This is a genomic window from Rhizobium sp. SU303, assembly GCF_021052345.1.
In the GTDB taxonomy this organism is placed as follows: domain Bacteria; phylum Pseudomonadota; class Alphaproteobacteria; order Rhizobiales; family Rhizobiaceae; genus Rhizobium; species Rhizobium laguerreae.
The window spans coordinates 169800-226758 of record NZ_CP088096.1 but is presented as its reverse complement, the minus strand read 5'-3'; the positions used below and the strand labels follow the sequence as shown (position 1 = coordinate 226758).

At 61.8% G+C, this 56959-nt stretch carries 49 protein-coding genes and 2 pseudogenes (1 of these 51 running past the window's edge); 30 read left to right on the top strand and 21 right to left on the bottom strand.

All coding sequences use genetic code 11. From position 1 onward, the window contains the following. The first annotated feature begins 98 nt into the window (after positions 1-98). Positions 99-1730, top strand: coding sequence for a GMC family oxidoreductase (locus RlegSU303_RS25650; protein ID WP_131718419.1), 1632 nt, complete (start codon positions 99-101; stop codon positions 1728-1730). An 88-nt stretch (positions 1731-1818) separates the two neighbouring features. Here the strand turns inward: RlegSU303_RS25650 and RlegSU303_RS25645 are convergent, their stop codons facing one another. From RlegSU303_RS25645 to RlegSU303_RS25625, 5 genes are all read right to left on the bottom strand, one after another. Then, a complete protein-coding gene (locus tag RlegSU303_RS25645; protein ID WP_017957413.1) occupies positions 1819-2733 on the bottom strand; it encodes an SMP-30/gluconolactonase/LRE family protein in 915 nt (304 codons plus the stop codon). A gap of 14 nt (positions 2734-2747) precedes the next feature. Then, positions 2748-3698 (bottom strand): ABC transporter permease, encoded by a 951-nt coding sequence (locus RlegSU303_RS25640; protein ID WP_131718420.1) that lies wholly within the window; start codon positions 3696-3698, stop codon positions 2748-2750. Continuing rightward, on the bottom strand, positions 3695-4642 hold the full coding sequence (locus RlegSU303_RS25635) for an ABC transporter permease (RefSeq protein WP_033183118.1): 948 nt from the start codon (positions 4640-4642) through the stop codon (positions 3695-3697). Before RlegSU303_RS25635 ends, RlegSU303_RS25640 begins: the two co-directional genes overlap by 4 nt. Then, positions 4639-6090 (bottom strand): sugar ABC transporter ATP-binding protein, encoded by a 1452-nt coding sequence (locus RlegSU303_RS25630; protein WP_043294177.1) that lies wholly within the window; start codon positions 6088-6090, stop codon positions 4639-4641. Before RlegSU303_RS25630 ends, RlegSU303_RS25635 begins: the two co-directional genes overlap by 4 nt. A gap of 72 nt (positions 6091-6162) precedes the next feature. Beyond that, positions 6163-7179 (bottom strand): ABC transporter substrate-binding protein, encoded by a 1017-nt coding sequence (locus RlegSU303_RS25625; RefSeq protein WP_017957417.1) that lies wholly within the window; start codon positions 7177-7179, stop codon positions 6163-6165. Between the two features lie 280 nt (positions 7180-7459). Here RlegSU303_RS25625 and RlegSU303_RS25620 point away from each other — a divergent pair, with 280 nt between their 5' ends. Continuing rightward, on the top strand, positions 7460-8698 hold the full coding sequence (locus tag RlegSU303_RS25620; protein ID WP_017957418.1) for a GAF domain-containing sensor histidine kinase: 1239 nt from the start codon (positions 7460-7462) through the stop codon (positions 8696-8698). 10 nt (positions 8699-8708) lie between these two features. Beyond that, positions 8709-9431: a response regulator transcription factor gene (locus tag RlegSU303_RS25615; protein ID WP_131718421.1), complete on the top strand. Its 723-nt coding sequence runs from the start codon at positions 8709-8711 to the stop codon at positions 9429-9431. Between the two features lie 56 nt (positions 9432-9487). Here the strand turns inward: RlegSU303_RS25615 and RlegSU303_RS25610 are convergent, their stop codons facing one another. Next, positions 9488-10813 (bottom strand): aminotransferase-like domain-containing protein, encoded by a 1326-nt coding sequence (locus RlegSU303_RS25610; protein ID WP_026158317.1) that lies wholly within the window; start codon positions 10811-10813, stop codon positions 9488-9490. A 100-nt stretch (positions 10814-10913) separates the two neighbouring features. Between RlegSU303_RS25610 and RlegSU303_RS25605 the strand changes: the two genes are divergently transcribed. The 8 genes and pseudogenes from RlegSU303_RS25605 to RlegSU303_RS25570 form a co-directional block, all read left to right on the top strand. After that, positions 10914-11876: a nitrate ABC transporter substrate-binding protein gene (locus tag RlegSU303_RS25605; protein ID WP_131718422.1), complete on the top strand. Its 963-nt coding sequence runs from the start codon at positions 10914-10916 to the stop codon at positions 11874-11876. 74 nt (positions 11877-11950) lie between these two features. Then, positions 11951-12841: an ABC transporter substrate-binding protein gene (locus RlegSU303_RS25600; protein ID WP_026158318.1), complete on the top strand. Its 891-nt coding sequence runs from the start codon at positions 11951-11953 to the stop codon at positions 12839-12841. Further along, a complete protein-coding gene (locus RlegSU303_RS25595) occupies positions 12838-13767 on the top strand; it encodes an amino acid ABC transporter permease (RefSeq protein ID WP_131718423.1) in 930 nt (309 codons plus the stop codon). The genes RlegSU303_RS25600 and RlegSU303_RS25595 overlap by 4 nt, the downstream gene beginning before the upstream one ends. Then, positions 13764-14543 (top strand): amino acid ABC transporter ATP-binding protein, encoded by a 780-nt coding sequence (locus RlegSU303_RS25590; protein WP_017957424.1) that lies wholly within the window; start codon positions 13764-13766, stop codon positions 14541-14543. The genes RlegSU303_RS25595 and RlegSU303_RS25590 overlap by 4 nt, the downstream gene beginning before the upstream one ends. A gap of 70 nt (positions 14544-14613) precedes the next feature. Beyond that, the gene (locus RlegSU303_RS25585; protein ID WP_017957425.1) at positions 14614-15804 is read left to right on the top strand and encodes a M20 aminoacylase family protein; all 1191 of its coding nucleotides are present in this window, start codon (positions 14614-14616) and stop codon (positions 15802-15804) included. Between the two features lie 119 nt (positions 15805-15923). Continuing rightward, a pseudogene (locus tag RlegSU303_RS25580) lies at positions 15924-16402 on the top strand (MEKHLA domain-containing protein). A 147-nt stretch (positions 16403-16549) separates the two neighbouring features. Further along, a complete protein-coding gene (locus RlegSU303_RS25575) occupies positions 16550-18664 on the top strand; it encodes a carboxy terminal-processing peptidase (protein ID WP_131718424.1) in 2115 nt (704 codons plus the stop codon). Between the two features lie 159 nt (positions 18665-18823). Further along, a pseudogene (locus RlegSU303_RS25570) lies at positions 18824-19243 on the top strand (alkaline phosphatase PhoX); the annotation flags it as partial. Positions 19244-19500: 257 nt separating this feature from the next. Here the strand turns inward: RlegSU303_RS25570 and RlegSU303_RS25565 are convergent. After that, a complete protein-coding gene (locus RlegSU303_RS25565) occupies positions 19501-20409 on the bottom strand; it encodes a LysR family transcriptional regulator (protein ID WP_131718425.1) in 909 nt (302 codons plus the stop codon). A gap of 251 nt (positions 20410-20660) precedes the next feature. Here RlegSU303_RS25565 and RlegSU303_RS25560 point away from each other — a divergent pair, with 251 nt between their 5' ends. The 11 genes from RlegSU303_RS25560 to RlegSU303_RS25510 all read left to right on the top strand — a co-directional run bounded on the left by RlegSU303_RS25560 (position 20661) and on the right by RlegSU303_RS25510 (position 31720). Then, positions 20661-21437, top strand: coding sequence for a 5-oxoprolinase subunit PxpA (locus tag RlegSU303_RS25560; protein WP_011648944.1), 777 nt, complete (start codon positions 20661-20663; stop codon positions 21435-21437). An 18-nt stretch (positions 21438-21455) separates the two neighbouring features. Then, the gene (locus RlegSU303_RS25555; protein ID WP_017957430.1) at positions 21456-21698 is read left to right on the top strand and encodes an acetyl-CoA carboxylase; all 243 of its coding nucleotides are present in this window, start codon (positions 21456-21458) and stop codon (positions 21696-21698) included. Beyond that, complete coding sequence (locus RlegSU303_RS25550) at positions 21695-23233, top strand: SDR family oxidoreductase (RefSeq protein WP_131718426.1); 1539 nt, start codon at positions 21695-21697, stop codon at positions 23231-23233. The genes RlegSU303_RS25555 and RlegSU303_RS25550 overlap by 4 nt, the downstream gene beginning before the upstream one ends. 103 nt (positions 23234-23336) lie before the next feature. After that, complete coding sequence (locus RlegSU303_RS25545) at positions 23337-24572, top strand: ABC transporter substrate-binding protein (protein ID WP_003550275.1); 1236 nt, start codon at positions 23337-23339, stop codon at positions 24570-24572. A gap of 107 nt (positions 24573-24679) precedes the next feature. Further along, positions 24680-25789, top strand: a complete 1110-nt coding sequence (locus tag RlegSU303_RS25540) for an ABC transporter ATP-binding protein (RefSeq protein WP_131718427.1) — start codon at positions 24680-24682, stop codon at positions 25787-25789. A 53-nt stretch (positions 25790-25842) separates the two neighbouring features. Then, positions 25843-26724 (top strand): polysaccharide deacetylase family protein, encoded by an 882-nt coding sequence (locus RlegSU303_RS25535; protein WP_011648932.1) that lies wholly within the window; start codon positions 25843-25845, stop codon positions 26722-26724. Positions 26725-26736: 12 nt separating this feature from the next. Next, positions 26737-27069 carry a hypothetical protein gene (locus tag RlegSU303_RS25530; protein WP_017957439.1) on the top strand — a complete coding sequence of 111 codons (333 nt, stop codon included), beginning with the start codon at positions 26737-26739 and terminating at the stop codon, positions 27067-27069. Further along, a complete protein-coding gene (locus tag RlegSU303_RS25525) occupies positions 27062-28102 on the top strand; it encodes a CobW family GTP-binding protein (RefSeq protein WP_131718428.1) in 1041 nt (346 codons plus the stop codon). The genes RlegSU303_RS25530 and RlegSU303_RS25525 overlap by 8 nt, the downstream gene beginning before the upstream one ends. Continuing rightward, entirely contained in the window at positions 28099-29313 is a 1215-nt protein-coding gene (locus RlegSU303_RS25520; protein ID WP_131600852.1) for an ABC transporter substrate-binding protein, read from the top strand. The genes RlegSU303_RS25525 and RlegSU303_RS25520 overlap by 4 nt, the downstream gene beginning before the upstream one ends. Positions 29314-29332: 19 nt before the next feature. Next, entirely contained in the window at positions 29333-30706 is a 1374-nt protein-coding gene (locus RlegSU303_RS25515) for an amidase (protein ID WP_131718429.1), read from the top strand. Positions 30707-30751: 45 nt separating this feature from the next. After that, a complete protein-coding gene (locus tag RlegSU303_RS25510; protein ID WP_131718430.1) occupies positions 30752-31720 on the top strand; it encodes a cyclase family protein in 969 nt (322 codons plus the stop codon). Positions 31721-31901: 181 nt separating this feature from the next. On the opposite strand, the gene RlegSU303_RS25505 is transcribed toward RlegSU303_RS25510, so the two are convergent. The 5 genes from RlegSU303_RS25505 to RlegSU303_RS25485 are packed head-to-tail and all read right to left on the bottom strand — an operon-like array spanning position 31902 to position 37281. Next, positions 31902-32918, bottom strand: a complete 1017-nt coding sequence (locus tag RlegSU303_RS25505; protein WP_131718431.1) for an ABC transporter ATP-binding protein — start codon at positions 32916-32918, stop codon at positions 31902-31904. Further along, entirely contained in the window at positions 32915-33886 is a 972-nt protein-coding gene (locus RlegSU303_RS25500) for an ABC transporter ATP-binding protein (protein WP_131718432.1), read from the bottom strand. Before RlegSU303_RS25500 ends, RlegSU303_RS25505 begins: the two co-directional genes overlap by 4 nt. Further along, complete coding sequence (locus RlegSU303_RS25495; RefSeq protein WP_094088069.1) at positions 33886-34803, bottom strand: ABC transporter permease; 918 nt, start codon at positions 34801-34803, stop codon at positions 33886-33888. Before RlegSU303_RS25495 ends, RlegSU303_RS25500 begins: the two co-directional genes overlap by 1 nt. Continuing rightward, positions 34800-35720 (bottom strand): ABC transporter permease, encoded by a 921-nt coding sequence (locus RlegSU303_RS25490; RefSeq protein ID WP_131620723.1) that lies wholly within the window; start codon positions 35718-35720, stop codon positions 34800-34802. Before RlegSU303_RS25490 ends, RlegSU303_RS25495 begins: the two co-directional genes overlap by 4 nt. A 40-nt stretch (positions 35721-35760) precedes the next feature. Further along, the gene (locus RlegSU303_RS25485; RefSeq protein ID WP_017956442.1) at positions 35761-37281 is read right to left on the bottom strand and encodes an ABC transporter substrate-binding protein; all 1521 of its coding nucleotides are present in this window, start codon (positions 37279-37281) and stop codon (positions 35761-35763) included. A 214-nt stretch (positions 37282-37495) separates the two neighbouring features. On the opposite strand from RlegSU303_RS25485, the gene RlegSU303_RS25480 reads away from it, so the two are divergent. The 6 genes from RlegSU303_RS25480 (at position 37496) to RlegSU303_RS25455 (ending at position 46204) form a co-directional block, all read left to right on the top strand. Next, positions 37496-38281 carry an IclR family transcriptional regulator gene (locus RlegSU303_RS25480; protein WP_026158174.1) on the top strand — a complete coding sequence of 262 codons (786 nt, stop codon included), beginning with the start codon at positions 37496-37498 and terminating at the stop codon, positions 38279-38281. Positions 38282-38351: 70 nt separating this feature from the next. Beyond that, positions 38352-39074 carry a ribonuclease activity regulator RraA gene (locus RlegSU303_RS25475; protein WP_017956444.1) on the top strand — a complete coding sequence of 241 codons (723 nt, stop codon included), beginning with the start codon at positions 38352-38354 and terminating at the stop codon, positions 39072-39074. Positions 39075-39493: 419 nt separating this feature from the next. Continuing rightward, positions 39494-40363 (top strand): DUF6030 family protein, encoded by an 870-nt coding sequence (locus RlegSU303_RS25470; protein WP_131620717.1) that lies wholly within the window; start codon positions 39494-39496, stop codon positions 40361-40363. Between the two features lie 96 nt (positions 40364-40459). Then, positions 40460-42106: an acetolactate synthase large subunit gene (locus RlegSU303_RS25465; RefSeq protein WP_094088073.1), complete on the top strand. Its 1647-nt coding sequence runs from the start codon at positions 40460-40462 to the stop codon at positions 42104-42106. A 349-nt stretch (positions 42107-42455) separates the two neighbouring features. After that, positions 42456-43580, top strand: a complete 1125-nt coding sequence (locus RlegSU303_RS25460) for a metallophosphoesterase family protein (RefSeq protein ID WP_231283892.1) — start codon at positions 42456-42458, stop codon at positions 43578-43580. Beyond that, a complete protein-coding gene (locus RlegSU303_RS25455) occupies positions 43577-46204 on the top strand; it encodes an AAA family ATPase (RefSeq protein WP_017956448.1) in 2628 nt (875 codons plus the stop codon). The genes RlegSU303_RS25460 and RlegSU303_RS25455 overlap by 4 nt, the downstream gene beginning before the upstream one ends. 38 nt (positions 46205-46242) lie before the next feature. On the opposite strand, the gene RlegSU303_RS25450 is transcribed toward RlegSU303_RS25455, so the two are convergent. The 9 genes from RlegSU303_RS25450 to RlegSU303_RS25410 all read right to left on the bottom strand — a co-directional run bounded on the left by RlegSU303_RS25450 (position 46243) and on the right by RlegSU303_RS25410 (position 53856). Next, on the bottom strand, positions 46243-46542 hold the full coding sequence (locus RlegSU303_RS25450; RefSeq protein WP_094088075.1) for a type II toxin-antitoxin system RelE/ParE family toxin: 300 nt from the start codon (positions 46540-46542) through the stop codon (positions 46243-46245). A gap of 8 nt (positions 46543-46550) precedes the next feature. Then, on the bottom strand, positions 46551-46826 hold the full coding sequence (locus tag RlegSU303_RS25445) for a ribbon-helix-helix domain-containing protein (protein ID WP_017956449.1): 276 nt from the start codon (positions 46824-46826) through the stop codon (positions 46551-46553). A gap of 116 nt (positions 46827-46942) precedes the next feature. Next, positions 46943-48211, bottom strand: a complete 1269-nt coding sequence (locus RlegSU303_RS25440) for an MGH1-like glycoside hydrolase domain-containing protein (RefSeq protein WP_017956450.1) — start codon at positions 48209-48211, stop codon at positions 46943-46945. Between the two features lie 19 nt (positions 48212-48230). Beyond that, a complete protein-coding gene (locus RlegSU303_RS25435; RefSeq protein ID WP_017956451.1) occupies positions 48231-49289 on the bottom strand; it encodes an ABC transporter ATP-binding protein in 1059 nt (352 codons plus the stop codon). Between the two features lie 13 nt (positions 49290-49302). Then, a complete protein-coding gene (locus RlegSU303_RS25430; protein WP_017956452.1) occupies positions 49303-50160 on the bottom strand; it encodes a carbohydrate ABC transporter permease in 858 nt (285 codons plus the stop codon). Further along, the gene (locus tag RlegSU303_RS25425) at positions 50157-51008 is read right to left on the bottom strand and encodes a carbohydrate ABC transporter permease (RefSeq protein ID WP_017956453.1); all 852 of its coding nucleotides are present in this window, start codon (positions 51006-51008) and stop codon (positions 50157-50159) included. The genes RlegSU303_RS25430 and RlegSU303_RS25425 overlap by 4 nt, the downstream gene beginning before the upstream one ends. Positions 51009-51080: 72 nt before the next feature. Continuing rightward, positions 51081-52355, bottom strand: coding sequence for an ABC transporter substrate-binding protein (locus RlegSU303_RS25420; RefSeq protein WP_043294019.1), 1275 nt, complete (start codon positions 52353-52355; stop codon positions 51081-51083). A gap of 42 nt (positions 52356-52397) precedes the next feature. Next, positions 52398-53408 carry a LacI family DNA-binding transcriptional regulator gene (locus RlegSU303_RS25415; RefSeq protein WP_094088077.1) on the bottom strand — a complete coding sequence of 337 codons (1011 nt, stop codon included), beginning with the start codon at positions 53406-53408 and terminating at the stop codon, positions 52398-52400. Between the two features lie 124 nt (positions 53409-53532). Next, complete coding sequence (locus RlegSU303_RS25410; protein ID WP_072641663.1) at positions 53533-53856, bottom strand: antibiotic biosynthesis monooxygenase family protein; 324 nt, start codon at positions 53854-53856, stop codon at positions 53533-53535. 382 nt (positions 53857-54238) lie between these two features. Between RlegSU303_RS25410 and RlegSU303_RS25405 the strand changes: the two genes are divergently transcribed. Together RlegSU303_RS25405 and RlegSU303_RS25400 are read left to right on the top strand one after the other, a co-directional pair. Next, positions 54239-56053, top strand: coding sequence for a putative bifunctional diguanylate cyclase/phosphodiesterase (locus tag RlegSU303_RS25405; protein ID WP_131718433.1), 1815 nt, complete (start codon positions 54239-54241; stop codon positions 56051-56053). 85 nt (positions 56054-56138) lie between these two features. Further along, positions 56139-56959: the 5' portion of an HD-GYP domain-containing protein gene (locus tag RlegSU303_RS25400; protein ID WP_205928038.1), read on the top strand. It continues 139 nt past the right edge of the window; only the first 821 of its 960 coding nucleotides appear in the window; it begins with the start codon at positions 56139-56141; its stop codon lies off the right edge, out of view.

The window sequence follows — 56959 nt, the reverse complement described above, 5'->3', positions numbered from 1 at the left end:
CTGCACGATCGACCACTGAATTAGAGTTATCGCGCGCCTTCGCCGTGAGATGCCCAGCACTTTCGCAATTATTTGAATCCATTCACGGAGGAAATCACGTGAAGCTGAATAGTCATGACCAAAATACGCCCGAAAATCCGCCCGTTCCTCAGCACGAGGCCGGTGATGTTTTCGACTTCATCGTCTGCGGCGCCGGGTCCAGCGGCTCCGTTGTCGCTGCGCGACTGGCAGAGGATGGGAACGCGAGCGTTCTGCTGCTCGAGGCGGGTGGGGACGATGCGGCCGAAACCGTTACAAACCCTGCGCAGTGGCCGCTCAATCTCGGCTCGAGCCGGGACTGGGGCTTTGTTGGACAACCGACCCCCGGCCTGGACGGACGACGTCTCCCTCTCAGCATGGGCAAGGGGCTCGGTGGCGGGTCGAGCATCAATGTCATGGTGTGGGCCAGAGGACACAAGGGAGATTGGGACCACTTTGCCGCTGAAGCCGGCGATGACGCGTGGGGCTACGAGTCGATCCTCGGCTACTATCGCCGGATCGAAGACTGGCACGGCGCTCCGGACCCAACGCGTCGCGGCGTGGGAGGACCTGCCTACGTAGCGCAGCCGCAGGCGCCCCAACCGATCGCAGAGGCCCTGTTGCGTGCGGCATCCACTATCGGCATTCCCGTCTACGATAGCTCGAACGGTGAAATGATGGAGGGGCCAGGAGGGGGATCGATCGCTGAACTGCGGATCCGCGATGGCAAGCGGGAATCCATCTTCGGATCCTATGTTCGTCCGCTCATGTCGCGGCCGAACCTGACGGTGCTGACCGATGCGCTGGTCACACGTCTCATCTTCGACGGCAAGCGGGTGATTGGGGTCGAGGTTCTTGTGGAAGGTCAGCGACGTCAGTTCACGGCGCGTTGCGAGACGGTGCTGTCGCTTGGCGCGATCAACACGCCGAAAGTTTTGATGCAGTCGGGTATAGGCCCGGAAGATGAGTTACACGCTCATGGCATTCCTGTCGTTCAGCACTTAGCTGGTGTCGGTCGCAATCATCAGGATCACCTTGCATTCGGCTGCACCTGGGCATATCGAAAACCTGAAACAATCGGTGGTAGCGGCTGCGAAGCAAAACTATATTGGAAGAGCGACTCGCGTCTTGCCCAGCCGGACATTCTTCAGTGCCAGTTGGAGTTCGCAGTGCCATCGCCGATCGAGACGGGTCTCGAAACGCCCGAACATGGCTGGACGATGTTTAACGGTCTCGCCCAACCGCAAAGCCGTGGCCGACTGAGGCTTTCCGGGCCGGATACAAACGATCCCATCCTGATCGAACCCAACTCTTTGAGTGAACCAGAAGACATGGCTGCTGCCCTGGCCGCGGTGGAGCTATGCCGGGAATTGGGAAATAGCGACGCTTTCAAGCCCTTGGTAACGGCCGAGACTGCTCCGGGTGCGCGCGACCGATCGGGGACGATCGACTTTATACGGCGTTCGGCCGTCACCTATTGGCATCAATCCTGCACAGCCAAGATGGGGCGCGACAGCATGTCGGTGGTCGATAACGAGCTCAAAGTGTACGGTATTGATGGCCTTCGCATCGCAGACTCTTCGATCATGCCTCGCATCACCACCGGCAACACGATGGCGCCTTGTGTTGTCATCGGAGAGCGGGCGGCCGATCTGATCCGGGAAATGCATGGCCTTACGGACTCGAGCGGAGGGTTCAATCAGCTCATATGATGAAGAGATTTATGTGGAGCTCGGCGGCGCATGCGTGGGCCGCCGAGCTTTTTAGCAACGGGTTTGTACTGGTTCAGGGCGACCAACCTCACGGCACCTGCGCCCCACTCACCGCGACATAGACCGAATAAACCGACCGCGTCGCCGCAATGAACAGCCGGTTGCGTTGAGGCCCGCCGAAAGTGAGGTTGGCGACGGTCTGGGGTACGCGGATCTTGCCGATCAGTTTGCCGGTCGGGTCGAAGCAATGCACGCCATCGGCCGCGCTCGACCAGAGGTTCCCGTTGACGTCTGTGCGGATGCCGTCCGGAATGCCGTTGTCGATGAGGCAGAAGACGCGGCCGTTTGCCAGGCTGCTGCCGTCGACCACGTCGAAAGCGCGGATGTGACGTGGCAGGCTTTCATCATGGCTGGCGGCTGAGTCCGCGACGTAGAGAATTGTCTCGTCAGGCGAGAACGCGAGGCCGTTCGGCTGGGTGAAATCCGTGACGACAGCCGCAAGCGCGCCGGTCGTCGGATCGAGCCGATAGACGTTGCGGGTCGGTTGCTCCGGCTCGGCGCGAAAGCCTTCGTAGTCCGACATGATGCCGTAGGTCGGATCGGTGAACCAGATCGAGCCGTCTGATTTCACCACCACGTCGTTCGGCGAATTGAGCCGCCCGCCCTCGAAACGCTCGGCGAGCACGGTGATCGAGCCATCGATTTCGGTGCGCGTCACGCGGCGCGTCCCATGTTCGCAGGAGATCAACCGTCCCTGCCGGTCGCGCGTATGGCCGTTGGTGAAGTTTGACGGTTGCCGATAGACGGAGACGCCGCTCTCGGGCGTCCATCGCAGCATGCGCTGGTTGGGTATGTCGCTCCAGAGCAGCTGGTTCGCGTCGTTGAACCAGACGGGACCCTCCGCCCAGCGGCAGCCAGAATAGAGTTCATCGAGACCGGCGCTGGTCACGATCATCTGCCGGAAGCGCGGGTCGTGGATTTCGTAGATGCTGGCCTCGGCCATGGCGGTCTTTCCGTTTATCGCATGCCGGCCCGGCGACCGCCGGCGAGCATGATGACGCTGATGATGATGAGGCCGGTCATGATCAGGCGGATGCCCGCGCCGAGCCCGTAAGTGTTGAGCATGGAGACGACCAGGAACATGAAGAGCGATGCGCCCCAGATGCCCGGCACGTTGGAATCGCCGCCGGCAACCGCTGTGCCGCCGATCACGACGACGGCGATCGACATCAGCAGATATTCCGAACCCATGTTGAGCGCCGCGCCGCCGGAGAAGCAGGCGAGCAGATAGCCTGCGACCGATGCGAGCACGGCGCAGAAGAGATAGGTGACGAAACGCGTGCCGTCGACCGGAATGCCCGCCATGCGCGCGGCCGGCATGCTCTGGCCGATCGCCGAGATCCAGCGCCCGTAGATCGTCTTCTCGAGCAGGAACCAGGCAAGCAGCGAGATCAAGAGTGCAATGATCGCCACGTTCGGCACACCGAGCGTGTTCGACGTGGTGAACTCCGCCAGCACGCTTGGAGGCTTGATGCGCAATCCCCGGTTCGTCCAGATCGCGGTGGACTGCACGATGAAGCTCATGGACAGCGTGGCGATGATCGGCGGAATGCGCAGCGCCTTGATGAGTGCATAATTGCCGAGACCGACGACAAGGCCGATGACGATGGCAACGAGAAGGCCGGGCAGGATCATGCCGTTTTCGACATTCATCAGCTTCAGCGCCACCGTGCCGGCAAGCGTCATGGTGGCGGGAACCGAGAGATCGATGTTGCCGGGACCGAGCGTGATGACGAACATCTGGCCGATGCCGACGATGACCGAGAAGGCCGCGAAGGTGAGGGCTGCCTGCGACAGGCCAAGCGTGCTGGCGCCGAGCGTCACCATGATCGTCAGGAACCAGACGACGAAGGCGGCAAGCCACGACCAGATCCAGGGTTTACGAAATAGGCGAAGGAGCGGGGTCATCGGCGTTTCTCCCGCTTCTCCAGGCGGTTCAGCATCAGCCGAAGTGCCAGCACGATGATCAGGATCGCGCCCTGAGCGCCGATCTGCCAGTCCGGCGAGATACGCAGGAAGGAGAGGAACGAGCCGGCAAGCGTCAGCGTCAGCGCGCCGATGACGGCGCCGATCGGGGAGACGCGGCCGCCGATGAACTCGCCGCCGCCGAGGATCACGCCGGCGATCGACAGCAGCGTGTAGCGCAGCGCGATATTGGCATCGGCCGAGGTCGTCAGTCCGACGAGGGCGATGCCGGCTAGCACCGCGAAGAGGCCGGCAAGACCATAGGCGGCAGCGCGCGCCCCGACAATCGACCAGCCGGCGCGCTCGACCGAGCGTTGGTTGCCGCCGATGCCGCGCATCAGCACGCCGAGCGACGACCGCATGACGAGAAGATGGGCGACCAAGGCGATGACGATGCTGGCGACGATCGCCATCGGCGCCAGCGGCGGCTTGACGGTCATCAGCCAGCGCACCCAGTCCGGCGCCTGTCCGCCCGGTGCCGGCAGCAGCAATACGGCAAGGCCGCCCCAGACGAAGCTCATGCCGAGGGTCACGACGATGGAGGGCAGGTTGCGGAGATAGATGACGACGCCGAGCGCCGCATAGGTTGCGATCGCGCCGGCAAGGATCAGCACGCCGATCACGGGAGCATCCCGCAGAAAGGTCGCGGTGACGCAGGCGACGAAGCTGACGAAGGCGCCCATCGAGAGATCGAGATCGTTCACCGCCATCACGATCATCTGGGCGATCGTCGCAAGCGCGATCGGCACAGCCAGATTGAAGAGCAGGTTGAGCCCGACATAGCTCATGGCGCGCGGCTGCAGCCAGAAGACGGCGGCGAGCAGCAGCGTCAGCGATAAGGCAGGAATGGCAAGACGCATGGCGTCGGACGACAGCCGGAACGTCATGCGGCGACCCCTTCGAAGGAGGCGGCGATGATATTCGTCTCATTGACGGCATCACCGGCAAGTTCGGCCGTGATGCGGCCTTCGCGGAAGACGTAGACGCGGTCGCAGAGGCGGACCTCGTCCATCTCCGTCGAGTACCAGATGAAGGTACGGCCGCGCGCCGCTTCCTCGCGGATGATTGCATAGACCTCCTGCTTGGTCCCGACGTCGACGCCGCGCATCGGGTCGTCCATCAGCACGACAGGTGCGCGCGTCGCAAGCGCGCGGGCAAAGAGCACCTTCTGCTGGTTGCCACCGGACAGCGACAGGATGCGATTGTCCATATCGGGGGTGCGGATCTCGATCCGCCGCTTCCAGTCGGCGCCCTTCGTCTCCTCTTCGCCTGCGAGGATCAGGCCGCGCCGGGAGAGGTCACCGAGCGAGGCGATGGAGAAGTTGCGCAGGATGCTCCAGAGTTCGAAGACGCCGTTGAGGCGGCGGTCGCCAGCGACGAAAGTGACGAGCGGATCGCGCTCGGGCAGCCAGTTGCTGGACTGGGCGGCGTGCAGGGCGAGCAGGAGTTCCGTCTGCCCATGGCCCGCCAGACCCGCCAGTCCGATGATCTCGCCCTTTCGGGCCGCAAAGGAAAGGCCCTTCCCCTGATGGGACAGAATGAGCGGAGCGGCGGACAGTTCTCGCACTGAGCGCTTCCCGGTCTCCTCCTTCGCAACGGTGCCCATTGCTTCGACGAGGCCGTGATGGTCGAAGCCCTGCGCCGGACGCTCAGCGACGACGCGGCCGTCCTTCATGACGACGATGCGGTCGGCGGTTTCGAGAATCTCGTGCAGGATATGCGAGATGAAGATGACGGACCCGCCCGTGGCGATGAAGCGGCGGACATGATCGAGCATCTGCTGGGCAAGGCTTGCATCGAGGGATGAGGTCGGTTCGTCGAGGATCACCAGCCGCGGCGCAATGCCGGCGTCGGAAAAGGCCATTGATATCTCGACCATCTGCCGCTCGGCGATCGAAAGATCCCCCACGGTCCGGCTGCTGTCGATGCCGTGGCCGGGAAAGACGGCGTCGAGGCTCGTCTCGATGATGTTTGCGGCGCGCCTGCGCCAGCCGAAGCCACCGAGATGGCGATGCATGATGCGCGTGTTCTCAACGATCGAAAGGTTGGGGCAGAGCGAAAGCTCCTGGAAGACGCAGCGCACGCCGCGGGCACGCGCGGCGTTGATGCCATAGCGCTCCAGCTGCTCGCCGTCGCTCGCCACACTTCCTTCGTGCGGCGTAAGACCGCCGTTGATCACGCTGACGATGGTGGACTTGCCGGCTCCATTGTGCCCAACGAGCCCGACGCATTCGCCCGGCATGACGCGGAGGGTCACGCCATCGAGTGCCCTGACTGCGCCGAAACTCACCTTGGCGCCATCGACGGCGATCACCGGCTTCAAAACGTCATCCATGCTGCCCGCCATGCCTGCTTCGCAAAGAATGCCGCGCGGCCATCTGCCGCCGCGCGGTCATCGCCGGGAAATTTACTTTGCCTCCTCGATGACCTTGATTGCGTCTGCCTGCGTGTATTCCACGTTGGCGACGCCGCCGGCCTGGGTATTGGCGAGGTTGGTTTCGAGATTGTCCTGGTCGATGCGCAGGAAGGGCACGACGAGGTCCTTCTTGACTTCCTTGCCGTCGAGGATCTGCTGGGCCACCCAGAAAGCGAGTGTGGAGACACCAGGCGCGATGGATACGGACATGGTCTCGTAGCCCTTCGCGTCCTTCTGCTCCTTCCACCACTTCAGTTCGTCCTCGCGGTTGCCCATGATAATGATCGGCATCTTCCGGTCGGTGGCTGCAATCGCCTGTGCGGCGCCATAGCCGTCGCCGCCCTGCGTTACCACGCCAGCGATGTCAGGCAGGCTCGGCAGAATACCGGCAACAGCCTTCTGCGCCACGTCCTGCGCCCAGTCGCCGTGAACGGAGCCGACAATCTTGAACTGCGGGAACTGCTTGACACCCTCGTGGATGCCCGCCGAGATTTCATCGTCAACGAAGACACCGGCAAGGCCGCGGATCTCGAGCAGGTTGCCGCCATCCGGAAGTTTCTTCGACAAGTACTCGACCTCACTGCGGCCCATTTCCTTGAAGTTGACGGCGATACGCCAGGCGCAGGGTTCGGTGACGATACCGTCGAAGGACACGACGGTGATGCCGGCGTCGCAGGCTTCCTTGACCGCACCGTTCAGCGCCGTCGGCGAGGCGGCGTTCAGCACGATGGCGTCATAACCCTGCAGGATCATGTTCTGGATCTGCGCGGCCTGTTCCGTCGCCTGGTTCTCGGCGGTGGTGAAAGGATCGGCCGCGGCAACGACCCCGGCCTTCACGGCCTCACCCGTCACCTTGCCCCAGCTCGTCAGCATGGCCTGGCGCCACGAGTTGCCGGCATAGTTGTTGGAAAGGGCGATCTTCTTGGCCGACGTGTCGGCAAAGGCGGAAACGGGCATCGCGGCGCAAGCAATAGCGGCCGATGCCAGAAGCATCTTACGGATTGTCATGTCTTCCTCCCTGATGATCGCGCTGGTCGGCGGATCGCTTCACTCCTGCCGGCCCAATTGGGTCCGAGTGAAAATTGTTCTTGCACTGAGCTTCCTCCTCTCAGTAAGGGCAGGATGCGGGAGATCGACCGGCCTGTACAGGGGCAAGGCGGCAATCCGTTTGCGGGATTTGCGCAACAAGCTGCGGGTTTACGCAAGACGGCGGCGCTTCCGCGGGCGCTTACTGCGAAGGGTCGCGGCCGGTTGAGGAGCCTGCCGCCGCCTCGGGGAGGAACTGACGATGCTGCATCTCGTACCCGCAGCCATGTTCGACCATTATCTCGGCATTTCCCGGCTGCTCGCGGGCCAGCTCGACTTTCGCTCGGCTATCCGTTCCGTTGCGGCCGAGGTCGCCCATATCATCCCGCACGACCACCTCGATGTCTGCGTGCTGCTTGAGGGCGGCAACTACCACACGGCCTACGAGACGGGCATCGAGACTGCCTGGGGCGGGCTTGCCGGCGCGCCTGTTGTCAACAGCCCCATCCGTTCGCTGCTCTGGGGCGAGGTGGATTTTCTGCTGGCGGACGACGCCATGACCGACCCGCGTTTCCACTTCGAGGGCGCCTTCAAGCGGCCGATCGTCGAACAGTCGCTGAGGAGCCGCTTGCATGTACCGATGAAGGTGCAGGGCACGATCATCGCAGCGCTCTCCTGTTCGTCGCACAGGGCGGGCGTCTATACGATGGAGGATATCGAACGCGCCCGCATCATCGCCGACCTGCTGACGCCCTATTTCTTCGCGCTGCAGGCGGCCGAACAGGCGCAGCGCTCGGCCATTGTCGAGGCAGAGGCCCGCGCCCGCGAGGAGGGGCTGCGGCAAGGTGCGCTGAAGCTTACCGAAGCCCTGGAGCAGGAACGCCAGCGCATCGGCATGGACCTGCACGACCAGACGCTCGCCGACCTGACGCGGCTCGCCCGCCGGATCGATCGGCTGTCGCGCAACGGCGAGGTGGCGCCCGAGGCGCTGGAGCCGATCTCCCGTTCCCTGCAGCATTGCATGCAGGATCTGCGGCAGATCATCGAGCAGGCAAAACCCTCCGTGCTCCAGCTCTTCGGCCTCGCCCAGGCGATCGAGCATCATCTGGACCGATCGACCCGCGACACGGGATCGGGGATCGAGTGGGGCCTTGTCGACGAGACGCACGGCGCACTGGAGCGACTGGAACCGACCGTCAGCGTCGCGCTGTTCCGAATCGCCCAGGAGGCGATCAACAATGCGGTGCGCCATGCCGCGCCGCTGGCCGTCATGGTGCGGCTCGAGGCCGATGACGACCGGCTATCGATCGAAATCTCCGACGATGGAACCGGGCTCGCCAAGGCGCGGGGACGGATCGGCGGCGGCATCGACAATATGAAGACCCGTGCGCGGCTGATTTCGGCGCGGTTCACGACCGGGGCCGGCCACAACAATCGCGGGACTATGGTGCGCGTCGTGCTACCGCTCGTACCGAACGACCCGCCGAGCGGGCCAAACTGAGGAGAAGGGCATGAAGGTTCTGATCGTCGAGGACGACCCGCTGCACCGGTCCTATCTGCACGAGGCGGTCAACGCGGCCTTGCCGGAATGCGACACGGTGATCGAGGCTGAGAACGGAACTGCCGGCGAGAAGCTCGCCCGCGACCACAAGTCGGCGCATATCGTCATGGACCTGCAGATGGCGAACCGCAACGGCATCGAAGCGGCGCGCACGATCTGGAAAGAGCGGCCCGAGACCCGCATCCTGTTCTGGTCGAACTACTCGGACGAGGCCTATGTGCGCGGCGTCTCGCGCATCGTGCCGGATGGCGCCGCCTATGGCTATGTGCTGAAATCCGCCTCCGACGAGCGGCTGAAGCTTGCGCTGCGCTCGATCTTCATCGAGAGCCAGTGCGTCATCGACCGCGAAGTGCGGGGCCTGCAGCAGAAGAGCCTCGGCCAGACGAACGGCTTCACCGATTCCGAATACGAAATCCTCATCGATATCGCGCTCGGCCTCACCGACCGGGCCATCGCCAAACGTCGGAGCCTTTCGCTGCGCAGCGTGCAGAACCGCCTGCAGCAGCTCTACGACAAGCTCGACGTCTACCAGAGCGCCGGCGACGACCACGAGGACGGCCGCTTCAATCTCCGCGCCCGCGCCGTGACCGTCGCTTTCCTGCGCAAACTCCTGAACTACAGCGCTCTGGAGCGAGCTGAAGCAGAGCTGCAGGAGTGGTTTGAGGGAAAGTAGTTCCGGACTTGGGTGGAATGACCGGGGATCAGACAGGTGGGCTGCGGCCCTGCCTTTCACGGCGTATGAGCCAGCGCGATCGCATCGGCGGCTTCCTCGCAGCGATGGCTGAGTGTGCTGGTCGCGACACGGATGTGACTGCTTGGCAAGACAGAGAATTTGTTGCCAGGGTTGACGGCGATATTGCGTGCGGCAAGTGTCACCATCGCGAATGGTTCCGAGACGACGGGCACCCAGAGGCACAGGCCCTGGCCTGCCGGTATCGCTATCCCCCTTTCACTGAGCGCATCGGCAAGAGCGTCCCGCCTCTGCTGATAGATCTCACGCGCCTCGGCGATGAGCCGCCAGGTCGCCGGATCGCGCAGTAGCCAGGCGGTGGCACCTTGCAGGATACGGCTGGTCCAGCCGGCGCTGAAGGAGCGGTAAGACTGGATCTGATCGACGATCGGCGCGGAACTCGACAAAACCGCGAGACGCAGATCCGGGCCGAGGCTTTTCGAGAGTGAGAGGATATGGATCGTCCGCTCCGCAAATCGGCCGCCCAGCGATTGCGGAGGTGCCGCCGACACGTCGCCGACGCCGTCATCCTCGATAATAAGCGTATCGCTGTCTTCCAGCACATCTCCGAGTTGACCGAGGCGGGAGGAACTGACCGCAACGCCGGTCACGGAATGCAGCCGCGGTTGGAATAGAAAAGCCGCCGGACGTTGCTGCAATGCTTCGCGCAGCGAATCCGGCAGGGGGCCTTCGCCGTCGCAGGCGACAGGGATGATTTTTACGCCGAGGTCTTCCAGAATATCGAGCAGCCGCATCGCGGTCGGATGTTCGATCGCGACCGACGAACCCGAGGAAACCAGCGCATGCAATATCGTATAGACGGCGTTGTAACCGCCATTGGTAGCCAGAAAGGCTTCCGCCTCATAAGGCCATCGCGCTGAAACGGCGTCCTTCAACTCAGGGACGATCCGGCTGCGCTCATAGCTGTTGAGGTCATCAACGGACGCGCCATAGGCCATTGCTTCGGCGAGACGAGGAAGAAGTGCTGCATCCGGTCCGGCTAAGGTGAGATCGAGCACACCTGCCGCATAATTTCCCGAGCTGGCGAGACGCTCCGGCTTGGCGACAAAGCGGTCGCCGCTGACCCAGGTGCCGTTGCGCCCCCGGCCGCTGATGATCTTCTGCCGCCGCAATTCGCTCCAGGCTTCGGAGATCGTTGCCGGACTGACATGCAATTCGTAAGCGATATCGCGGATCGCCGGCAGGCGCGTCCCAATGGGCAGGACACCGGCACGGATCAGCGCGCTTGTTTCGAGAGCGATCCCCCTGATGCTCCGGTCGGCTATTTTTTCGGCAAACCAGGAGGCTTCGACCGCATCGCCCATTTTTTTCTCACTTTAAATGTTCAATAACGTAATAACATTTGTACTCACCATTTTGAACATTTAATTTGCCCCTCGTCGAGCCATTTCAGTGAGTTTTTGCATGCCTGTGACGCTTCGCATCGCCCTTAGAGACTGGGATTACATGACACCGCTTGTGCTCGGTGATGTCAGCTCTGCCCGTCTCGATATTAAGGTGGATCGTGTGGGCACGCTGGTCTCCAGCCTTGTCGATGACATAGCGCATGACGCCGCGGAAATGTCCTTCAGCCGCTATTCGCAGATGCGTCATGACGGCGATGATCGGGTCATTGGCATGCCGAACTTCATCATGCGCGGCTTCCGCCATCGCTGCATTATCACCGCCAAGGCCAGTCCGATCCGCAAGCTGTCCGATTTGGCCGGTAAGAACATCGGCGTGACTGGCTGGCGTGATTCCGGAAATACCTGGACCCGTGCCGCTCTGCGCCGGAAAGGCGTCGGCGTCGAGGATGCCATGTGGTATGCCGGGCGCCTGACGGAGGCTCATCCGATCGTCGACCGTCTCGATGGTTTTGGACGGCCTGGCCGCATCGAGGCTGCTCCCGGCGAGCGCCCGATGGTCGATCTTTTGCTGGATGGCGGGCTCGATGCTGTGTTCACGCCTTTCATGCCGAAAGGTTTCTTTGATCAGGAATCGCCGCTCCGCCAGGTGCTGGATGATTTCCGCGCCGCTGAAGTCACTTACTTCCACGAAGTCGGCTACATCCCGGGCATGCATCTGATCGGCTTCAAGGCTGATATCGTCCAGGAGCATCCCTGGATCATGGATGAACTCAGTGAGCTGATCGACGAGTCCCAGCGTCTATGGCTGGAAAAGCGTGAGAAATACGCCGACACCACGCCCTGGATGATCGACGAACTGCGCCGCTGCGCGGCTGATCTGCCGCCGACCTGGAGAGCCAGCGGGCTTGCTGAGAACGAGGCAATGATCGCCGACTTTGCCGAGGAACTCTACGAACAGAAGATCATGCCGCGCCTTTTGACGCCCGCCGATCTGTTTCCGTGGCACACCAAAGCCCGATGAACAAGGCCTGGGGAAACCCTTCGCAGGCCTCATCGTTGAATTACCATTTTCGCAAAACCAAAAAGGGGAATGACATGCATTCGAAACTGATCGCTTCCGCCGCTCTGCTGGGTCTGATGATGACGACGTCGGTCTTCGCCCAGGAGGCGGCCGTGCCAAAGCAGACCGTCAACGACGCTCTTCGCGCCCGCCTGCCGGAGAAGATCCGCACGGACGGCAAGATGATCTCCGTCAACAACGGATCCTTTCCTCCCTATGAGATCGTCACCGGTACGAAATTGACCGGCGCCAGCGCCGATCTGACCGATGCAATCGGCCAGATGCTCGGCGTCGAGATTGAGCACGAAACCGTCAGCGGGTTGAGCGCGTTGCTCGCCGGCATCAATTCCGGCCGATACCAGTTCGCCTTCGGCCCGATCGGTGACTTCAAAAGCCGTGAAGAGGCCAATGATTTCGTCGACTGGGTTCAGGAATACGTGGTCTTCTCCGTCCAGAAGGGCAATCCGAAGGCCATCACCTCGCTCGAAAGCGCCTGCGGCAATCGCATTGCAGTCATGGCCGGCGGCTCCGCCGAAAAGGTGATCCAGGCCCAGGTTGAAAAGTGCAAGACGGACGGCAAGCCTGCGCCCGAAGTGCAGTCCTATACTGATCAGCCGAGCTCGATCCTGGCAGTCCGCTCCAAACGCGCCGATGCCTTCTTCTCCTCGCAGGCACCGCTGACCTATTTCGTGTCTCAGGCAAACGGCCAGCTGGAATTGAGCGGCGTCGGCCAGAAAAACGGGTTCGAGGATCTCTATCAGGGCGCCGTCGTGCCGAAGGGCTCGCCGCTCGGCCCCGTTCTGCTCGACTCGATCAAGGCGTTGATGGATAACGGCTCCTATGCCGCCATCATGAAGAAGTGGGGTCTTGAGAACAACATGATCAAGCAGCCCGGCATCAATCTTGGTGGAGCCCTGCCGAAATGAGCAACGATCGCACGACTGCTGCACCGCCTTTGGACGGTGCAGACTTCCGGGACGTTGCCCATGCCCACAAGCCCTTTCAAACGGGCCGGCTCGTCCTATGGGTGGCCGTGCTCCTGATTGCCGCGAATTTCCTGTGGATCGTCGCTCATAACGAGAATTTCGGCTGGCCGGTCGTTGCGGCCTATTTCTTCGATCCGACTGTCATCAATGGCCTTTATGTCAGCCTGGGCCTGACAGTGGTCGCAATGGCCATCGGTATCGTTCTCGGCCTCGGACTGGCGATCGCCCGGCTGTCGAATGACCGGCTTGCACGTTCGCTGGCGTCGCTGTTCATCTGGTTCTTTCGCGGCACGCCGCTCCTGGTGCAGCTGATCTTCTGGTACAATCTCTCGACCCTCTTTCCCGAACTTTCGATCACCATTCCGTTCGGCCCGACGCTCGCCAGCTGGGAGACCAATTCGGTGATCACGCCGATGACGGCGGCAATCGTCGGCCTTGCCTTGAACGAAGCGGCCTACATGGCCGAGATCATCCGCGGCGGCCTGCTCTCAGTCGATCGCGGCCAGTTCGAGACGGCGGAAGCCTTCGGCATGACCAAGGCGAGGGCACTGTGGCGGATCATCATTCCTCAAGCGATGCGCTCGATCGTGCCGCCGACGGGCAACCAGCTGATCAGCATGATCAAGGCAACGTCGCTCGTCAGCGTCATCGCCATGGCCGATCTGCTCTATTCCGTCCAGTCGATCTATAATCGCACCTTCGAGATCGTACCGATGCTGCTGGTGGCCGTCCTCTGGTATCTCTTCATCACCTCCATCCTCAATCTCGGCCAGAGCTACATCGAGGCCTATTACGGCCGCAGCGAACGGCGCAACAACACCGCTGCCGCCAAACCCGAGACCCTTGTCGAGGAGGCAAGCCATTGACCGGTGCCGAAATTGCAAAGCCTCTCGTCAGAGCCCGCAACGTCCACAAATCCTTCGACCAGCTCGAAGTACTGAAGGGGATCGACCTCGATGTCATGCCGGGTGAAGTCGTCGTGGTGCTCGGCCCGTCCGGATCGGGAAAGTCGACCTTCCTGCGCTGCATCAACCATCTCGAAGCGATCAACAAGGGGTTCATCGAAGTCGATGGCGAGCAGATCGGCTATCGCCTTCGCAAGGACCGGCTGGAAAAGCTGTCGAGCAACGGAATCGCCAGCCAGCGGCGCAAGATCGGCATGGTGTTCCAGCAGTTCAATCTCTATCCGCATATGACGGTGCTGCAGAATATCATTGAGGCCCCGGTCGGCGTGCACGGCGAAAGCCGCAAGGCCGCGACCGAGAACGCCCTGCGGCTTTTGGAGCGAGTGGGGCTGTCGGAAAAGGCTGGCAGCTATCCCCGCCAGCTCTCCGGCGGTCAGCAGCAGCGCGTCGCCATCGCCCGCGCCCTGGCGATCAAACCCAAGCTGATGCTGTTCGACGAGCCCACCTCGGCGCTTGACCCCGAACTGGTCGGCGAAGTTCTCTCCACAATGCGCGATCTCGCCAAACAGGGCCTGACGATGATCGTCGTGACCCACGAGATCGGTTTCGCCCGTGAAGCGGCCGATCGGGTCGTGTTCATGGACGGCGGCAATGTCGTCGAGATGGGCAAGCCCGAGGATGTCATCGGCAATCCGCAACATCCCCGGACCCAGGCTTTTCTCGCCCGTTTTCTCTAACTGGTGTCAGCTTCTGCTTCGACCTTCGGGCCGGAGCAATCGCCCTTTTCGATCAAGACTGGATGTTTTAATGCCCGCGCTCGACAATGCCTATGCCCGCCTTTCCGACTTCGAAGCCATGGAGGCGGAGCTGAAAGCGACCCGCCAATACCTGCATGCCCATCCGGAACTCTCCTTCGAAGAAGCCGAAACGGCGCGGTATGTCGCGGAAAAGCTGGAAGGCTGGGGTTATGACGTGACCCGCAGTGTCGGCGGTCACGGCGTTGTCGCCCGCCTCAGCGCCGGCAATGGCAGCAAGGGCATCGCCATCCGCGCCGATATGGATGCGCTGCCGATCGTCGAGGAAACCGGACTTGCCTATGCCAGCGGCACCCCCGGCAAGATGCATGCCTGCGGCCATGACGGCCACACGACCGTGCTGCTCGGCGCAGCCGAATATCTCGCCCGCACCCGCCGCTTCAACGGCACGGTGACGCTGATCTTCCAGCCTGCGGAAGAGGCGAGCAAGAATAGCGGCGCCCAGGCGATGATCGCCGACGGCCTGTTCGAGCGGTTTCCGTTCGATGCCATCTTTGGCCTCCATAACCACCCCGGCGCTCCCGAAGGCACCATCCTGCTGCGATCCGGCCCGATGATGGCGGCGTCGGACACCGTCGAGATTACCATCAAGGGCAAAGGCGGCCATGCCTCGCGGCCGCATCTGACCGTCGATCCCGTGGTCGTGGCGTGCAACCTTGTCGTTTCGCTGCAGACGATCATCTCGCGCAATCTCGACCCGACCCAGACGGCGGTCATCACCGTCGGCACGATCCATGCCGGCGATGCCGTCAACGTCATTCCGGAATATGCCAAGCTCGCATTGAGCGTGCGCTCCTTCGAGCCTGGCATTCGCGACCTCCTGCAGCAACGCATCACCAAGCTCGCCCGCTCGGTGGCAGAAGGGCACAATGCTTCCATTGAGATCGACTACGATCGCGGCAATCCTGTTGTCATCAATTCGCCTGATGAGACGGATTTTGCCCGGGTCGTCGCGATGGAACTGGTCGGCGAAGACAAGGTCGCGACGTGCCCGCTCATTCCCGGCAGCGAGGATTTCTCGCACTTTCTCGAGCACAAGCCGGGCAGCTTCCTGCGTCTCGGCAATGGCATGAATTCCGCGATCCTGCATAGCGCCAAATATGACTTCGCCGATGCCAGCCTGACGGTTGGCGCGGCCATGTGGGCAAGGCTCGCGGAACGCTACCTCCAGGATGACGCCTGAAGTCCCGATCGCCCAGCTTGACGGCATCGCATTTGGAGCTTGCACTTTCAGTAGCGCAAAAGGATTTTGTAGCGAGACCATCACGTCAACATCTCTCGCCGCAATGCAGGATGCGCAGCATGATTGCCAACTATAACGACGCCGGGCTCGACTTGTCTTACGATCTCGAATTTACGCACTGATGGCGGAAAACTTCGAACGAAGGGTGGGACGCAGCCTGACGCCGGAAGGCCAGGGTGCCGAATGGCTCTACAACCAGTCGCCGGCAGTTGTCCTTGCCCACAACACCGACGCCGATCCGCGCTTCATCTATGCAAACCGCGCTGCCCAGGCTTGCTTTGAATATTCATGGGACGAGTTCGTCACTTTGCCATCGCGTCTTTCGGCGGAGGCGCCCGATCGCGCGGAACGTGAGAGGCTGTTGAATGCCGTGGCGGCGAATGGCTTTATCGCCGACTACCGCGGACTTCGCATCGCCAAGTCAGGGCGGCGTTTCTATATCGAAAAAGCCATCGTTTGGGATCTTGTCGACCGCAGCGGATGCCGTCGCGGTCAGGCTGCGACATTCGATTCCTGGCAAGACGTGCAGGCGGATTGAGCGCCGGCTGCGGAGACACCAACCAGGCGCCGGATATGTCCGCAGCTTTGCAAACCATGTCGTTTGCCATTTGGTTGCCAAAAAACCATGATTGCGTCACATAAATCGCACATCGACACTCGGCATCAAGAATTGGATCAACGCTGAATGCGCATAGCCTACTTTTTCCTTGGTGCATTTCTTGCAATTGCACAGTCCGCATATGCTGAAGTTGCATCACCGCCTGCTCTGGCGCCGCTAAAGCGACAGGCGCAAGCCGCCGAGTTGAGCGCACAATTTCTTTCGCGGTATAGCTACAAGCCCGTTCCACTCGACGACGCCTTGTCGGCCAGGATCATGGATGGGTTCATCAAGTCACTTGATCCGGACCGCATGCTCTTCCTGCAAGCCGACATCGACGGATTCATGTCCGACCGCAGCGAGATCGATGATGCCATCGAGGAGAGAGACTTGAAGATCCCGTTTGCGATCTTCAAAGCGTATCAGCAGCGCGTTGTCGACCGCATGAACTATGCGCGCAACCTGCTTAAGCAGGACTTCGATTTCAGCGCGCAGGAAGATTATTCGGTGCTGCGCGATAAAGCGCCGTGGCCGCAGTCGGAGGCCGAGAGCAATGAGCTTTGGCGCAAGCGCGTCAAGAGCGACTGGTTGCGGTTGAAACTGGGCGGCCAAAACGACGCGGCCATTCGCGAAACACTCGACAAACGTTATGAAAACACACTCGAGCGCGCTTACAAGTTCAAAAGCGACGACGTTTTCCAATCGTTCATGGACGCCTACGCAACGTCGATCGATCCGCACACGGACTATTTCGGTACGGCCGCTTCAGCCGACTTCAATGTCTCGATGAAGCTTTCGCTGTTTGGTATCGGTGCGGTCCTGCAGGAGCGCGACGATTACACGACGATCCGCGAGCTCGTGCCTGGCGGGCCGGCACAGCTGTCCGGCAAGCTCTCGGTCGGAGATCGAATTACCGGCGTTGGCCAAGGCAAGGACGGCGCAATCAAGGACGTGGTGGGCACGCGCCTTGATGAAGTCGTGCAGATGATACGCGGGAAAAAAGGTTCCGTCGTGCGTTTGGACATCCTGCCGGCAGATGCCGGAGCTGAGGGCACGCATCGCGTCATCAGCCTGGTGCGCGATAAAATCAGTCTCGACAAGCAGGCCGCCCGGAAGACTGTACTGTCCGTAAAAGCGGGCGACGTCACGCGTAAAATCGGGATCATTACTCTGCCGGTATTCTATGAGGATTTTGAAGCCAAGCGCAAAGGGGATGAGGATTACAAAAGCGCAAGCCGCGATGTCGCCAAGCTTCTCGACGAACTGAAGGAAGAAAAAGTCGACAGCGTTCTCATCGACCTGCGCAACAACGGCGGCGGTTCATTGGACGAGGCAATTGATTTGACCGGTCTGTTCATCGGCAATGGCCCGGTCGTTCAGCAACGCGGCAGCGATGGCAAGGTCGAGGTGAGGAGCTCGGAGCTTGCAGCGCCCGTCTGGACAGGCCCGGTGGGTGTCCTGATCAATCGCGGGTCGGCGTCGGCTTCCGAGATTTTTGCCGCGGCAATCCAGGATTACGGCCGAGGCGTGATCGTCGGCGAACCAAGTTTCGGGAAGGGCACCGTTCAGACCGTCGTCGATCTTGACCGGATCGTCCGCAACAGCAAACCCGAGTTAGGGGAGCTAAAGGTGACGATTGCCCAGTTTTTCCGGGTCAACGGCGGTACGACGCAGCTGCACGGCGTGACGCCCGATATCAGCTTGCCAGGACTTTTCGATCCGGCGAGCTTCGGCGAGACCAGTTATGACAATGCCCTGCCGTGGGCGCAGATCAAACCTGCGAAGTACACGGCTGTCGACACGGTCACGACGTTGCTGCCGGCATTGCAAAGCCGCCATGATGCGCGGGTTGAGAGCGATCCGGAATTCCAGCGCCTGATAAAAGACATTGCCGACCTCAAGGCGCAGCGCGAAAAAGGGGTCGTTTCCCTCAATGAAGCCGAACGTCGCAAAGAAGCGACGGCTCGCGAGAAACGGTTCAAGGATCGAGCGAAAGCAGGGGATGGCGAGGATCTTGGAGATGACGGCCTGGAGGCAGGCGAGCGCAGCCTGAGCGCTGATATTGCCATCGAGAATGCCCGCAAGAATGCAAAAGACGTCTTGCTGAACGAGGCCGCCGCCATTCTTGCAGACGAGGCGGATCTGCAGGAAGGCGTGCTCAAGGCAGCCGCAAAACAATCGGGAAACACGGACGGAAAATAGTCATAGCTGACCGGCGCAACGGGTCCACGATCAGGATCTGCAAGCCACCGGCCCGGTGACCGCATCATTGCGGAAGCGGAGGCCGCTGGCCCGCAGCCGCGTCACTCGTCACCATTGCCGCCTTCGAAGGGTTTCCAAGGGAGGGGAAGAGGCCGTCCCGGTGCGACCTTTTCAACCGAGACGACCAAGAACGGCTGGTTCGGCATGCCCGACAACTGCGCCGTCGATGCTGCCGGCCGCCCCTGGGTTTCGACCGACGGCAACAACAACAAGGCCACCGGCCGCACCGATGGTCTGTGGGCCGTCGATACGGAAGGGACGGCGCGCGCCACTTCGAAGCTGTTTTTCCGCGTGCCGGTCGGCGCCGAAATGTGCGGCCCGCTTTTCACGCCGGACGACGAGACCGCTTTCGTCGCCGTGCAGCATCCTGGCGATGGCGGCGAGGACTGGCCGGGCCATGGCCGCCCGTCCTATTGCGAGGACCTTTCGACCCGCTGGCCGGACTTCAAGCCCGACATGCCAGTGCGACCTGCGGTCGTCGCCATCACCAAGGTTGGCGGTGGCAAGATTGCCGTCTGACGGTTGAACGCGGCGTCGAGGCGCAATGGGAGTGGTAGTCAGGCTACCAGCTAGTTGTGAAGGCCAGTTAGCTGCCGGGATGAGGGCATCATCCCGGCGCCCCTTTTTTAGAAAGCTATCTGCACCTGTTCACGCTGCGTAACCGCTTAGGTTTTCGAGCTCAGAGGACTACGGCTCACACTCCTTCAAGACCTGCACACAGACCATAGTGGGCCGAAAATCATAGATCTCGCTATAAGTTGCAGTCGAATCAGAGTTTATCGATTTGTGCCCGGCAGGCCGAACGCCTGCTGAAAATATCGGCGAAAGGCATGCATGGCTGGAGTGAAGTCGGTGTTGGCGCGCCAAGCGAGGCCGACATCCATCGGTGGCACCGGATCCTTGATGTTGATTGTCTCGATCCGCCGACCTTCCAGCGACCAGGGGCGGTGTACCATATCCGACAGGATCGCGACGCCGAGGTTGTTAGCGACCATGGAGCGTACTGCCTCGATCGACGAGGTGCGCAGCATCACGCGGGGTTGATAGGGTGTCGTGCTCCAGTACTTCAGCGACGAATACGCCGCCTCGTCCACCGTCAGCATGATGTAGGGCTCCTCGGCGATTTCCTGTAGGCCGACGCCCACATGCTTCAGTAGCGGATGCTGCGCCGCCACCCAGAGCCTGCGGATGGAACGCAAAAGCGTCTCGGTGGTGAGCGCGGTATTCAGGATATTCGAGGTGAGAAGTACCGAAATGTCGTACCGGTTGACCAGCAGGCCTTCCTCGATCGACTCGCGGTTTACCTCGTAAAGCTGGATGCGCAGCTTAGGATAGAGTCGCCGCATGCGCTCTATGTGGAGCGGCAGGAAGTAGCCGATGACGGTGTAGGTCGCCGCAACAGTCAGATCGCCCTCGATGTCGCTGCTGACATAGTTCAGATGCGTTGCCTCATCGACCTTGGCGAGGATCTCGTAGGCGTAGGAAAGAAACTGCCGGCCGGCGGCGGTCAGTTCCATGCCCTGCGGCATGCGCGTGAAAAGAGCAACGCCGATCGATTTTTCCAGTTCCTTGATGGCGGTCGTCACTGCCGACTGCGAGATCGGGAGCTGTGCCGCTGCATAGGAGATCTGTCCTTGCTCGGCGGTTGCGACGAAATAGCGGAGCTGCCGGAAACTGAGGCTCATGATCTGTTTTTCCCATCGAATTATCTGAATTCGGCTTGGATAAATCCGATCGACTGCTTTTAATTTATGCGAGTGCTCTACGAATTTGAGGCGGAATCGAGCCAAGCCGTTGGAAAGAAACATATTAAGCTTCGCCCGCGATTTAAGCGCAGGTATCTCTTTTCTCGATAATGATGCCGCAAAAAATGAATTTTTCAAATCCTGTTTCGTCGCGTAGCGTTTTCGTCAGATGACAACGGCGGGAAGACAGTTTGAAAGATATCGTCGACATCAACTGCGATATGGGAGAGGCCTTCGGTCGCTGGCGGATCGGCGATACGCAGGATTCGCTGCTGATCTCTCACATCAGCTCGGCCAATATCGCCACCGGCTTCCATGCCGGCGACCCGAACCTCATCGACGAGACCGTGGCGCTAGCCGCGGCTCATGGGGTCGGGATCGGCGCGCATCCTGGCTACAATGACCTTCAGGGCTTCGGCCGTCGCAAGATTGTCGGCAGCAGCAAGGAGCTGGTCAACGACATCATCTATCAGGTGGGCGCGCTGCGCGAGTTCGCCCGCCGCTACAGCGTGCCGGTGCAGCATGTGAAGCCGCATGGCGCGCTCTACATGGAGATGGCGGTCAATCCGGACTTCGCTCAGCTCTTTGTCCAGTATATGCGCATCGTCTCGCCCAACGCCTTTGTCTTCTGCATGGGTGGCTCGGCGACGCACAAGGCGGCACTCGATGCCGGACAGCCTGTCGTGCGCGAGTTCTACGCAGACCGCGACTATGACGACAGCGGTTCGATCGTCTTTACCCGCGATGCCGGCCGCCCAGACCCGATGGTGCTGGCGCAGAAAGTGCTGCGCGCCTGCCAGGAGGGCAAGGTCCGCACGGTCACGGGCAACGATATCGACATCGAATTTGAATCCATCTGCTTTCATTCCGATACGCTCGGCGCACTCGACATCGTTCTCAGCATGCGCGAGCTTCTGATCGGTGCCGGAATCCGGATCGTGCCCGTGTCGCAGATCCTTGGACATTAGACTTTGCGGAGACCGACCATGAGCAAGATTGAAATCCGTTCGCCCCTGCCGGGCACCTTCTACCGGGCGTCGGCGCCGGATGCGCCGCCCTTCAAGGCAGACGGCGACGATGTCACCGAGGCCGAAACGATCGGCGTGATCGAGGTGATGAAGACATTCCAGGAAGTTCCGGCTGGTGTTTCCGGCAAGGCGATCACCTTCCTCGTCGACAATGAGGAGCCTGTCATGGCAGGGCAGGTCATCGCGGAGGTCGAGGCATGACGATCCGCTCGGTGCTCGTCGCCAATCGCGGGGAAATCGCCATTCGCGTCATCAAGGCGGCGAAGGCGCTCGGTATCCGGACCGTGCAGGTGCACAGCGCAGCAGATGCAGACATGCTGGCGGTGCGGCTCGCCGACGAGGCGATGAACATCGGCCCGCCGGCGCCGAAGAAATCCTATCTCAACATCGAGGCGGTGATCGCCGCCGCCAAGGCAGCCGGTGTCGATGCCGTGCATCCGGGCTACGGCTTTCTGTCCGAAAACGGCGATTTCGCCGATGCGGTGCGCGACGCCGGCATGATTTTCATCGGTCCTTCCGGCGATGCGATCCGCACGCTCGGCGACAAGGTGGCGGCGCGGCAGGTGGCAAAGCGCGCGGGCGTGCCGACGGTGCCCGGCAGCGACGGGCGTGTCGCCGGGCTCGAAGAGGCGCGGTTGCTCGCAGGCGAGATCGGTTTTCCTGTGATGATCAAGGCGGCGGCTGGCGGCGGCGGACGCGGCATCCGGATCGTCGACAGCATCGCCGAGCTCGAACAGCAGTTTCCGCTGGCTTCGGCCGAGGCGCTGGCCGCTTTCGGCGACGGCGGACTTTATCTGGAAAAGGTCATCGCCCGCGCCCGGCACGTCGAGGTGCAGATCTTCGGCGACGGACAGAATTTCGTGCATTTCTTCGAACGCGAATGCTCCTTGCAGCGGCGGCGCCAGAAGGTGTGGGAGGAGGCGCCCGCCTTCATGCTGCCTGCCGACATGCGCGAACGCCTCTGCGTCAGCGCCGTGGCGCTTGCGCGCGAGGTCGGCTATCGCGGCGCCGGCATCGGTATCGGCAAGGCGACTGCCAAGGCATTCGCTGCGCTCGGCGACCACGTGATCGTCTCGGATGTCCTGAAGGTCGAGGGGCGCGCCGCCGTGGCGGAGATCGAGGATGCGGGCGGTTCGGCCGAATTCATCGAACTCGACGTCCGCTCGACGTCGGCCGTCGATGCCCTGGTCGCCGACGTGGAGAAACGTTACGGCCGTCTCGACGTGATTATCGCCAATGCCGGCATCGCCCACAAGGCACCGCTCGATGTGCTCGACGACGACCGGTGGGAGCTGACCTTCGACATCGATCTCAAGGGCATCTTCCGCGTGGTCCGTGCCGCCGTACCGGGGATGAGGGCACGCAAATCCGGCGCGGTGGTGGCGCTCTCCTCGATCATGGGTGTCGCCTACGGCTGGGACGAGCACGTGCATTATTCCGCAGCCAAGGCCGGTGTCGTCGGCCTCGTGCGCGGTCTGGCTGTCGAACTCGCCCGCGACGGCATCCGCGTCAACGGCATGGCGCCCGGCTACATCCGCACCGCACAGCTTCTATCGGAAGAGAACTCGCTCGGACCGAAGGGCGCGGAAGCGGCAAGCGCCTTCATCCCGATGGGGCGGCTCGGCGAACCGGAGGACATTGCCGACGTGATCGTCTTCCTGGCGTCAAACAGCGCAAGATACATGACCGGCCAGACACTGGTCGTGGATGGAGGGCTCCTCGTGGGCCGATACTGACGGCGGGCGCGTCAGGACCGATCCCGTCCTGACGCCGAGGCTGGACGAGAACGATGGGTGGTCATGAAGGCCATCCCGGGGAACAAAAAACCGGAGAACGACAATGACAATTTCGATGGACATGAATCGACGTTCACTGCTGAAGCGATCCGCAGGCGCGATGGCGCTTGCCATCGGCGGCGGTACGCACTTCCTCTCTTCGCGGGCGGCCTATGCGCAGGCCGCCAGCCTCGCCGGCGAGCAGCTGCGCACGATCGGCCTTTCGGTGACCGTGCAGGAACGCATCCTGGCCGACTTCAAGGCGGCAAGCGGCGTCGGCACGACCTCCGGCACCGCGGCAACCTTCCCGGACGCGCAGACCCGGATCCTCTCCGGTTCGAAGGATTATGACGTCTGGGAAACGATCGGCGAGCGCCTTCCCTCCGTCGTCATGACCGACAATGCCGACCCGATCGAGACCGCGGGCCTGAAGAGCTGGTCGAATATCCGCGAGATCTTCACCAAGCCTGATCCGAAGTTCGACCCCAAGGCGCAGATCGTCGGTCAGATCTGGACGGACGAGACGCAGACGGCGCTCTGGATGGTACCTTCGGTCTTCAACTTCGATTCGGTCGGTTATAATCCGGAGGTGCTCTCCGACGAGGAAGCCAACAGCTGGACGGCGATCTTCGACAGCAAGTACAAGGGCAAGTCCGGCCTCAACACCGACCCGCTGACAGCCTTCGGCCAGGCGGTCATGGCGATGAACACGCTTGGCCTCTCCAACGTCAAGAACCCCGGCAATCCGACCGCCGCGGAAATCGACGAAGCCGCGAAGTTCCTGATCTCGAAGAAGAAGGAAGGCCAGTTCCGCGCTCTCTGGGGCGATTTCGGCGAACTCGTCAACTTCCTGGCATCCGGCGAAATCGTCGTCTGCGACGCCTGGCAGCCGGCGGTCATGGCCGTCAAGGCACAGGGAAAGCCCTGCAAATACGCCATCCCGAAGGAAGGCTATCGCGCCTGGTCGATCGGCAACACCATGCTGAAGGGCACGCCGAACAAGGAAGCCGTCGTCGCCTATGCAGATTACTGGCTGTCGGGCGAACCAGGCATCACGGTGTCGGAGCAGGGCTATTATTCGCCGACCACCAACATCAAGGAGAAGATGGCGCCGGAGAAATATGCCTTCTGGTACGAAGGCAAGCCGTGGGTGGGTGCGGCTGAGCGCGGCATCAAGGAGGGCGATCTGCGCGACGGCGGTTCGCTCGAGACCCGCGCCGCAAACGTCGCCTACTGGCACCAGTGGCCGGACGAATACGACCACCTCATCCAGAAGTGGGACGAATTCCTCAGCGCCTGATGCGTTACCCCCAGCGCCCGGGCATCCCACGTGAGATGCGGTGAGGGCGCCACCTGGCAGGCGGCTCCGGTCGCCTGTCCTTTAACCAGCAACCCGGAATGACCGACATGATACATGACCTCGAGCTCTACCAGATCGGCAAGGTCTACGATAACGGAACGCCGGCCGTGATCGATTTCAACCTCACCGTCGACAAGGGCGAGTTCATCGCGTTCCTCGGCCCGTCCGGCTGCGGCAAGACGACGACGCTGCGGATGATCGCCGGCTTCGAAAGCATCTCCTCCGGCAATCTGATGGTCAGGGGCGAGCGGATCAACGATATCGGCCCGGCGCAGCGGCCGACCTCGATGATCTTCCAGAATTATGCGCTCTTTCCGCACATGACGGTGCGCAACAATATCGGTTACGGCCTCGACGTGAAGCGCATGGAAAAGGCCCAGCGCAATGCAAAGGTCGATCGCATTCTCGAAAAGCTCGGTCTCGAGGACGTCGCCGACAAGCGCTGCGACAAGCTTTCCGGCGGCCAGCGACAGCGTATCGCGCTTGCGCGCGGCCTCGTGGTCGAGCCAGATATCCTGTTGCTCGACGAGCCGCTCGGCGCCCTGGACGCCAACCTACGCAAGACGATCCAGAGCGAATTGAAACTGCTGCAACGCGAGCTCGGCGTGACGTTCGTTTTCGTGACCCACGCCCAGTCCGAGGCGCTGGCGCTTTCCGATCGGATCGTTGTGATGAACCAGGGTCGGATCGAACAGATCAGCCCGCCGCATCAGCTCTACACGCGGCCGAATACGCCTTTCGTCGCGCAGTTCATCGGCCGCAACACGATCTTCAAGGGTGCGGTCAAGGGCCACGAAAAGGGACATGTCATGGTCGACACGCCACTCGGCCTTCTCGCCGGCGATGCCAATGGCGCGGTCGCAGACGGAGATGCGGTGAGCGTCGTGATCCCTGCCGAAGCAGTCGAGGTGCATGCGCTCGACAAGGGCGGCCGTGACGCGATCGCTGAGGCCTCCAGCGGCAATACCATCGACGCCAGGATCCACCGCTTCGACGTCGTCGGGCATATCTCGCATCTTTCGGTCGCCCTGCCGGACGGACGTATGCTGGCGCTCGAAGCCCATGTCGACAAGTATCCGCCCGGCGCGTTTCCAGTCGATGCGCCGGTCGCGCTCGCCTTCAAGCCCGAAAACGCCACCGTCATTCCCGCCCACTGAAAAGCCGGTCGATTAAAGCCGGACCAACGAGAACATCACAAGGAGACCCCGCAATGGCAAAAGAAATCTTCTGCAGCTTCGGCATCGACGTGGACGCCGTCGCCGGCTGGCTCGGCTCGTATGGCGGCGAAGATTCGCCGGACGACATCTCGCGGGGCCTGTTTTCCGGCGAAGTCGGCAGCCCACGGCTGTTGAAGCTGTTCGAGCGCTTCGGCATCAAGACCACCTGGTTCATCCCCGGCCACTCCATCGAGACGTTCCCGGAGCAGATGCAGGCCGTCGCCGCTGCCGGCCACGAGATCGGCATCCATGGCTACACGCATGAAAACCCGATCGCAATGACGCGCGAGCAGGAGACCGAGGTGCTCGATAAGTGCATCGAGCTCGTCGCCAAGCTCTCCGGCAAGCGGCCGACCGGCTATGTGGCGCCCTGGTGGGAATTCTCCAACGTCACCAACGAACTCCTGCTCGAGCGTGGCATCAAGTACGACCATTCGCTCATGCATAACGACTTCACGCCGTACTATGTCCGCGTCGGCGACAGCTGGACCAAGATCGACTATTCGAAGAAGCCGTCGGACTGGATGGTGCCTCTGAAGCGCGGTCACGAGACCGATCTGATCGAGATCCCGGCATCGTGGTATCTCGACGACCTGCCGCCGATGATGTTCATCAAGAAAGCCCCCAACAGCCACGGCTTCGTCAACCCGCACGACATCGAGCAGATGTGGCGCGACCAGTTCGACTGGGTCTATCGCGAGATGGACTACGCCGTCTTCCCGATCACCATCCACCCTGATGTCGCCGGCCGGCCGCAGGTACTGATGATGTTGGAGCGTCTCTACGCCCACATGATCAAACATCCCGGCGTCAAGTTCGTGACGATGAACGAGATCGCCGACGACTTTGCCAAACGCTTCCCGCGCAAGAAGTAAGAGGCAAAAGCGATGTGTTCGCTCTGCGGCATTCTAGGTGGTAACGAGCACTGGGCCGATGCGGTCGCGCGGCCCGGGGTCTATACCCGCACCGCCGAGCGGATCGACCGCCGGCGCGAGCGCGCCCGTCGTGTTGCGATCGCCAACCGCATTCTCGACGCCTTCGGGCTTGGTATCTCCGACTGGCAGGGATCTTCCTTCCTGCTGTCGACCCGGACCGGAAAGACCGAGATCATCGAAGATCTCGGACATCTTTGGCCGGCGGCCGAGCGGCTTGCGGGCCGGCCGCTCGATCCGCTCGCCGAGCCGCTTCTCGATCGGCTGGAGGCGAACCGCCATGGCTGATGCATTTCCGGCCTTCACGCCGGTCACGTTGCTGACGGGCTTTCTCGGATCCGGCAAGACGACGCTGCTGCGCCGGCTGCTGACCGATCCGGCGCTCTCGAACGCCGCGGTGCTGATCAACGAATTCGGCGAGGCCGGGCTCGACCATCACCTGCTCGAGCGCATCGACGAAAACATGGTGCTTTTACAATCCGGTTGCCTTTGCTGCACGGTGCGGGGCGAACTGGCCGATGCGATCCGCGACCTGCATTCGAAGCGCGAACGCGGCATCGTCCCGCCCTTCGACAGGATTGTCATCGAGAGCACCGGACTTGCCGATCCTTTCCCCGTTCTTTCCACGTTGAAGGCCGATCCGGTTCTGCGGCATCATTTCCGGTCCTCGGGTGTGATTGCCACCGTCGATACCGTCAATGCGGGGAGGCAGCTTGCCGCCTATCGCGAACCGATGCGGCAGGTGGCGGTGGCCGACCTTTTGGTGCTGACCAAGGCCGATATTGCCGAGACCGGCCAGGTCGCGCGGGTTACGGCGATGATCCGGCAGATCAATCCGGATGCGCCGATTGTCCTGGGCTCGGACGACGTCGTCAGTCTGATGGAGGACATGACAACCGGCCTCGCCGAGGCGATGCAGTCGCCCGGCGGCTTCTATTGCGACGACCCGGGGCCGGTTCTTGCCAGCGAACATTCCGGTGGCATCCGATCCTTCGTGCTGGTGAGCGAAGGCACGGTCGACTGGACCGCCTTCGGGATCTGGCTGGCCATGCTGCTCAATCGGCACGGCGACCGTATCCTTCGGGTCAAGGGTATTCTCAACATCGAGGGCGAAGACTTTCCCGTGGCGATCCACGGCGTGCAGCATCTGGTCCATACGCCCGTCCATATGCAATCGTGGCCCGGCGAGGACCGGTGTTCCCGCATCGTCTTCATCGTCGACGGCATCGCGCCCGCGGTGATCAAGCGATCGTTTGACGCCTTCAATGGGCTCGGCGTGGCGAAAGTCGCGCCGAAGCGGGTCGAGGAGTTCCAGCCATGAGAAAAATGCCGACGCCGAAGAGCTTTCCGACGCCCGCCCTGCATACAGAGGGCCGGATCAAGCTGCGCATCCTCGGCACGGCGATTTCGCTTCTCGAAGAACTTCGGCTCGGTGCCGAGCGCGATCTCGGCATGGATATCGAATTCGACAATCAGGACTTCATGACCGCCCAGCACAAGGCGGCGCTGGAGCCGATGACCTACGACATCTACGACCAGTGCTTCCACAACCTCGATATTGTCTGGTACTGGCGCGCTGTGCAGCCGATCGACATCGAGCGGATCACGCTTTGGGACGAGATCACCGATCTGACGAAAACCGGGCGCATTGGACCGAATGCGCGGATCGGGCAGGGCGATGCGCCGGTGACCAAGCTATTCGTGCAGCCGAACCTGGCGCTTGCCGAAACGCCGTCGCGGCGCATCTCGATGCTGCCGACGACGCATAATTTCGACAGCTTCGCCTACCGTACCGATGCGGCCAATTCCAACCAGATGACCTCCTGGGCGGCATTGCTCGACCCGCGTTGGCACGGGCGCGCAGCCCTCGTCAACGAGCCGGCGATCGGTATCTTCGACGCAGCACTTGCGGCGCAGTCGGCCGGACTGATGACCTTTAGCAATCTCGGCAACATGAGTATTGAGGAAATCGATCGGTTGCTGTGCATTCTGGAAGAGCGCAAGAAGGCCGGCTTTTTCCGCGGCTTCTGGCGTTCGGCCGAGGACGCGGCGAACCTGATGACGAAGAGCGACACGCAGATCCAGTCGATGTGGTCGCTCGGCATCAGCAAGCTGAACCTGCGTGGCTTTCCCGTCGAACTCGCCAATCCCGCCGAGGGTTACCGCGCCTGGCATGGCGGGCTCTGCCTGTCGAAACGGCTCTCCGGCCGGGTGCTCGACGCGGCTTACGATTATCTCAACTGGTGGATCTCCGGCTGGCCCGGCGCGGTGGTGGCCCGGCAGGGTTATTACATGTCGACGCCGACACGCTCGCGACCGCACATGACGCCGGCCGAATGGGACTATTGGTACGAAGGCCTGCCGGCCGCGACCGACCTGCCGGGCCCCGACGGCCTCCTCCGCGTCAAGACGGGTGCGGTGCGCAGCGGCGGCTCCTACTGGCAGCGCGCCAACTCGATCGCCGTGTGGAACACGACCATGGACGAACACAATTATTTGGTGCGCCGCTGGATGCAGTTCGTGGCGGCGTGAGCAGAACTGGAACGACAGAATGACCCTTTCTTACGGCTCCCTCTCGATCGCCCAGCTCTCCACCCTCATCCAGGGCGGCAGTGTCGATCCTGTCACGGTGGCGGAGCAGGTCTTCGGGGCGATCGACGACCATGACGACAAAGCGGTCTTCATCTCGCTGACGCGGGAGCGGGCAATGGCGGAAGCGCATGCCTCGTCGAAGCGGCTGAAAGACGGTCGTTCGCTTGGCTTGCTCGAAGGCATTCCGGTTGCCTGGAAGGATCTCTTCGATGTTGCCGGCAGCGTCACCGCGGCGGGGTCCAGGCTGCTTCTACGTGATCAGGCACCGGCCGCAGTCGACGCCGCCGTCGTCTCCGCGCTGGCTTCGGCGGGTATGGTGGCGACGGGCCGGGTCAATATGAGCGAGTTCGCCTTTTCCGGCCTTGGCATCAATCCGCATTTCGGCACGCCGAAAAACCCTCGCAGCACCGATGTCGCCCGCATTCCGGGCGGCTCGTCCTCCGGTTCGGGCGTGGCGGTGGCATCAGGTCTCGTGCCGGTCTCGATCGGCTCCGACACCGGCGGTTCGGTCCGGATCCCGGCGGCGCTGAACGGCATCGTCGGCTACAAGGCGACGCGTGGGCGCTATCCGATGGTGGGCGTATTTCCGCTTTCCGGCAGCCTCGATTCGCTCGGGCCGCTCTGCCGCTCGGTGCAGGATGCCGTCTGGATCGATGCCGCGATGCGCGGAGCCATGGCGCCGACGGCCAGTCGCCGTCCGCTCGCCGGGCTGGAGGTCGTCATCCCCACCAACGTCGTCTTCGACGATGCCGAGCCGGGTGTCGTTGCGGCCTTCGAAGCGGCGGTTGAGCGTTTGTCCGCCGCAGGCGTCATGTTCACGCGGCTGGAGATCCCGGCCTTCGCGGAAATTCTGCAGTTGATGGCAAGCCACGGAGCCCTGGTGACGGCAGAGGCCTACTGGCTGCATAAGGCGCGGATCACCGGGCCGGATGCCGGACTGATCGACCCGCGTGTGGTCTCGCGCACCCGCTTCGGTGAGGAGATCACCCTTTCGCACTACCTCGACATACTCTCTGCCCGCAAGCGGCTGATCGAAGCGGTGGACCGGCTGGTCGGCGACCGCCTGATCGCCTTCCCGACGGTCGCGCATGTGGCACCGCTGCTCGAGCCGCTGAAGACCGATGACCAGCTTTTCGCGGCGACCAACGGCAAGACACTGCGCAACACGCTGCTCGGCAATTTTCTGGACTGGTGCGGGGTGTCGATCCCTTGCGGGGCAGGTGACGCCGGCATGCCGGTCGGCTTCCTGCTGTCGGGGCTGGCGCGCGGCGACGAGCGGCTGCTGTCGGTGGCGCTCGTCGCCGAACCGGTCATTCGCGGCGAAATGATTTGAAGGCAGTCGCTCCGGCGGCTGCGAACATGAACAAGGAGAGTTGCAATGTGCATGGCATGTTATGTCGACGAAGCGACCAAGAGCAAGATCATCGCTTACAATGCCGAATTCCATAAGGTGACGAAGAGCCCCTATGGCAGCGACGATGAGATCGGCATGCTGAACCTGATCGACGGCAAGTCGCGTTCGGCGATCATCGGCCGCACCGATGCCTCGAAGGTCTTCGACCTCTCGGTCGACCATTTCATCGGCATGCCGGGCTGGTTCGGCGCCGGCGACCAGCCCTACCAGATCTGGATGACCCACACGCCGCAGGGCGAGATCGTCGCCAACACCATGGGCGTGACGCGCCAACAGAACGAGCTCGTCGCCTATTCCGGCGACAGTATCTCGATGTACACCCATTGCGGCACGCATATCGATACGTTCAACCACTTTGGCTACAATGGCGAAATCTTCAATGGTTTCACGGCGCGGGATCACCTCGGCAGCCGCGCCTGGGATATTTGCGGCCCGGAAAAATATCCGCCGATCTTTGCGCGCGGCATTCTCCTCGATATCGCGGCGATGTACGGCGTCGATACGCTGCCGCCGAGCCATCCGATCGGCAAGGCCGACATCGAGGACTCCCTGAAGAGGCAAGGGCTGAAGATCCTGCCCGGCGACGTGGTGCTGCTGCGCACCGGCCAAATGCTGCTTTGGCCGGATATGGCTTTCACCAAGAATACGCCCGGGCTCAACCGCGAGGGCGCGGAATATATCGCCAAGCACGGCGCGATCATGATCGGCTCCGACAACCTGACGCTGGAGCAGACACCGTCGGCGCACGAGCTCAACTTCTTCCCCGTCCATACCTATCTGCTGGCGGAAGCAGGCGTGCCCATACTTGAGATGGCCTATCTTGAAGAGTTGGCCGCCGAAAAGCTCTACGAGTTCGCGTTTTTCGGAGCCTGCATCAAGTTGCGCGGCGCTACGGGATCACCGATGCGGCCAATTGCGATGCCGCTGAGCTGATCGCGAGCCGCGAGACTATGCCACTCAACCCGAGCGATCGCGCACAGTCGCGCGAAAACCGGATTTCTGACGTCGTCTGGCCCGGGCGATCTCGAATGATCTGGAATGCGCCTGTTGCCCCGTTCCAGTAGATTGGCATTTGAAGACCTGAGTTCATGAATCGCCGTTGGTTCAGGTCCCATCAAAGCGAGGGAACTCGTGCGGCGTCCGATTCACGCGCCGTCTCGGCGATTTCCGGATCGGCGTGATGACAGGCAGTCAGAAGACCAGAGGCCGCCGTTCGCGCGGTCAGGGCAGGCTCCTGTTCTGCGCAGATCGACGTTGCTTTCCAGCAACGCGTTCGAAAACGGCATCCGCTGGGCGGATTTGCGGGGCTCGGCAGATCTCCCTGCAGGACGATGCGCTTGCGCTGCGCACGACGCCTCGGATCCGGTGTCGGGACCGCCGACATGAGGGCCTGCGTGTAGGGATGAGCCGCTGCGCTGAAGATCGATTGCTTCGGCCCCGTTTCGATGATCTTGCCGAGATACATGACCATGACACGGTCCGAGACATGCCGCACGACGGCGAGATCATGCGCGACGAACAGCATCGCCAGATTGCGCTCGCGCCTCAGTCCGGCGAGCAGGTTGATCACTTGCGCCTGGACCGAGACGTCGAGGGCCGAGACAGGCTCGTCGCAGACAAGAAGTGTCGGATTGAGCGCGAGAGCGCGGGCAATGCCAAGGCGCTGCCGCTGGCCGCCTGAAAATTCCGAGGGATAACGATCCGCATGCTCGGCGCGCAGCCCGACGGATTCGAGCAGCTTGACCGTCTCTTCACGCCAGTTGCTCTTGGGCACGACCCCCGGGTGCAATGCCCAGGGTTCCGAAATCAGCCGGTCGACCCGCATGCGGGGATTGAGCGACTGATAGGGATCCTGGAAGACGACCTGCATCTTGCGGCGCAGTTCATGCAGCCGCCGGCCGCCGGCTGTCGTAATGTCCACGCCGTCAAGCAAAGCGCTGCCGCTTGTCGCCGGCCCAAGCTTCAAGAGCGTCCGAACCAGCGAGGTTTTGCCGCAACCGCTTTCGCCGACGAGGCCGAGCGTCTCTCCCTTGGCAATCTCGAAGCTGACATCGTCGACGGCACGCACCGGCGCCGAGGCGCTGCCGAAGTGTCGGGAAAGGTTTTGGACCTTGAGCAGAGGTTCGATCATACTGGTGATACCGGGAAGTGGCAGGCGGCCTGGCGGCCCGGCCCTACGATTTCGAGATGGGGGACGACCTCGGCACAGAGCCCTTCGGCGCGTGGACAGCGGGTTCTGAAGGCGCAGCCGGAGGGCAGGGCGACAGGATTGGGGGCGGAGCCGGGGATCGGCACCAATTCGTCTTCATCCGTGTCCATGCGCGGCTGCGAGGCAAGCAATCCGACGCTGTAGGGATGGCGGGCATCTTCGAACAGTTCGAAGACGCTTGCGGTCTCAACGACGCGGCCGGCATACATGACGGCGACCCGATCGGCGAGTTCGGCGACGACGCCGAGATCATGGGTGATGAAGATCATGCCGGCATCGCTGCGTTTGCGGATCGTCTCCAGAAGATCGACCACCTGCGCCTGGATCGTGACGTCGAGCGCTGTCGTCGGCTCGTCTGCAATGATGACATCCGGTTCCAGCGCCACGGCCATGGCGATCATGATGCGTTGGCGCATACCGCCCGAAAACTCATGAGGATATTGCCTGGCACGGCTTTCAGGGTCAGGAATGCCGATGGCCGTCAGAAGGTCGATCACGGCCTTTTCGACGCCACCTTCCGGAGTGCGGCCGTGGATACGGAACATTTCAGCGATCTGCCAACCCACGGAATAGACCGGGTTGAGCGCTGCGAGCGCATCCTGAAAGATCAGGGCGATCCGATCGCCGCAAAGATCGCGCCGCTCATTCCGCGAGAGCTGCAACAGCTCGACACCGTCGAAACGGATCGATCCTTGATTGATTTCGCCCGGCGGGTTGGGAACGAGATCCATGATGGCCGATGCGGTCACCGACTTGCCGGAGCCGCTTTCGCCGAGAAGCGCCAGGACCTCTCCGCGCTCGAGCGAAAAGGAGACGCCGTTGAGCGCGAGGATGCGGCCGGCGGCCGTATCGAAACTGACCTGCAAGTCCTTGACTTCGAGAAGAGCCATCAGCGCCTCCGGCTGACAAGACGCCAATGCTGCGACGGGTCATTGACGATCCGGAACCAGTTGGCGAGGAGATTGAAGGACATGGTCGTGAGCATCACAGCCAGGCCGGGGAAAAAGCCCAGCCACCAGGCGGATGACAGATATCCCTGGCCCTGCGCCACCATCAGACCCCAGCTTACGGCAGGCGGCTGGATGCCGAGGCCGAGATAACTCAGCCCGGATTCGAACAGCATCACCATGGCGAGATTGACCGAGGCGAGCGTCAGCATCGTGGGAGCAACGCTTGGGAGAATGTGATTGCGCAATATCCAGACAGGCCCGCCACCGAAGACACGCGCCGCATCAACGAAAAGCCTTTCCCGGACTTCCAGAGTTTCGGCTCTTGCGACGCGGATATAGGCAGGCATGCGGGTAACGGCGAGCACGATGATGAGGTTGCCGACGCTCGGGCCGAACAGGTAGAGCCCGAAGAGCGCCACCAGCAGCGTCGGGAAACCCAGGATGATGTCGCAGATCCGCATGACAAGGTTGCCGATGATACCACCGAAGTAACCGGCGATCACGCCGAGCAGCGTTCCGCCGATCAGGCTCGTCAGAACGGTCACGAGTGCTATGCCGATCGTCGTCGATGCCGCCTGAATGAGGCGAACGAGGAGCGGGCGCCCGAGGGCGTCGGCGCCCAGCCACAGCGTCCAGGACTGGCCGAAGTCGAAGGGCGGCAGGTTGCGCGCCTTCAGCGAGATGCGGTTTTCCCCCAGGAGCGACGATGCATCTGCAAGAATGGCAAGGACGACGATCAGCAGCCAGATTGTCGCGGCGACCGCCATCGGGTCGCCTGCGAGCGCGCGCATGAGCCAAAGGATGCGGCGGCTTCGGCGCTCGCGGGCCGGCAGAAAGTCGGCGGACGTGCTGGTCATTCGACCCTCACACGCGGATCGATCGACGCATAGAGCATGTCGACCAGGATATTGATGAAGAAAATGACGACAGCGACTGCGAAGATCGATGCCTGGACGATCGCGAAGTCGCGCTTCAGGATGCCGTCGATCAGCAGCTTGCCGATGCCGGGAAACCCGAAAACAACCTCGACGACGCCACCGCCGCCGGCGAACTGGGCGGCGAGGTCACCGGTCACGGTCACCGCGGGCAGGAGGGCATTGCGCAGCGCATGCACGAAGGTAACCCGGCCGCCACGCGCGCCCTTGGCCCGAGCAGTCCGGACAAATGTCGCGTTCAGTGCTTCGATCATCGAGCCGCGGACGATCTGTACCAACGTCCCGAACGGTCTGGCAAAAAGACAGGCAACCGGCAGGATCCAATAGATCGGACCGCCGAAACCCGATGTCGGCAGAATGCGCAAGGTGACGGCAAACAGCAGGACGCCCATCAGCCCGAGCCAGAAATCCGGCACGCTCGCCGCTGCCTGCGACAGCAGGTTGATACCCCGGTCAACCCAACCGCCGGCGTTCACAGCGGCAATCGATCCGATGATAACAGCAACGATGAAGGCCAGGGTCAAGGCGATGGCGCCGAGCGCCAGCGTGTTCGGCAACGCCTCCAGGACAACGTCCATGGCCGGGCGGTTGTGCCAAAGCGACGTGCCGAAATCGAGGCTCAGCATGTCCCCGGCCCAATCGAGGAATTGCCACGGGAGGGAACGATCGAGGCCGAGACGGACACGCATGGCTTCGCGGGCCGCATCCGAGGCATCGACCGGCAGGTAGAGATTGACGGGATCGCCCGTCAATCGCACCAGGAAGAAGGCAGATGTCATCAGTGCGGCAAGTGCGAGTGCCGCAAAGGCCGCACGTTTCAGGAAGTAGGTGAAGGACATCCGCTCTCCTCAAGGGACGTTCGGCAACCAGTCTGCGCCGTCAGCGGTAGCTGATCGATTTAAGCTTGATCTCGTTGCCGGCCTGCACATCGGGCGTATAGGTGACGTTCTCGGCGACGCGCGCAATCGTGACCATGTGGAACAGCGGGACGATATTGACCGCATCGACGGCGATGTAGCTGAACGCCTCCTCGAACAGTTTCTTGCGTTCGTCGCCGGTTGCCTTCGACGCGTCGGCAATCAATGTGTCGAGCTTGGCATCGGCGATGGTCGACTGGTTGCCGTCGGTGGTAAAACGGTTCGGCAGCGTGAATACGGCGTCGCCTTCGGTGTTGTCGATCTGCGTCTGCAGGATCGACGGCTGACGTTCCTTGTCCCAAGGCTTCAGCAGCTTCTTCAGCCACGGGCTTGTTTCAAGCATTTCGAGCCGGGCATTGAAGCCGGCATCCGCGAGCATCGCCTGAATGGCTTCCAGGCTTTCGGACGAATTGGGATAGATGCCGATGCGGCCGTAGATAACGATTTCCTTGTCGACCGGCACGCCGTCGGCTTTGGCCGCGGCGAGCAGGGATTTTGCTTTTTCGGGATCATACGTCCAGACGGGGATGTCGGGATTGAAGCCGAACACGGACGGCGGTACCGCCTGCATCGCCTTTTGGGCATCCTGGTGGAAGATGGTGCCGACAAGGCCGTCCCGGTCGATCGCAAGATTAAGGGCTTCACGCACGCGTTTATCGTTGAGCGGCGGAATTTCTGCGTCGATCCTCAACAGCGAGGTTTCGGCGTTCGGGAAGGCATGATCCTGTTCCGTGGTGCCGTCCTGGGGCGCTATTTCATAGGCGATCTGCGCCTCCCCGGTGGCGACCATCGCCGCACGAACAGCGGATTCGGCCCGCCAGATGATGGTCGCGTTCTTGATCGCCGGCTTGTCGCCCCAGTAGCCGTCATAAGCCACGAGGTCGACCGATTGCCCGGGTGTCCACGCTGCAAACTTGTAAGGTCCGGTTCCGGCCGGGGAGCGCGACTTGCCGTCGTTCGGGGTCGCCGGCGAACCGATGTCCACGGCGGACATCTTGTTCGGCAGGATCGGCTCGACGATATCCGTTTTGATGAGGAGGGTCGTCGGGTTCACCGCTTCTGCATTGAACTTGACGCCCTTCAACGTCGCAAGTCCGACTTCGCAGGCCAGTGCCGGATCCTGCGCCCGCTTGAGAGCGGCAACGACGGCACTGGCATCGAACGCCTTGCCGTCATGGAAGGTGACGTCGTCGCGGAGCTTGAATTCCCAGGTCAGCTCGTCCACTTGCCGCCAGCCGGTGGCAAGGCTCGGGACGACCGATCCGTCGGCCGGGCTCAGATTGACCAGCGCTTCCGTGATGTTGTTGTGCAGAATGCGAGAATTGCCCGAAAGGTCGGTATCACAGGGATCGAGCGACTTCGGTTCATCGGTCACCACCACCGTCAGCTTATCCGAGGCAGCGTCGGCGTGAATTGCGCTGCCCGGAGCCAGCAGAAATGCCAGTCCGATACTCAGCGCACCAATTCCCTTCATCTTCTTCATGAAATCCCTCCTCCAGATCCAAACGAGCGGCATCCCGTCCATCGCAGTGCCGTCTTGTGAAAACCATCCGGTTGCGCACCGCCGCAGCGGGTATCCAAATGGCTTTACTTCCTCCGCCAAGCGCGTAGTGTCAAATGTGACACTCGCACCATTGAGCATGCTCGCTCAGTCCGGCGAAGTCAATATTATAATTCTCATATGGAATTCAAAGTTCATGATTGAACCAAAGCATGGATCACCCGTCGTCGAAAAGACCGCCCACCTGCTTGAGGCCGTTGCCGATGCGAAGACGGGAATTTCCTTGGCCGCGCTGGTTGATCAGCTTGGAGTTCCGCGCTCGACCGTCTATCGGATCCTCAATTCATTGGCCGCGCATGGGCTTGTGGCGCGCGTGAATGGTGGAGCGTCCTACGAGCTGGGGCCAAAATTCGTCGAGCTTGCGCGGCGCATCTCGCCCGGCGCCGACAGGGCAACGGTGATCGAGGCGGCAAGGCCGATCCTGACGGCTGCGGCTGACCGCATTTTCGAATCCTTCAGGCTGGCCGCCCCCGAAGGCAACGAGATGATGACGATATTTGCAGCCTCCAGTCCCGGCGATTATTCGCTTTTCATCAAGGTCGGCAGCCGCTCGCGTAAACATGTCGGCGCCGCCGGCAAGCTCGCTCTTGCCTATTCGGACTACGGTGACATAGAGGCCTATTGCAGCGGCGGACTGGAGTCGAAGACGCCATATACCATTACCGATCCGGAAGCGCTGAAGGAAGCACTCGTTGAAATTCGGCGCAATGGATGCGCCGAGGACAATCAGGAATCCAATCTCGGCCTCCGGGCCTTTGCCGCGCCCGTCTTCGATTCCGACGGTCGACTCGTCGCGACGATCAGCGTCCCGTTTATTGGTGAAGCGACGCCGGACAGGGCGCGCGCAATCAAGCGCGAGGTTGTGGAGGGTGCCGCCATCTTGACAAAGGCGATTAATGGCAAGCAACCTTTGTCCAAATAAGAAACATAAAATTCTTTATTGAACTATCTTCTCGTTGTGGTAGAGCTTCCACCGGACAATGGAGGATCTCATGACGGCTTTGGACCCATCAGTTTACGCAAAGCTTTTGCGGACGAATTCTGCAAGTCTCAGCACTCTGTTGCTGAAGCGTGGCCTGAAGAACACCGCGGTTCGCGGCGTGCGGCCGCTGGCCAGCGCCGGCAAGCCGATGATCGGCCCGGCCGTCACCGTACGCTACATCCCCGCACGGGAAGATATCGACGGTTCGACTTACAGTTCGGATCCATCCAATCAACAGCGCAAGGCCATAGATACGATCCCCGACGGCCATGTTCTCGTCTTCGATTGCCGCTCCTTGGCGGAAGTCGCCGGCATTGGCGCCATGCTTGCCCGTCGTCTCGTCTATCGTGGCGCCGCCGGCCTCGTGCTCGACGGCGGCGTCCGCGATACGGCCGACATCGCGCAGCTGGGGCTCCCGACCTACTGCATGGGACCGGCAGCGCCGGCGAACCTGGTTGCCCACCATGCGTCAGATATGAACCAGCCAATCGCCTGCGGCGGCGTCGCCGTTTATCCCGATGACATCATCTTTGGCGACAGCGAAGCGGTGATCGTTATTCCGCGGGAATATGTCGATGACATTGCCGAAGAAGCTGTTGCGATGGAGGAGCAGGAAGAGTTTCTCAAGCTGGAAATCGAGTCAGGCAAATCGACCTTGGGAGTATACCCGCCCAACAAAGAGACCCTCGAGCGTTATGAGGCCTGGCGTCAAGCGCGTCATATGACGGCATGACACCATTGCTTCAAAGTATTGTCTAAGGCTGCCGTCTGCTCGCAGATTGCGTTCGTTCTTTGAAACGCTCGCCGATGCTGCCGACATTGCAAAGCCGCCACGGGAATACTAGAGGACGAGCGCCATCCACTGGGGTTGCTGCTTGACGCTCCACGCACGCGACTTCACACTTGCAGTGTAGAGGTGAGTCGGACAGACTGAACCGTTTTTCGCATCCGTTGCTCATCTCAGGGGGAGTCGTCAGCAGGGTTGATTGGTCCATGCGCCGACCGACACCGGTTGATCGGCAAATAGGATCGAGATTGATTGAGTTCGAACTCGCAGCCGCTCCTATTTGCTTGTGAGGTCGCGCCGTGGATAAAGTGCCATCAGCAGTCGATCCTCCTCGCGACAGCCCGCCTTGGCGCCGGAATTTCCCAATGCCGAGGAACCGCTGGTCCCTGCTTTGGCCAGGGCTTTTGATATCAATTTCGCTCCTTGCAGGCATCGTCGTTTTTTACCGTGAATTAAATCATCTCGAAGATCCGGTCGGCCCCTTCGAAAATCGAGCGCTCAATAAGGCTCCCCGATCATCTCGCACAGCGGCCCGCCCTGATCCGGCGGCTCCTCCACTCCCGCTGACGTCGATGCCGCTGCAGCTGCAGCTGATCGAGATCCCGAAGCTGGAGTTGGCAAGTCAATTTCTGCGGATGTGGCGCGTCTCGGGGTCGAACTTTTGCGGTGCTCTTCGAGAAGCCGGCATCGAGATGAGCGAATGGAAAGCCGCATCGATGCGCAATCGCAGCTATGAATGTTATTTTCAGCGCATCTACGAACGGGACGAGGTGCGTCCACTCAGCTCGACCTTCCTTAAGGTTCGTGGAGATGAATTGGGCGATATTCTTGAGATCCGCGCCAAGATCATTGGGCCGACGACCGACGCTCAGGGGCGTCTCGCCCCGGCCGTCCTGCGGATTTTCGAGATCATCGTGAAGCAGGCGTGCTGGCGTGATTTCGAGGATGCTCTTGCGTCCATCCAAAACCTTCAAGATGTCGAATACGAACGATTCGGCTCCTATCTCAGCTTCATGCGCGAAGCCGGCAGCGGAAATATCTTCAATTTTGTTCTTGGTCTTAAAGCGACTTCAGATTCGCAGGTGAGGACTAAGGCGTACTTTTCGACCGAGCGCTGGCTCCAAATGCCCGTCATGTTCCAGCGAGCTTCATCCTCAGGGAGCGCTCGGGAGCCAGTGCTCAATGACGGCGCAAGCACCCGCCACGATCCGAGATCAAGCTGGAATTGTGGCTGAAGCCGCCGAACGCATGGACAGGCCCGGAAAAGAACATATCTTCAAGAGGCCTTCCTTTCTGGAAGCCTCGATCCAAACAGCACGGGCAAACATCCAATGACCAAAGGCTCCGATCTTCTAGTGGCAGCGCTTGAGAACGAAGGTGTCGAGCGCATCTTCGGCATCCCAGGCGAAGAGAATCTCGACGTCGTCGAATCCATCCGCAAGTCGTCGATTGAGCTCGTCCTCACCCGACACGAGCAGGCGGCGGCGTTCATGGCCGCGACCTATGGCCGCCTGACTGGAAAGCCCGGCGTCTGCCTGACAACGCTCGGGCCTGGCGCTCTGAACCTCTCGACAGGTGCCGCCTATGCCTTGCTCGGCGCGATGCCGATGGTGATGATAACCGGTCAGAAGGGGATCCTCTCGTCCCGCCAGGCGCGTTTCCAGGTGGTCGATGTCGTCGCGTCGATGAAGCCGCTGACCAAGCTCGCACGGCAGATCGTGTCCCCGCAGATGATCCCGACGACGGTCAGGGAGGCGTTCCGCATCGCCCAGGAGGAAAGGCCGGGGCCGGTGCATCTGGAGCTTCCGGAAGATATTGCGGCCGAAGAATGCCAGGAGGTGGCGCTGATTGCGCCGCATCAACTCGAACTGCCGACGGCAAGCGATGCGGCCCTCGATCGCGCCGCCGCCCTCATCGCCGCAGCCAAACATCCGCTTCTGATGTTCGGGGCAGCGGCCTCGCGCCCCCGCTCGACCTCCGACATCGCGCAGTTTGTGATCCGTACGCGCATTCCGTTCTTTACCACCCAGATGGGGAAGGGAACGGTGCCTGGCGGAACCGAACTTTATATGGGCACCGCCGCGCTGTCGGAGCGGGATTATGTCCACGAGGCCATCGAACAGGCAGACCTTATCATCACGATCGGGCACGACACGATCGAGAAGCCACCCTTCATCATGGGCAAGGGCGGCCCGAAGGTCGTCCATGTCGGATATCAGCCGGCGACCGTCGAGCAGGTCTATTTCCCGCAATCCGAAGTCATCGGCGACATCGGCCCTTCGCTGAAGGCGCTGGCGGATCGCCTCGAGGGCAAGCTGCCAAACGCGCAGGCGCTTCTTCATCTCCGCGAGCGCATTCTCGAGCGCATCGCCGCGCGGGCAACAGAAGATCGCTTCACGCCACAGCGGCTGGTTCACGATATAAGAGAGGTGATGCCGCATGATGGCATCCTGGCGCTCGATAACGGCATGTACAAGATCTGGTTCGCGCGGAACTACCGAACGCGGATGGCGAACACGCTGCTGCTCGATAACGCTCTTGCAACAATGGGAGCAGGGCTGCCATCGGCGATGGTTGCCTCGATGCTCTACCCGGAGCGGCGTGTCATGGCGATCTGCGGCGATGGCGGCTTCATGATGAACTCCCAGGAACTCGAGACCTCCGTCCGGTTGAAACTCAACCTCGTCGTTCTTGTCATCGAGGACAATGCTTACGGCATGATTCGCTGGAAGCAGGCCGTGGACAAGTTCCCGGATTTTGGCATGACCTTCGGCAATCCCGACTTCGTGAAATATGCTGAATCCTATGGCGCCAGGGGAACCCGGGTCGAGGATATCGGCCGGTTCAAGCAGGTGCTCGAAGACGCATTCTCCGCAGGAGGCGTCCATCTGGTGAATGTGCCGGTCGACTACTCGGAAAATGAACGCGTGCTGGTGAAGGAGCTTCGCGAACGGCTCCCCGCGATATTGGAGGCCTGAGAGATGGCCGACACCAAGGTGGTGGTGTTCAACCGTTCTAACCAGGATCAGGTGGCACTCCGCCCGGAGGTTACCGGCGGCATTAGCAGCCGTCCTCGTCCGTGAGCGGGATGGATACGGTGTCGAATATCCCGCAGAATTAGATAAGCGTTGGATAAGAGCTTGTTGAGCCAGGATAGGCTTGCCTCGCCTGATATCGGGAGGCATGGTCTGTCGCGGAACAACGGAATCGCGAACCGCGGACGAGGCCTACTGCAAAGCGCTACAGTGTCCTTGCGTGTCCGAAAAGACGCGCGGCGCTGTAGGCCATGCTCGAAAGCTCGCGGCGCATCGCAAACATGGCTGATTAATGTTTTCCTTCCTGCACAGTTCGGACCTTCATATTGGCAAGCGATTTGGCAATCTTCCGGAGGAATTGAGAGGGCGCCTGCGCGAGGCGCGGCATGGCGTGATCGGGAGACTCGCCGGTGCGGCACGAGAGCATGGGGCTGGTGTCATCCTGCTCGCAGGCGACACGTTCGATACCGAGACGCCGACGCCGGCCGTGCTTCGCCAAGCGCTTGGCGAGATGGCCCGGAATACGCCGCTGCGCTGGGTTCTGCTTCCGGGCAACCACGATTCGCTGCTGGCGGACCAGCTCTGGAGTGCTGCGCGCGGCGTGGTGCCCGACAATGTCATCCTGGCGACGGAAGCGGCGCCCCTTCCGCTTGGACCTGACGTCATCCTGCTGCCGGCGCCTTGCACGACCAGGAGGCCGGGCCGCGACCTGACCGAATGGATGACGGGTGCAGCCACGCCGGACGGCGCTATCCGCATCGGCCTCGCCCATGGCCCGATCCAGGAATTTTCGGAGGATGCCGCGGCCACGAACGTAATTGCGCCGAACCGCGCGGCGCTGGCCGGCCTCGATTACATGGCGCTCGGCGATTGGCACGGATCGGTCGCGGTCGACCCCAGAACATATTACAGCGGCGCGCCCGAGCCGGACCGTTTCAAGCATGACCGGCCGGGGCAGGCGATGGTCGTTTCCATTGCCGGGCAGGGGGCGATGCCGACGACGACGGCGGTGACGACCGCCAGCTTTTCCTGGCAAACATTGCACCTTCCCCTGCTGGCATCGGAAGACGGTGTTGAAACGCTGAAGGCCGCGTTGCCGGACCCGTTCGCGCGGCGACAAACCCTATTGCGCGTCGCGCTGTCAGGCCGTGCTCGGTTGAACGGGCGGACGGCAATGATCAGCCTGCTGGAGCAGGTCGCGCCGGAATTTGCGCATCTGGAGATCGATACCGATCTTCTGGGGACCGACTGCGAGAGCGATGATCTCGAGACCATCGACCGAGCCGGTGCACTGCGCGATGCGGCGGAATTGCTGCTTGCCGAAAGCCTCGACCAATCCCGCTCGGGCGATGATAGGGGCGTGGCGCGTGAGGCGTTGATCCGCCTGTTTTCCTATTGCGAGGCGATCGATCGATGAAACTCAACGCTCTTCGCCTCCATAATGTCAAACGTTTCGCCGGCCGCGGCATATCCGTCGAAGGAATCGCCGACGGCGTCAATGTGCTGAGCGCCGCTAACGAACATGGCAAATCCACCTGTTTCGAGGCGCTGCATGCCCTATTCTTCCAGCCGCACAGCGGCAATCCAAAGAGCGTGCAGATGCTGCGCCCCTATAGCGGCGGCAATCCGATCGTCGAGGCCGATATCACGATCGAAGCCGGCCGCTACCGCCTGACCAAGCAGTTCCACAGCGGACGGCGCGCCAGCGTCACCGATCTCGGCAGCGGCCGGATCGTCGCCCAGGCCGACGAGGCTGAGGCTTTCATCGGCGATCTCATTTCCGGCGGAACGTCCGGCCCGGCAGGCCTGCTCTGGGTGCGCCAGGGCGTCACCGGCATCGAAAATCGCAGCAAGAGCGAGGAAGAGAACGACAAGCGGGTGCGCGAAAGCCTGCTGTCTTCGGTGCAGGGCGAGGTGGAGGCGCTGACCGGCGGGCGGCGCATGTCGGCGGTTCTCGAAGCCTGCGAGGAAGAACTCAATCGCCTGGTCACGGCGACGCTCCGGCCCAAAACCGGTGGCCGCTTTGCCGCCGCTCTCGACGAGCGTGATCGGCTGCAGGCGGAGGAGGCGCGGCTGGCCAAGGAGGTGGAGATGCTGCACGGCGCGCTCGATCGCCGCCGCTCAGTGCAGGCGAGGCTGAGCGAGCTGGAAAACCCTGATGAGGAGGCCGGCCGGCAGACGACAATTACCAACGCCGAGTCGGTGCTCGAAGCTGCTAAACTGCATGACAGGGAGCTCAAAGCGCTCGACGCCGAGGCTACTTTGGCCGCCAGCCGCCGCGATGAGGCGCAGCACGCATTCGACCGCTTCCACACGGCATTGAACCGCAGCGGCGAACTCGCGCGGCGTTTCGCCGTGGCGGAAAAAGAACTCTCAAATGCAGCCGAGCGACGCACGGCATCGCTTGTTGAAAGCGAGGCCGCAACGGCGGAGGTGCAGGCAGCCGAAGAGGAAGAGCGGGTGAACCGCGAGCTGCTTGCGCGGCTGGAGGCGGCACTCCGTTCACGCCACGCCGCAGAGCGGCTGGCTGAGGTGCGTCTGCGTCTGGAACAGGCCGAAGCGGCGCGCCAGCAGATCGAAGATGGCGAGGCGGCGCATGCATTGCTCGCCATTCCTGCCGATGCGATCGAACGGCTTGAAGCGCTGGATCTCAAGATCATCGGCTTGCGCGCGGCCGCCGAGGTCGGCCTTCCCACGCTCAGGATCGATTACCTCAAGGACGCCTCCGGATTGGTGAGCTTGGACCGCCAGCCTTTGCCCGGGGGCGAGGATAGAAGCTTTGCCGGGATGGCGAAGCTCGAAATATCAGGCGTTGGCACCCTGACCATCCATTCCGGCAGGCAGGCAGAACAGGACGGGGCGCTCGAGAGTGCGGAATCCACGCGCCAAACATTGCTTGCCAAGCTCGGTGTCGACAGTCTGCGGGCGGCACGCCAGCGCGATATTGCCGCGCGGAACAAGCAGGAGGAACTGGTGCGGGCGCGCCAGCGGCTCGCGGATCTCGCCCCGAATGGCATTGACGCGCTTCACCTCGACGCCGCACGCTTTGCCGAGCTCAGCCAGGGTCCGGTCGAACTCGACGCCGACCCGGAAGAGGTGAGAACCCGTCTCGCGAATGCGACGCGGCGCATCGAACTGTCGCGGAACCGGGCGCGGGAAGTGTCGGTTATACGCACCGAGGCCGGCGAGGCGATTTTGCGGGCGCAGACGGAGCATGCGAGGCTTGGCCAGGAACGCGAGGCGATCGAGGCGATTATCGGCCCCGAAGCCAGCAGAACGGAATTGCAGCAGGACCTTGTTGTAAAACTTGCCAACGCCAAAGAGCAGTTCGATGCTGTCGAACTCCGGGCCGGGCCTTTGCGCAGGACAGGGCGGGACCTCGCTGGCGCAGAGGCCGCCCTTGCCAGGGCGCGCTCGGTCGCCGACGCGGCAGGCCGCGAAATTGCCGGGCTTCGCGAAGAGCTTGCCGACCTCGGCGGTCAGATCCGCACCCGCTCGGACAGTGCGCTGGAAGAAAACTGGTTGGAAAGCCGGGATTTGCTTGCAGCGGCGCGTGAGCAGGTGAAACGTTTCGAGACGGAGGTCGGCGTGCTCGATCGCTTGCGCAAGGCGCTGACAGCGACGCGCGCAGCGGCGCGTGACCTCTATCTCAAGCCGGTCATGAGCGAACTCGCCCCGCTGCTCGGCTTGCTGTTCGACGACATCTCGATCACCTTCGACGGCGACACCTTGCTGCCGCAGATCGTGCGCCGCAACGGCCTGGACGAAGATGTCGACCGGCTGAGCGGCGGCATGCGCGAGCAGCTCTCGGTGCTGACCCGCCTCGCATTCGCCCGGCTACTCGCCCGCGACGGCCGGCCGGCGCCTGTTATCCTCGACGATGCGCTTGTTTATTCCGACGACGACCGGATCGAGCGGATGTTCGATGCGTTGCACCGCCAGTCACGCGACCAGCAGATCCTCGTCTTCTCCTGTCGCCAGCGCGCCTTCGCGAAGCTGGGCGGCAACGTGCTCACCATGCAGCCATGGCAGCCGGAATAGGGCGAGCAGTCGATCTGTCGTCTGGATTAAGTCGTTTGCTAATTATCGTCGAAGCGGACGTCTTGGCCGCGATGGAAAACACGCAGGATAGATACGATGTTCTCTTCCACCACAAACGCGATGCTTGCCTTGCCGCGATACCCAACGACGCGCAGTCCCGGCCGCAGGTCGTCACGCACGGCGCCTCGCTCGGGAAACGTCTCAAAGCTGAGGCAGTAATCCACAATCTTACCGACGTAGTTGCGAGCCGTCTCCGGCCCGGCCTCGTCTATCAGGTACACCAGCAGGTTTTCGAGGTCGTCGCTCGCCTTGGGCGCAAAAATGACGTTGTAGTTCATGCCCTGCGCTATTTCTTGGCGTGAGCGGCCATACGGGCATCGAGCCGCCGGCGGACTTCCTCGACGGAGAGGGCGCGTTCGGGGTGGGCTTTCATCTCATCATAAGTAGGCACGACCTCGTCGCGCAGCCATTTCTCAACGGCGGCGTCGCGGGCGGCCAAGGTGCGCAGGCCGTCGCGGATGACTTCGCTCTCGGTCGCATATTCGCCGGAGCTGACTTTGGCCTTCACCATCTGCGCCATATCCAGCGGGAGGGTGATGGTAAGGGGTTGGGTTGTACGCATAGTGTGTCCTCGGTTATCTCCTTATAACACACCGTATGATTAAATCATACGCTTTATATGTAGGCGACCCCTGGAGCGCTCATCGCGGAGAGTAGCAGCTGGGCGCGGCTCTACACTCAAGCACGGACTGTGCCTCCCTCAAGCCACAGATACGCGGCAGCAGTCCAGGAAAAGCCGAGGCCTCCGCAGCCTTGGCCGGTGACCGGGTCGAAATATTCGGCGAAACCTTCCGTCTCGATCGCTGCGATGGTGGATTGCCGCAGCTCTTCGGCGACATCCGCATGGCCATTGCGCTTCAGTCCGTCGATCAGCAGCCAGTTGATGATCGCCCAGGCGGGGCCGCGCCAGTAACGCTTCGGCTCCCAGCTGGCGATGCCCGGCTTCGTCGTCGGAAAGGCGACCTTGAGATCCTTGGACCAGGCTTTCATTTCCGAAACCAGCGCGTCGGCAACATGCTTGTCGAGGTCCAGCGAGAGGAGGGGGATGAAACCGGCTTGCGTTGCCGCTTCGACATCTGCCCCGGAGATCAGGTCTCGGGAGACGAAGCGCGCGAGGTCCGGCCGCCACTGGGCCATTATCGCCTTGCGAGTGCGGTTGTTGAAGGCAGCGGTCTCGATCGCGTCCTCGGTCCGGCCGAACAGGCGGGCAAGGTGCTCGAGGTCTTCGCCGGCCTTGAGCAGGATGGCGGTCGTCTGGATCTCGGCGACCTTGAAGGACGCCATTTCCCATTGTTTCGCCGGCTCCCAGCCACAGGCGGCATAGGTATCGACCAGATGAATGAAGCGGCGGTAATCCTCGTCGCGCGGGCGCATGTCGGCATCGACATGGCCGGTATCCTTGCGCACGACGGGGGTATCGGTGGTGGTGGGTACACGAGCGAGCGCGATGTCCCAGGCGGGAGAATTGTCGCTGCCGCTTTCCCAGGGATGCAGCAGCGCGACGAGCCCGGTGCCTTCAGGATCGCGGGCGGAATACCACCAGCGGTGCCATTTCAGCGCCGCCTCGTAAAGGGGCAGGGTGCGCGTCTCGTCCTCGTTGCCGGCGACCTCATGCAGCTTGCGCAGTGCGATCGCGAAGACCGGCGGCTGGGTTATGCCGGAGGTCGGGATCGTGTGCTGCGTGCGCCAGACATCCGGCCCCGGGAAATAGGTTTCGCTTGGCGCGTGGAAGACGATATGCGGGATCATTCCATCCGCCCACTGGCCCTCGACCAGCCGTTCCAGCTCGCGATAGGCGCGATCGATATCGTAGAGCGCGAAGCCCATGGCGACGAAGGCGGAATCCCAGTTCCACTGGAAGGGATAGAGCCGGTCGGTCGGCACGGTATAGCCGCCGCGATCGTTCACGGCGAGGATGCGCTTCGCCTGGTCAATATGCGTGTTCATTCTGGATGCTCCGGTATTCTTAGGCCAAAACGGCCGGAAAGGACTTGCCGCTTTCGGGCGAAAGCCAGGTGATGCGCTTTTGGTCGAGCTTTAGGCCGATCGTCTCGCCGCTCTTCACGGTCTCCGAAGCCGGCAGGATGACGCGGACCGGCTGGTCATGGATCGACCCAGTCAACAGCAGATGCGAGCCCATCGGCTCGGCAACGCGAACCCGCATTTCGAGACCCTGCGGCAGCGGCGCGAGTTCGACGGCCTCGCCGCGCAGGCCGAGGACGATTTGATCGCCGGATTCCTGCGGCGCCACGAGCCGTTCGGCGCCTACCGCCACCTGGCCGTTCGAAACCGGCACCTGGATGAAGTTCATCGGCGGATTGCCGATGAAGCCGCCGACGAAACGTGTCGCCGGGTGATTGTAGATCTCGACCGGATGGCCGACCTGCTCGACCACGCCGCCATGCATGACGGCGATGCGGTCGGAAAGGCCCATCGCTTCCGTCTGGTCGTGGGTGACGTAGATCGTCGTGGTGCCTGCCGATTGCAGCACGGTCTTGAGTTCGGTGCGCATTTCCAAGCGAAGCAGCGCGTCGAGGTTCGAAAGCGGTTCGTCCATGAGTAGAACCTTCGGCTCGACGGCAAGGGCACGAGCGACTGCGACGCGCTGGCGCTGGCCGCCGGAAAGCTTGTTCGGGTAGCGGTCGAGATATTGCTCGATATGCAAGAGGCCGGCGGCTTTCTCGACCTGCGCCTTCACGCGTGCGTCGTCGGCCTTCTGCATCCGCAGCCCGAAGGCGACGTTCTCGTAAACAGTCATATGCGGAAAGACGGCGTAGTTCTGGAAGACCATCGCAAGGCCACGATCCTTGGGAGGCAAGCCGATCACCGACTTGTCGCCGATGCGGACATCGCCTGATGTTGCGGTCTCGAGGCCGGCGATGATGCGCAGCAGCGTGGTCTTGCCGCAGCCGGACGGGCCGAGCAGCGAGACGAATTCGCCGTCGTCGATCGTCAACGAGACCTCTTTCAGCGCCTGGAAGGCTCCGAAACTCTTGCGGATGCGGTCGATGACAATATTGGCCATGTCTCTGGTCCCGTTATTTGGAGGAAATGCCCCAGATCGCGAAGAGGTAGCGTCTGACCGCGAAGATGAAGACGACCGAGGGAAGGATGAGCATCAGGCCCCCGGCAAAGCGATAGTGCATCGGGCTTTCCGAAAGCACGGTCAGCAGGTAGGCCGTCAGTGTGCGGTTGCGCACCGTCAGCACCGAGGCGGCAAAAACCTCGTTCCAGGAGATGACGAAGGCAAAGACCGCGGTCGCGACAATGCCGGGCAGAGCGAGTGGCGCCACCACCTTGAAGAAGGCCTGGATGCGGGTGCAGCCAAACACCCAGGCGGCTTCCTCCAACTCCTTCGGCACGCCGAGGAAAATGCCCTGCGTAACGAGTGCGGCGAAAGGCAGGGCGAGGACCGTATGAATAAGGCCGACGCCGAGGATCGTATCGTAGAGGCCGAGCCGGATGAAGGAGACCGTCAGCGGCAGCGCCAGGATTGCCAGCGGGAAGGCGCGGGTCAGCAGCACCAGAAGCCGGTAGCTGTCCTTGCCGCGGAAATCGTAGCGGGCGAGCGCGTAACCGGCCGGCGCGCCGAGCAGGATCGAAAGCGCCACCGTAATGCCTGCCGCACCCAGCGAATTGAGAAAAGACTGGACGACGCCTTCCGTCTTCAGGAAGAGAAAAAAGGGCTCCAGTGAAATGCCGGTCGGCAATCCCGTCTTCGGCCAGATATAGACGCCCTGGCGGCCGCCAAGCGCGCCGAGCGCGACCAGATAGATCGGCACCAGCACCCAGGCGCAGAGTGCGGCGATGCCGCTCCACAGCAGCCAGCGCCGCGAGGAGACGAAGCCGGCGGCGTTGCGGGTGTCCGCAGCCGTGTTGACGGTATCCGTGGTCATGGCAGGCGCTCCGGATCGACCTTCAAGGCTTTCAGATAGATAAGCGTGGCGGCAAGCGAGATGATCATGATCAGCACCGCATAGGCGGCGGCGACGCTGTAATTCTGGTTCTGGTTCTGCCAGTTATAAGCCTCGCCGACGAGAACCGGGAAGTTGCGTCCGCCGAGCGCATAGACCACCGCGAAGACCTCGAAGGCGAGCACGGTGCGCAGGATCAACGCCGATTGCAGGGCGGGGCGGATCAGCGGCAGGGTGATGCGCCAGAAGCGCGTCCACGGGCCAGCCCCGAAGATTTCGGCGGCTTCTTTGAACTCCTTCGGCACCTGATTGAGACCGGCGACGATGATGACCATGACGATGGCCGTGCCGCGCCAGATTTCGGCAACCGCAATCGCGAGGAAGAGCGCGACCGGTGTCTGGTAGGAGAGCCAGCTTGCCTGCCTGCTGATGATACCGAGGCCGAAGAGCAGCGAATTCAGATATCCGGTGTTCTGCAGGATCGACAGCCAGACGAGACCGGCGGCGAGGTCGGAAATGCCGAGCGGGATTGTCCAGATCCACAGGATCGTCTCGCGCCCGCGGCCGATCTTGGCGACCATCGTGCCCATGGCCAGCGCAATGGCGATCTGCACCGGCACGACCGCGATCGTCAGCAGGAAGGTGTTCTTCACCGAGCGGATGAAATTGATGTCGGTCACCATGCGCTCGGCATTGGTGAGCGATGGTGCTCCATTGTCCGAAACCGCCAGCCAGATCGTCTGTACCAGCGGCACGACGAACAACAGCGCCAGGAAGGCGACGGATGGCAGGATCAGCAGATAAGGGATCCAGGGTCGGCTGTTGGTCATCGGCTCCGGCCTTGACGAGCAGAGGGGTGAAAGCGCGTCCGGGCATTTCGCCCGGACGCTTCATGGGCAGATTTATTCGACCGGGCAGGGGCCATCGCTCTTGGCATCGGGCGCCCAGCAGGCAGCCTTCGTGTCGGTCATCAGCTTGGCCATCGTCGCGCCTTGGGTCTTCAGCACGTCTGCGACGGGCTCGTTCTGCAGCACGATGCGCTGGAAACTATCCATGTAGACCTTGTTGAACTCGCCGCCCTTGTCGCCGAGACCGACCGGGAGCAGCGAGATGATGGCGTCCTTGGAAGCCTGGGTTGCCGTGACCGCACCGGCGAGCAGGGCGACGCCGGCATCGAGATCCGGCGGCAGCTTGACATTCAGCGTCGGGAAGAAGCCGACCTTTGAGGCGGTCAAGAGCTGCGTCTCCGGCATGGAGAGGTGCTCGATGATCTTTTCTGCGCCGGCCTTGTCAGGCGCACCCTTCGGAATGGCGAGACCGGCAACGACTGGCATGTAGCCGCGACCCTTGGGACCGGCGGGAGCGGGGACGACGACGTAATCATCCGGTGCGGCAGAAATGGCATTCTTCAGGCGGGCGATATGATCCCAGGCGACCATGACTTCGCCGGCAGCCAAAGGCTCCTGCATGAAGTCGTAGCTGGTCGAGTTCGGCGTCACATAAGCCCATAGCGCCTTCAGTTTCTCCCAGCCGGCGGCCGCATCCGCACTCTGGAAGGTACGCACGACACCTCCGGTGAAGGACGGATAGAAATAGCCCTGGAAATAGCGCGCCATCAGCCCCTTCGGGCCGGCCGGGAAACCGATCTGCGGCTGGCCGGTCGCCTCCTGCATGTTCTTGCCCCACTCGATCAGCTGATCGTAGTTCAGCGCGTTCACGTCGGCGCCGGCAGGCAGGTATTGCAGGGCTTCCTTCTTGGCAGCCATCACATAGGTCGCCTGCATCCACGGGATATATTGCTGGGTCGACTTGCCGAGCTTGCCGAGGTCGAGCAGCGACTGCGGCATGCCGCTCGCTGCCAGCTTCTTTGCGAGATCGTCGAGCGGTTCGAGCGTGTCCTTGTCGGCGAGCGGCGAAAGCTCGCCATGCAGCGCACCGACGAGGCTGACGGTGTGCTTGCCGGCCTGGCGTTCGGCCTCCATGCGGACGGCAAACTGCGGCGGCTCCTCGACCACGTAATCGACCGGGCCGACGTCCTTCAGGAGTTCTTCGCGGACGACGGTCGCCTCCTCGATCGGACGAAGCTGGGTGGACACGAAAACCGTCTGGGCAAGCACCGGCGAGGCGAAGGCCAGCACGGTGGAAGCCAGAATTCCAAATGACATGATATGTTTCATCTTCTCCTCCTTCATTGTTCTTTGTTTGAGATGCACTGCTGTCTATGCCGCTCTAAGCGGACGGCGATGGCTGTCGCGATCGACAAATTCGATCGCATGAAGTTCCTGGAGTTCTTCGGCGGTTTCGCCGGCAATGGCACGCAGCAGCAGCGAGGCGAAGCTTGCGCCGAGGTGTTCGCCGGTCATACGCATCGTCGAGAGCGGCGGGCTGGTGAAGGCGCCCATCGGCAGGTCGTCATGGCCGACAATGCTGATCTGGTTGCCGCCATCGACCTCGCGCAGCGCCCGGAGAGCCCCGATCGCCATTTCGTCGGTGGCGCACACGAGGGCGGTCGGACGCGACGGTTGGCGCAGAAGTTCGAGTGCTGCGAGATAACCGCCCTGTTCCAGCGGCGCGCCCTCGGCGCAGAGATCGGTCGCAAGGCCGCATTCCCCCATCGCCGCCCGCCAGCCGCGGCAGCGGTCATGTGCGAAGTAATATTCCTGCGGGCCGGCGATATGGCCGATGCGGCGGTGGCCGGCAGCATGGAAGCGCAAAGTCGCGGCCCGGAAGCCGGCAAAGCCGTCGCCATCGATATAGGGATGGGGCGTCAGGCTTTCGGTGCGGCCGTTGGTGACGAAGGGAATGCCGCGCGACTGCAGGAATTCGACGCGCTCGTCCTTCCGCTTGGTGCGGACGAGAAGCATGGCATCGACGCGGCGGCCATCGACGAAGCGGCGGCAGATGTCGAGTTCGCTCTCGCCGCGCGGCACCGGTGCAATCACCAGATTGAGGCCGGCAGCAGCAAGATGTTCGGCGCAGCCGGACAACATATCGAGGAAATGCGGAGGGCCGATATGGCCGGGATCGCTCGGCAGCGTGACGGCAACGAGCTCGGCTCGCTGCTTGCGGAGGCGGCGGGCCGAAGCATTCGGCCGGTAGCCGACCTTGTCGGCAGCCTCGCGAACCCGCTCGCGCGTGGTGGCCGACACATCGGCATAACCGTCGAGCGCACGCGACACCGTGGTGATCGACAGTCCCAGCGATTGCGCGAGTTGTTTGAGATTGGCCAAGACCTTCCTCCCGAAGTGAGAAAAAGATTCTCCAAAACGTTTTGGGAGTCAAGCCAAAACGTTTTGGAACGATTATCTCTGGCCGGGAAAAAGCGTGGAAGCTGTAGGAGACAGCTAGGAACGCTCAACGCAGGTTTGGCGGAACCACTATCTTGTGTATCTGGATACGCTCAGGAAGTTCGCACAGCAGTTCTGCATCTCGCTCTAGATGATGAACCTGCTCTGGATCACCTTTCGTAAACGCCGTCATCGATTCCATGTCGGCCCAGTAGGAGATCGTCGTGAACCATGTTTCATCCTTTCGATCTTCGCGCAGCAATTGGACGCCGAGTGCCGTCTTTAGCAGTGGCGGAATTCCCTCAGCGCGATTGTAAGCTTCGTATTCATCAGCAAATTCCGGCTTCGTGCGACCGCGCCAGATACGGGCGATAGTTGGAACTTTCGTCATGTTCTGCACCCCGTGACATTTGAATGAAGCAAGCCGACGGTCGAGGACGTCTGCCTCAAACGGCATGGCATCGTGGAACAGGGCACCAGGCCCCGCCAATCAGAGGCGATTATGCGCCAGGCATGCGCCAATCCGGGCATCACACCCGTTCAGCCCGGAACGTCTGTTCCACGAGCAAAAGGAGATGAGTCCCACGATCGATTATTCAAGGCCCGCGTGAGCCGATCGACCCTGCCTCGGGTCTGGACTTTCTAACTCCGCTTCGGGGGCTCGGCCGTTGATGGCTCGCGAGGTGCGTTCATTCGATCAAAATCTAATCAACGGCGTAACCTGATTTGAAAGTCGGTTTGGTAGGCAGGGTCTCCTTCCGGGAAGTAACGTCATGATCCTTCAGTTGCAGAATGCCATTCTGGAAATGATTGCCAAAGGGGAACCGCTGGCAGCAACGATCGAGCAACTTTGCCTCAGGGTTGAGGCCGCCGTTCCTGGAATCATCGCTTCGGTGCTGACGTTTGATGGAAGCCGTCTTCATACACTTGCTGGCCCCTCCCTTCCGCCTGACTATTCAGCGGCTGTCGACAGTCTTGAAGCCGGTCCTCTTGCGGGCTCCTGTGGCGCTGCCGCCTATTTCGGAGAAGCGGTCGTTGTCACCGATATCGAGACCGATCCTCGTTGGCAGGATTTCAAGTCCTTGGTGCTTCCGCTGGGGTTGCGGGCTTGCTGGTCCAGCCCGATCAAGAGCGGCGACCGGGTAGTCGGCACCTTCGCCTTCTACTATCGAGACCACCGCGGTCCGAAGGCCGTCGAACGGGACCTCGTCGAGGCTTGTGTCCATCTCTGCACAATCGCCATCGATCGCGAAGAACGGGTGATGGAACGTCAGCGACTGACATATAGCGACGCCATGACGGGACTGTCTAATCGCGCTCGTTTCAACCAGCTTCTCGCCGAAGATCTGCCTCGATCCCGCCGCGCCTGGGGCATCTTGCTTGTTGACATCGACAACTTGAAACTCGTGAACGACACGTTCGGGCACGCAGCCGGCGACGCATTGATTCAAGTGGTTGCAGACCGAGTCGCTACGGCAGCAGGCGCCAAAAACACGTTTAGGCTCGGTGGAGATGAGTTTGCTGTCATTGTGTCGGACGACAAAGACCTTGATTTGAATGCGAGGGCAACCGACATCTTCAAAGCGCTGTCTTCTCCTTCAACGTGCGACGGACATGTCGTCTTTCCCGCCGCGACGATTGGCGGCGCGTTGGCAGAGACCGAAACAAACCCTGACCAGATCCGCCAGAACGCCGATGTGGCGCTCTATCATGCGAAAGAACACAACCGCGGTCGATACGTGCAACACTATCCCGGCCTGGGCACCGCCCTGACCAGACGCTTCAGGGCGGTTCGGGACGTGGGCGTCGCCCTGGAAGACGATAGGATCGACGCGCATTACCAACCGATCTTGCGCCTCGATACACGGGAAATTGTAGGTTTCGAAGCCTTATGTCGAATGACCACGCCTTCCGGCGAAATCATAGCCGCAGCGCATTTCCATGAGGCGACAAAAGACGCGCATATTGCTGCTGAGCTCACTCAACGCATGTTGGTCAGGGTTGCAAGGGACATCCGGAGCTGGCTCGCCCGGGGCCTTCCTCTCCAGCATGTCGGCATCAACCTGTCCGCCGCAGATTTTCGTGGCGGCAATCTGCAAGACAGGCTGTGCCGAATTTTCGGGGAAGCGGAGGTTCCTCTCAAGCATATCATCCTCGAAGTGACGGAATCGGTTTATCTCGGACAACGGGACTATGTCGTAGCGGAGGAGATAAAGGCTCTTCGGTCCAAGGGCTTGCGGGTTGCCCTCGACGACTTCGGCACGGGCTACGCGTCTTTGACCCATCTGCTGACGGTGCCGGTCGACATCATCAAGATCGACAAGTCCTTCATCGACCGCATGGTGCCGGGCGACGCTGGGACCTTCATCGTTGAGGGCCTGATCGGAATAGCTGACAAGCTGGGAATCCGGGTCGTCGCAGAAGGGATCGAAACAGAACCCCAAGCTGTTCAATTGAGCCAGCTCGGCTGCAAGCTCGGACAGGGCTATCTGTTTTCGAAAGCCGTCGATCGCACGGTTGCCGCGGCCATTTTAGAGCAGCACGGACAACGGCTCAACCAAGACAAGACCCGTGCCGGAGCCCTATAGCCTGAGCGAGGTTTTCGCGCTCGGGCCAGCCCCCGGATACCTGAGACAACGCTTGAGTACCAAGATCATTTTGAACGGATCAGAGATGCGAAAACGGATACATGTCAGCCAATTGCGGGTAGGAATGTATGTCGAGGACGTCGAAATCGAGGGGGAAGACAGGACACGCCGGTTCAAGCCGTTTCTGATCTCGGCCGCCGGTCAGGTCGAGAATTTGATGGCAAACCGCCTGATGACTGTTGTTATCGACGTCGGAAAAGGCGCGGATGTCGATCCGGGCGGGGCACAGGACATCGACCGGGCTGCGTTTGAAGCCCAGCTTCGTGCCGTGTTTTCGGCAAAGGATATCAAGCAGGCGAGGGAATGCGTCGAGGATACGAGACCGCAGATCCGTCAAATGCTTGCCCACGCCAGGATCAAAGCCTCTTTCGCCAGTGATGCGGCAAGCGCAGCTGTGGAGCGGATCATGTCGGCAGCCTTCGACAACGCCGGAGCGCTGATCGCAGTCGCAAAGCTGAAGGAAAAAGATGAGCTGACGTTCCTCCACTCGTTGGCGGTTAGCGCGTTGATGATCACCCTAGGGCGCAGCCTCGGTCATGGAGAAGAGGATGTGCGGGTATTGGGACTGGGTGGACTGGTTCACGATCTCGGAAAAATGGTGCTCCCGGACGAAGTTTTGACGAAACCCGGTAAACTGACGGCCGAGGAAATGGATCTTGTCCGCGGGCATCCTCAGCGGGGATATGAGCTGGTTTCCCATGTCGCGCATGTCCCGAAGCCGGTGCTCGACATTTGTCGCTACCACCACGAAAAGTTCGATGGCTCGGGCTATCCTGGCCGGCTCGCCGGAAAGAACATCCCTTACGTCGCCCGGCTTGCGGCGATTTGTGACGTTTACGAAGCGCT

What these genes read in the sequence shown, in the direction of transcription:
- RlegSU303_RS25645 (WP_017957413.1), bottom strand. Translation starts at nt 2,733, where the DNA reads ATGGCCGAGGCCAGCATCTACGAAATCCACGACCCGCGCTTCCGGCAG.
- RlegSU303_RS25640 (WP_131718420.1), bottom strand. Translation starts at nt 3,698, where the DNA reads ATGACCCCGCTCCTTCGCCTATTTCGTAAACCCTGGATCTGGTCGTGG.
- RlegSU303_RS25635 (WP_033183118.1), bottom strand. Translation starts at nt 4,642, where the DNA reads ATGACGTTCCGGCTGTCGTCCGACGCCATGCGTCTTGCCATTCCTGCC.
- RlegSU303_RS25630 (WP_043294177.1), bottom strand. Translation starts at nt 6,090, where the DNA reads ATGGATGACGTTTTGAAGCCGGTGATCGCCGTCGATGGCGCCAAGGTG.
- RlegSU303_RS25625 (WP_017957417.1), bottom strand. Translation starts at nt 7,179, where the DNA reads ATGACAATCCGTAAGATGCTTCTGGCATCGGCCGCTATTGCTTGCGCC.
- RlegSU303_RS25620 (WP_017957418.1), top strand. Translation starts at nt 7,460, where the DNA reads ATGCTGCATCTCGTACCCGCAGCCATGTTCGACCATTATCTCGGCATT.
- RlegSU303_RS25615 (WP_131718421.1), top strand. Translation starts at nt 8,709, where the DNA reads ATGAAGGTTCTGATCGTCGAGGACGACCCGCTGCACCGGTCCTATCTG.
- RlegSU303_RS25610 (WP_026158317.1), bottom strand. Translation starts at nt 10,813, where the DNA reads ATGGGCGATGCGGTCGAAGCCTCCTGGTTTGCCGAAAAAATAGCCGAC.
- RlegSU303_RS25605 (WP_131718422.1), top strand. Translation starts at nt 10,914, where the DNA reads ATGCCTGTGACGCTTCGCATCGCCCTTAGAGACTGGGATTACATGACA.
- RlegSU303_RS25600 (WP_026158318.1), top strand. Translation starts at nt 11,951, where the DNA reads ATGCATTCGAAACTGATCGCTTCCGCCGCTCTGCTGGGTCTGATGATG.
- RlegSU303_RS25595 (WP_131718423.1), top strand. Translation starts at nt 12,838, where the DNA reads ATGAGCAACGATCGCACGACTGCTGCACCGCCTTTGGACGGTGCAGAC.
- RlegSU303_RS25585 (WP_017957425.1), top strand. Translation starts at nt 14,614, where the DNA reads ATGCCCGCGCTCGACAATGCCTATGCCCGCCTTTCCGACTTCGAAGCC.
- RlegSU303_RS25575 (WP_131718424.1), top strand. Translation starts at nt 16,550, where the DNA reads ATGCGCATAGCCTACTTTTTCCTTGGTGCATTTCTTGCAATTGCACAG.
- RlegSU303_RS25565 (WP_131718425.1), bottom strand. Translation starts at nt 20,409, where the DNA reads ATGAGCCTCAGTTTCCGGCAGCTCCGCTATTTCGTCGCAACCGCCGAG.
- RlegSU303_RS25555 (WP_017957430.1), top strand. Translation starts at nt 21,456, where the DNA reads ATGAGCAAGATTGAAATCCGTTCGCCCCTGCCGGGCACCTTCTACCGG.
- RlegSU303_RS25550 (WP_131718426.1), top strand. Translation starts at nt 21,695, where the DNA reads ATGACGATCCGCTCGGTGCTCGTCGCCAATCGCGGGGAAATCGCCATT.
- RlegSU303_RS25545 (WP_003550275.1), top strand. Translation starts at nt 23,337, where the DNA reads ATGACAATTTCGATGGACATGAATCGACGTTCACTGCTGAAGCGATCC.
- RlegSU303_RS25540 (WP_131718427.1), top strand. Translation starts at nt 24,680, where the DNA reads ATGATACATGACCTCGAGCTCTACCAGATCGGCAAGGTCTACGATAAC.
- RlegSU303_RS25535 (WP_011648932.1), top strand. Translation starts at nt 25,843, where the DNA reads ATGGCAAAAGAAATCTTCTGCAGCTTCGGCATCGACGTGGACGCCGTC.
- RlegSU303_RS25530 (WP_017957439.1), top strand. Translation starts at nt 26,737, where the DNA reads ATGTGTTCGCTCTGCGGCATTCTAGGTGGTAACGAGCACTGGGCCGAT.
- RlegSU303_RS25525 (WP_131718428.1), top strand. Translation starts at nt 27,062, where the DNA reads ATGGCTGATGCATTTCCGGCCTTCACGCCGGTCACGTTGCTGACGGGC.
- RlegSU303_RS25520 (WP_131600852.1), top strand. Translation starts at nt 28,099, where the DNA reads ATGAGAAAAATGCCGACGCCGAAGAGCTTTCCGACGCCCGCCCTGCAT.
- RlegSU303_RS25515 (WP_131718429.1), top strand. Translation starts at nt 29,333, where the DNA reads ATGACCCTTTCTTACGGCTCCCTCTCGATCGCCCAGCTCTCCACCCTC.
- RlegSU303_RS25510 (WP_131718430.1), top strand. Translation starts at nt 30,752, where the DNA reads ATGTGCATGGCATGTTATGTCGACGAAGCGACCAAGAGCAAGATCATC.
- RlegSU303_RS25505 (WP_131718431.1), bottom strand. Translation starts at nt 32,918, where the DNA reads ATGATCGAACCTCTGCTCAAGGTCCAAAACCTTTCCCGACACTTCGGC.
- RlegSU303_RS25500 (WP_131718432.1), bottom strand. Translation starts at nt 33,886, where the DNA reads ATGGCTCTTCTCGAAGTCAAGGACTTGCAGGTCAGTTTCGATACGGCC.
- RlegSU303_RS25495 (WP_094088069.1), bottom strand. Translation starts at nt 34,803, where the DNA reads ATGACCAGCACGTCCGCCGACTTTCTGCCGGCCCGCGAGCGCCGAAGC.
- RlegSU303_RS25490 (WP_131620723.1), bottom strand. Translation starts at nt 35,720, where the DNA reads ATGTCCTTCACCTACTTCCTGAAACGTGCGGCCTTTGCGGCACTCGCA.
- RlegSU303_RS25485 (WP_017956442.1), bottom strand. Translation starts at nt 37,281, where the DNA reads ATGAAGAAGATGAAGGGAATTGGTGCGCTGAGTATCGGACTGGCATTT.
- RlegSU303_RS25480 (WP_026158174.1), top strand. Translation starts at nt 37,496, where the DNA reads ATGATTGAACCAAAGCATGGATCACCCGTCGTCGAAAAGACCGCCCAC.
- RlegSU303_RS25475 (WP_017956444.1), top strand. Translation starts at nt 38,352, where the DNA reads ATGACGGCTTTGGACCCATCAGTTTACGCAAAGCTTTTGCGGACGAAT.
- RlegSU303_RS25470 (WP_131620717.1), top strand. Translation starts at nt 39,494, where the DNA reads ATGCCGAGGAACCGCTGGTCCCTGCTTTGGCCAGGGCTTTTGATATCA.
- RlegSU303_RS25465 (WP_094088073.1), top strand. Translation starts at nt 40,460, where the DNA reads ATGACCAAAGGCTCCGATCTTCTAGTGGCAGCGCTTGAGAACGAAGGT.
- RlegSU303_RS25460 (WP_231283892.1), top strand. Translation starts at nt 42,456, where the DNA reads ATGTTTTCCTTCCTGCACAGTTCGGACCTTCATATTGGCAAGCGATTT.
- RlegSU303_RS25455 (WP_017956448.1), top strand. Translation starts at nt 43,577, where the DNA reads ATGAAACTCAACGCTCTTCGCCTCCATAATGTCAAACGTTTCGCCGGC.
- RlegSU303_RS25450 (WP_094088075.1), bottom strand. Translation starts at nt 46,542, where the DNA reads ATGAACTACAACGTCATTTTTGCGCCCAAGGCGAGCGACGACCTCGAA.
- RlegSU303_RS25445 (WP_017956449.1), bottom strand. Translation starts at nt 46,826, where the DNA reads ATGCGTACAACCCAACCCCTTACCATCACCCTCCCGCTGGATATGGCG.
- RlegSU303_RS25440 (WP_017956450.1), bottom strand. Translation starts at nt 48,211, where the DNA reads ATGAACACGCATATTGACCAGGCGAAGCGCATCCTCGCCGTGAACGAT.
- RlegSU303_RS25435 (WP_017956451.1), bottom strand. Translation starts at nt 49,289, where the DNA reads ATGGCCAATATTGTCATCGACCGCATCCGCAAGAGTTTCGGAGCCTTC.
- RlegSU303_RS25430 (WP_017956452.1), bottom strand. Translation starts at nt 50,160, where the DNA reads ATGACCACGGATACCGTCAACACGGCTGCGGACACCCGCAACGCCGCC.
- RlegSU303_RS25425 (WP_017956453.1), bottom strand. Translation starts at nt 51,008, where the DNA reads ATGACCAACAGCCGACCCTGGATCCCTTATCTGCTGATCCTGCCATCC.
- RlegSU303_RS25420 (WP_043294019.1), bottom strand. Translation starts at nt 52,355, where the DNA reads ATGAAACATATCATGTCATTTGGAATTCTGGCTTCCACCGTGCTGGCC.
- RlegSU303_RS25410 (WP_072641663.1), bottom strand. Translation starts at nt 53,856, where the DNA reads ATGACGAAAGTTCCAACTATCGCCCGTATCTGGCGCGGTCGCACGAAG.
- RlegSU303_RS25405 (WP_131718433.1), top strand. Translation starts at nt 54,239, where the DNA reads ATGATCCTTCAGTTGCAGAATGCCATTCTGGAAATGATTGCCAAAGGG.